At 41.2% G+C, this 57,671-nt stretch carries 58 protein-coding genes and 5 pseudogenes (1 of these 63 running past the window's edge); 61 read left to right on the forward strand and 2 right to left on the reverse strand.

The window, feature by feature from the left end; all coding sequences use genetic code 11:
* Window positions 1–57: 57 nt before the first annotated feature.
* The 44 genes and pseudogenes from AB5706_RS14470 to AB5706_RS14685 all read left to right on the forward strand — a co-directional run bounded on the left by AB5706_RS14470 (window position 58) and on the right by AB5706_RS14685 (window position 32,770).
* Window positions 58–303, forward strand: coding sequence for a hypothetical protein (locus AB5706_RS14470; protein WP_368361816.1), 246 nt, complete (start codon window positions 58–60; stop codon window positions 301–303).
* A gap of 52 nt (window positions 304–355) precedes the next feature.
* The gene (locus AB5706_RS14475; protein WP_173735990.1) at window positions 356–580 is read left to right on the forward strand and encodes a DUF3791 domain-containing protein; all 225 of its coding nucleotides are present in this window, start codon (window positions 356–358) and stop codon (window positions 578–580) included.
* A gap of 28 nt (window positions 581–608) precedes the next feature.
* Window positions 609–1,139: pseudogene (locus AB5706_RS14480) on the forward strand (DUF3990 domain-containing protein); the annotation flags it as partial.
* A complete protein-coding gene (locus AB5706_RS14485) occupies window positions 1,127–1,369 on the forward strand; it encodes a hypothetical protein (protein WP_055307231.1) in 243 nt (80 codons plus the stop codon). The pseudogene AB5706_RS14480 and the gene AB5706_RS14485, both read left to right, overlap by 13 nt.
* A gap of 190 nt (window positions 1,370–1,559) precedes the next feature.
* Window positions 1,560–1,925, forward strand: a complete 366-nt coding sequence (locus AB5706_RS14490; RefSeq protein WP_173735989.1) for a DUF3847 domain-containing protein — start codon at window positions 1,560–1,562, stop codon at window positions 1,923–1,925.
* Entirely contained in the window at window positions 1,925–2,182 is a 258-nt protein-coding gene (locus tag AB5706_RS14495) for a MobA/MobL family protein (protein WP_173735988.1), read from the forward strand. The genes AB5706_RS14490 and AB5706_RS14495 overlap by 1 nt, the downstream gene beginning before the upstream one ends.
* Before the next feature lies 1 nt (window position 2,183).
* Window positions 2,184–2,603: pseudogene (locus AB5706_RS14500) on the forward strand (VirB6/TrbL-like conjugal transfer protein, CD1112 family); the annotation flags it as partial.
* A 184-nt stretch (window positions 2,604–2,787) separates the two neighbouring features.
* Complete coding sequence (locus AB5706_RS14505) at window positions 2,788–3,579, forward strand: CD1107 family mobile element protein (protein ID WP_330602468.1); 792 nt, start codon at window positions 2,788–2,790, stop codon at window positions 3,577–3,579.
* Window positions 3,580–3,891 (forward strand): toprim domain-containing protein, encoded by a 312-nt coding sequence (locus AB5706_RS14510; RefSeq protein WP_330602469.1) that lies wholly within the window; start codon window positions 3,580–3,582, stop codon window positions 3,889–3,891.
* Between the two features lie 15 nt (window positions 3,892–3,906).
* Complete coding sequence (locus tag AB5706_RS14515; RefSeq protein WP_173735987.1) at window positions 3,907–4,173, forward strand: hypothetical protein; 267 nt, start codon at window positions 3,907–3,909, stop codon at window positions 4,171–4,173.
* Between the two features lie 14 nt (window positions 4,174–4,187).
* On the forward strand, window positions 4,188–4,322 hold the full coding sequence (locus tag AB5706_RS14520) for a hypothetical protein (RefSeq protein WP_274603091.1): 135 nt from the start codon (window positions 4,188–4,190) through the stop codon (window positions 4,320–4,322).
* The gene (locus AB5706_RS14525; RefSeq protein WP_173735986.1) at window positions 4,322–5,425 is read left to right on the forward strand and encodes a DUF5688 family protein; all 1,104 of its coding nucleotides are present in this window, start codon (window positions 4,322–4,324) and stop codon (window positions 5,423–5,425) included. Before AB5706_RS14520 ends, AB5706_RS14525 begins: the two co-directional genes overlap by 1 nt.
* A gap of 284 nt (window positions 5,426–5,709) precedes the next feature.
* Window positions 5,710–6,000: a hypothetical protein gene (locus AB5706_RS14530; protein ID WP_173735985.1), complete on the forward strand. Its 291-nt coding sequence runs from the start codon at window positions 5,710–5,712 to the stop codon at window positions 5,998–6,000.
* Between the two features lie 62 nt (window positions 6,001–6,062).
* Complete coding sequence (locus AB5706_RS14535) at window positions 6,063–7,922, forward strand: ATP-dependent nuclease (protein WP_173735984.1); 1,860 nt, start codon at window positions 6,063–6,065, stop codon at window positions 7,920–7,922.
* Window positions 7,923–8,311: 389 nt separating this feature from the next.
* Window positions 8,312–8,770: a DUF6075 family protein gene (locus AB5706_RS14540; protein WP_148446567.1), complete on the forward strand. Its 459-nt coding sequence runs from the start codon at window positions 8,312–8,314 to the stop codon at window positions 8,768–8,770.
* Window positions 8,770–8,946 (forward strand): hypothetical protein, encoded by a 177-nt coding sequence (locus tag AB5706_RS14545; RefSeq protein WP_173772779.1) that lies wholly within the window; start codon window positions 8,770–8,772, stop codon window positions 8,944–8,946. Before AB5706_RS14540 ends, AB5706_RS14545 begins: the two co-directional genes overlap by 1 nt.
* A 23-nt stretch (window positions 8,947–8,969) precedes the next feature.
* Window positions 8,970–9,746, forward strand: a complete 777-nt coding sequence (locus tag AB5706_RS14550) for a ParA family protein (RefSeq protein WP_005426615.1) — start codon at window positions 8,970–8,972, stop codon at window positions 9,744–9,746.
* The gene (locus tag AB5706_RS14555; protein WP_173772780.1) at window positions 9,739–10,626 is read left to right on the forward strand and encodes a ParB/RepB/Spo0J family partition protein; all 888 of its coding nucleotides are present in this window, start codon (window positions 9,739–9,741) and stop codon (window positions 10,624–10,626) included. The genes AB5706_RS14550 and AB5706_RS14555 overlap by 8 nt, the downstream gene beginning before the upstream one ends.
* A gap of 22 nt (window positions 10,627–10,648) precedes the next feature.
* Window positions 10,649–11,716, forward strand: a complete 1,068-nt coding sequence (locus AB5706_RS14560) for a DUF6017 domain-containing protein (RefSeq protein ID WP_148446561.1) — start codon at window positions 10,649–10,651, stop codon at window positions 11,714–11,716.
* Window positions 11,713–12,099, forward strand: a complete 387-nt coding sequence (locus AB5706_RS14565; RefSeq protein ID WP_005426609.1) for a DUF6050 family protein — start codon at window positions 11,713–11,715, stop codon at window positions 12,097–12,099. Before AB5706_RS14560 ends, AB5706_RS14565 begins: the two co-directional genes overlap by 4 nt.
* Window positions 12,065–12,349 (forward strand): DUF6809 family protein, encoded by a 285-nt coding sequence (locus tag AB5706_RS14570; protein ID WP_173772781.1) that lies wholly within the window; start codon window positions 12,065–12,067, stop codon window positions 12,347–12,349. Before AB5706_RS14565 ends, AB5706_RS14570 begins: the two co-directional genes overlap by 35 nt.
* Window positions 12,350–12,514: 165 nt before the next feature.
* Complete coding sequence (locus AB5706_RS14575) at window positions 12,515–12,889, forward strand: helix-turn-helix domain-containing protein (protein WP_021926218.1); 375 nt, start codon at window positions 12,515–12,517, stop codon at window positions 12,887–12,889.
* Window positions 12,890–13,053: 164 nt separating this feature from the next.
* Complete coding sequence (locus tag AB5706_RS14580) at window positions 13,054–13,692, forward strand: hypothetical protein (protein ID WP_368365124.1); 639 nt, start codon at window positions 13,054–13,056, stop codon at window positions 13,690–13,692.
* A 61-nt stretch (window positions 13,693–13,753) separates the two neighbouring features.
* On the forward strand, window positions 13,754–14,470 hold the full coding sequence (locus AB5706_RS14585; RefSeq protein WP_173772783.1) for a hypothetical protein: 717 nt from the start codon (window positions 13,754–13,756) through the stop codon (window positions 14,468–14,470).
* 185 nt (window positions 14,471–14,655) lie between these two features.
* The gene (locus AB5706_RS14590) at window positions 14,656–15,138 is read left to right on the forward strand and encodes a PcfB family protein (protein WP_173772784.1); all 483 of its coding nucleotides are present in this window, start codon (window positions 14,656–14,658) and stop codon (window positions 15,136–15,138) included.
* A gap of 215 nt (window positions 15,139–15,353) precedes the next feature.
* A pseudogene (locus AB5706_RS14595) lies at window positions 15,354–16,367 on the forward strand (type IV secretory system conjugative DNA transfer family protein); the annotation flags it as partial.
* A 400-nt stretch (window positions 16,368–16,767) separates the two neighbouring features.
* Window positions 16,768–18,651 carry a DUF4368 domain-containing protein gene (locus AB5706_RS14600; RefSeq protein WP_195371389.1) on the forward strand — a complete coding sequence of 628 codons (1,884 nt, stop codon included), beginning with the start codon at window positions 16,768–16,770 and terminating at the stop codon, window positions 18,649–18,651.
* A complete protein-coding gene (locus tag AB5706_RS14605) occupies window positions 18,648–19,031 on the forward strand; it encodes a TnpV protein (protein WP_021738890.1) in 384 nt (127 codons plus the stop codon). Before AB5706_RS14600 ends, AB5706_RS14605 begins: the two co-directional genes overlap by 4 nt.
* 9 nt (window positions 19,032–19,040) lie before the next feature.
* On the forward strand, window positions 19,041–19,220 hold the full coding sequence (locus AB5706_RS14610; protein ID WP_021738889.1) for a hypothetical protein: 180 nt from the start codon (window positions 19,041–19,043) through the stop codon (window positions 19,218–19,220).
* 15 nt (window positions 19,221–19,235) lie between these two features.
* Window positions 19,236–19,514, forward strand: coding sequence for a hypothetical protein (locus AB5706_RS14615; RefSeq protein ID WP_044963260.1), 279 nt, complete (start codon window positions 19,236–19,238; stop codon window positions 19,512–19,514).
* A gap of 37 nt (window positions 19,515–19,551) precedes the next feature.
* Window positions 19,552–19,854, forward strand: coding sequence for a hypothetical protein (locus AB5706_RS14620; protein WP_021738887.1), 303 nt, complete (start codon window positions 19,552–19,554; stop codon window positions 19,852–19,854).
* 412 nt (window positions 19,855–20,266) lie between these two features.
* Window positions 20,267–21,700, forward strand: coding sequence for a hypothetical protein (locus tag AB5706_RS14625; protein ID WP_021738885.1), 1,434 nt, complete (start codon window positions 20,267–20,269; stop codon window positions 21,698–21,700).
* 106 nt (window positions 21,701–21,806) lie between these two features.
* A complete protein-coding gene (locus AB5706_RS14630) occupies window positions 21,807–22,460 on the forward strand; it encodes a CHC2 zinc finger domain-containing protein (protein ID WP_368366153.1) in 654 nt (217 codons plus the stop codon).
* The gene (locus tag AB5706_RS14635) at window positions 22,375–23,814 is read left to right on the forward strand and encodes a virulence-associated E family protein (RefSeq protein WP_227097757.1); all 1,440 of its coding nucleotides are present in this window, start codon (window positions 22,375–22,377) and stop codon (window positions 23,812–23,814) included. Before AB5706_RS14630 ends, AB5706_RS14635 begins: the two co-directional genes overlap by 86 nt.
* A gap of 288 nt (window positions 23,815–24,102) precedes the next feature.
* On the forward strand, window positions 24,103–24,270 hold the full coding sequence (locus AB5706_RS14640; RefSeq protein ID WP_081695227.1) for a transposon-encoded TnpW family protein: 168 nt from the start codon (window positions 24,103–24,105) through the stop codon (window positions 24,268–24,270).
* 88 nt (window positions 24,271–24,358) lie between these two features.
* Window positions 24,359–24,736: a hypothetical protein gene (locus AB5706_RS14645; RefSeq protein WP_055169795.1), complete on the forward strand. Its 378-nt coding sequence runs from the start codon at window positions 24,359–24,361 to the stop codon at window positions 24,734–24,736.
* Between the two features lie 54 nt (window positions 24,737–24,790).
* Entirely contained in the window at window positions 24,791–25,318 is a 528-nt protein-coding gene (locus tag AB5706_RS14650; RefSeq protein WP_021738880.1) for a DUF3592 domain-containing protein, read from the forward strand.
* 264 nt (window positions 25,319–25,582) lie between these two features.
* Window positions 25,583–26,698 (forward strand): hypothetical protein, encoded by a 1,116-nt coding sequence (locus AB5706_RS14655; RefSeq protein ID WP_368366154.1) that lies wholly within the window; start codon window positions 25,583–25,585, stop codon window positions 26,696–26,698.
* Window positions 26,699–26,956: 258 nt separating this feature from the next.
* A complete protein-coding gene (locus tag AB5706_RS14660; protein ID WP_044963264.1) occupies window positions 26,957–29,665 on the forward strand; it encodes a DEAD/DEAH box helicase family protein in 2,709 nt (902 codons plus the stop codon).
* A 148-nt stretch (window positions 29,666–29,813) separates the two neighbouring features.
* Window positions 29,814–30,611, forward strand: a pseudogene (locus AB5706_RS14665) (VirD4-like conjugal transfer protein, CD1115 family); the annotation flags it as partial.
* A gap of 241 nt (window positions 30,612–30,852) precedes the next feature.
* A pseudogene (locus AB5706_RS14670) lies at window positions 30,853–31,005 on the forward strand (Maff2 family mobile element protein); the annotation flags it as partial.
* A gap of 163 nt (window positions 31,006–31,168) precedes the next feature.
* A complete protein-coding gene (locus AB5706_RS14675) occupies window positions 31,169–31,441 on the forward strand; it encodes a helix-turn-helix domain-containing protein (RefSeq protein ID WP_002593556.1) in 273 nt (90 codons plus the stop codon).
* Window positions 31,401–31,778 (forward strand): TnpV protein, encoded by a 378-nt coding sequence (locus AB5706_RS14680; RefSeq protein WP_005927690.1) that lies wholly within the window; start codon window positions 31,401–31,403, stop codon window positions 31,776–31,778. The genes AB5706_RS14675 and AB5706_RS14680 overlap by 41 nt, the downstream gene beginning before the upstream one ends.
* Window positions 31,779–31,807: 29 nt before the next feature.
* On the forward strand, window positions 31,808–32,770 hold the full coding sequence (locus tag AB5706_RS14685; protein WP_005927687.1) for a DUF3658 domain-containing protein: 963 nt from the start codon (window positions 31,808–31,810) through the stop codon (window positions 32,768–32,770).
* A gap of 61 nt (window positions 32,771–32,831) precedes the next feature.
* Here AB5706_RS14685 and AB5706_RS14690 read toward each other — a convergent pair whose 3' ends face one another.
* Window positions 32,832–33,638 (reverse strand): helix-turn-helix domain-containing protein, encoded by an 807-nt coding sequence (locus AB5706_RS14690; protein ID WP_173772492.1) that lies wholly within the window; start codon window positions 33,636–33,638, stop codon window positions 32,832–32,834.
* Between the two features lie 484 nt (window positions 33,639–34,122).
* Here AB5706_RS14690 and AB5706_RS14695 point away from each other — a divergent pair, with 484 nt between their 5' ends.
* The 6 genes from AB5706_RS14695 (at window position 34,123) to AB5706_RS14720 (ending at window position 39,216) form a co-directional block, all read left to right on the forward strand.
* On the forward strand, window positions 34,123–34,311 hold the full coding sequence (locus AB5706_RS14695) for a hypothetical protein (protein WP_002304353.1): 189 nt from the start codon (window positions 34,123–34,125) through the stop codon (window positions 34,309–34,311).
* Window positions 34,308–34,649, forward strand: a complete 342-nt coding sequence (locus AB5706_RS14700; protein ID WP_173772494.1) for a DeoR family transcriptional regulator — start codon at window positions 34,308–34,310, stop codon at window positions 34,647–34,649. Before AB5706_RS14695 ends, AB5706_RS14700 begins: the two co-directional genes overlap by 4 nt.
* Complete coding sequence (locus AB5706_RS14705) at window positions 34,642–34,938, forward strand: DUF3847 domain-containing protein (RefSeq protein ID WP_002594808.1); 297 nt, start codon at window positions 34,642–34,644, stop codon at window positions 34,936–34,938. The genes AB5706_RS14700 and AB5706_RS14705 overlap by 8 nt, the downstream gene beginning before the upstream one ends.
* A 681-nt stretch (window positions 34,939–35,619) precedes the next feature.
* Window positions 35,620–37,200, forward strand: coding sequence for a MobQ family relaxase (gene mobQ, locus AB5706_RS14710; protein ID WP_227623143.1), 1,581 nt, complete (start codon window positions 35,620–35,622; stop codon window positions 37,198–37,200).
* Between the two features lie 65 nt (window positions 37,201–37,265).
* Complete coding sequence (locus AB5706_RS14715; RefSeq protein WP_368361650.1) at window positions 37,266–37,910, forward strand: CHC2 zinc finger domain-containing protein; 645 nt, start codon at window positions 37,266–37,268, stop codon at window positions 37,908–37,910.
* Entirely contained in the window at window positions 37,879–39,216 is a 1,338-nt protein-coding gene (locus AB5706_RS14720; protein ID WP_118728687.1) for a virulence-associated E family protein, read from the forward strand. The genes AB5706_RS14715 and AB5706_RS14720 overlap by 32 nt, the downstream gene beginning before the upstream one ends.
* 28 nt (window positions 39,217–39,244) lie before the next feature.
* Here AB5706_RS14720 and AB5706_RS14725 read toward each other — a convergent pair whose 3' ends face one another.
* Window positions 39,245–39,484: a hypothetical protein gene (locus AB5706_RS14725; protein WP_021682886.1), complete on the reverse strand. Its 240-nt coding sequence runs from the start codon at window positions 39,482–39,484 to the stop codon at window positions 39,245–39,247.
* Here AB5706_RS14725 and AB5706_RS14730 point away from each other — a divergent pair.
* The 11 genes from AB5706_RS14730 to AB5706_RS14780 all read left to right on the forward strand — a co-directional run.
* On the forward strand, window positions 39,458–39,655 hold the full coding sequence (locus tag AB5706_RS14730) for a hypothetical protein (protein ID WP_002569220.1): 198 nt from the start codon (window positions 39,458–39,460) through the stop codon (window positions 39,653–39,655). The genes AB5706_RS14725 and AB5706_RS14730 overlap by 27 nt on opposite strands.
* On the forward strand, window positions 39,656–41,326 hold the full coding sequence (locus tag AB5706_RS14735; protein ID WP_368366155.1) for a recombinase family protein: 1,671 nt from the start codon (window positions 39,656–39,658) through the stop codon (window positions 41,324–41,326). It abuts the gene before it with no gap.
* A gap of 105 nt (window positions 41,327–41,431) precedes the next feature.
* Entirely contained in the window at window positions 41,432–41,500 is a 69-nt protein-coding gene (locus tag AB5706_RS14740) for a Maff2 family mobile element protein (RefSeq protein ID WP_081017239.1), read from the forward strand.
* Between the two features lie 4 nt (window positions 41,501–41,504).
* On the forward strand, window positions 41,505–42,377 hold the full coding sequence (locus AB5706_RS14745) for a VirB6/TrbL-like conjugal transfer protein, CD1112 family (protein WP_005426566.1): 873 nt from the start codon (window positions 41,505–41,507) through the stop codon (window positions 42,375–42,377).
* A gap of 14 nt (window positions 42,378–42,391) precedes the next feature.
* Entirely contained in the window at window positions 42,392–42,820 is a 429-nt protein-coding gene (locus tag AB5706_RS14750; protein ID WP_005426563.1) for a PrgI family protein, read from the forward strand.
* Window positions 42,789–45,257 carry a VirB4-like conjugal transfer ATPase, CD1110 family gene (locus tag AB5706_RS14755; RefSeq protein WP_472515486.1) on the forward strand — a complete coding sequence of 823 codons (2,469 nt, stop codon included), beginning with the start codon at window positions 42,789–42,791 and terminating at the stop codon, window positions 45,255–45,257. Before AB5706_RS14750 ends, AB5706_RS14755 begins: the two co-directional genes overlap by 32 nt.
* A 26-nt stretch (window positions 45,258–45,283) precedes the next feature.
* Window positions 45,284–48,124, forward strand: coding sequence for a CD1108 family mobile element protein (locus AB5706_RS14760; protein ID WP_368366157.1), 2,841 nt, complete (start codon window positions 45,284–45,286; stop codon window positions 48,122–48,124).
* A 12-nt stretch (window positions 48,125–48,136) separates the two neighbouring features.
* Window positions 48,137–48,385, forward strand: coding sequence for a DUF4315 family protein (locus AB5706_RS14765; protein ID WP_368366158.1), 249 nt, complete (start codon window positions 48,137–48,139; stop codon window positions 48,383–48,385).
* The gene (locus AB5706_RS14770; RefSeq protein ID WP_368366159.1) at window positions 48,369–49,865 is read left to right on the forward strand and encodes a CD1107 family mobile element protein; all 1,497 of its coding nucleotides are present in this window, start codon (window positions 48,369–48,371) and stop codon (window positions 49,863–49,865) included. The genes AB5706_RS14765 and AB5706_RS14770 overlap by 17 nt, the downstream gene beginning before the upstream one ends.
* A 48-nt stretch (window positions 49,866–49,913) precedes the next feature.
* On the forward strand, window positions 49,914–51,995 hold the full coding sequence (locus AB5706_RS14775) for a DNA topoisomerase 3 (protein ID WP_368366160.1): 2,082 nt from the start codon (window positions 49,914–49,916) through the stop codon (window positions 51,993–51,995).
* Window positions 51,996–52,063: 68 nt separating this feature from the next.
* Window positions 52,064–57,671 carry the 5' portion of a SpaA isopeptide-forming pilin-related protein gene (locus AB5706_RS14780; RefSeq protein WP_368366161.1) on the forward strand. Its footprint extends 722 nt past the window's final position, so only the first 5,608 of its 6,330 coding nucleotides appear in the window; the start codon lies at window positions 52,064–52,066; its stop codon lies off the right edge, out of view.

Consider the following 57,671-nt stretch of genomic DNA (forward strand, 5'->3'; position numbering starts at 1 on the left):
AAAAGTTGAAAAAAAGAAACCCCTATCCCCTCAAGATTGAGGGGCAGGGGAGTTGAAGTGTCGAAGACACTTTTTTATATGCCGGATGAAGAATGCAACAATGCAGATAACATTGAATGGATGAACAATTTAAGAACGGATGATAATAAAGAAGCCTTTACGCAATGTATTGCATTTGAAAGCAGTTTCCGTTCGCCGGAAAAAGGTGGCGGTGCATGGGAAGCTAACGAAGAATACACTTGGTCATGGTGGCTTGCACGGAGTGAAGGCGGAGAATGGAATCTGATGACTTGGGGTTATTGATAAGAGTAGAAAATTCCAGTATTATTGACCAAGAAATTAAGGAGGATTCATTATGAGTGAGAAAACAGAGATTACTTTTATGCAAACAAGATTAATCCGGCTTGCTTCAGAAGAGTGGCATTTACCTGTTGAACAGATTATCCACTTGTTTAAAGAAGCCGATGTTCTTGGATATATAGAAAAATGTTATGGGATTTTTCATTGTGAGGGTGATGAAGCTGTGCTTGAAGACATTACAGAATTTCTGGAAGGAAAGGGGGTAAAGATTAGGGCTTGAGTTAAAAGATGGATTTGTTCTCTATCATGGAAGTTATTGTGAAGTAAAAGCGCCAGATCTTGGCAAATGTGCAAAGAGAAAAGATTTTGGGCAGGGATTTTATTTAACTACATCCAAGGAGCTGGCAGAAAGTTTTCTGAGAACCTCAATAGCCAAAGCAATCGCAACCGGAACAATTGAAGAAGGACAGAAGTTTGGATATATTTCAACCTTTGAATTCAACCTTTCAGGAAATCTTAAAACGCATATTTTTGAAAGTGCAGATGTAGACTGGTTACATTGCATTGCCGCTCATCGAAAGAAAAAAATGTTTATCGAAGTGGAACGTGAAATGGCAAGGTATGATATCATTGCAGGAAAGATTGCGGATGATGCAACAAACGCTACCCTTACTGCTTATCTCGCCGGGGCTTTCGGGACAGCAGGCGATAAGGAGGCAGACGATTTCTGCATCAGACAGTTGTTGCCCAATAAACTAAAAGATCAATATTGCTTCAAAACAGAATCCGCTATTAGGTGTCTGAAATTTGTGAAAGGTGAGAAGATATGGCTGAAGTAACAATTCCAAAGGAAAAAATGAATTATACAATAGACCTTCTTATCACTATGGTGACAGATGAGATTGCAGAAGAAACGGGAAAGGACAGAAAAGAGATATTGACAGATTTTCTATGTTCAAAGACAGGAAAAGCACTGTATGATGAGAAAACAAAGCTGTGGTGCAATGGTCCGGCATATATAGCTGAATTGTATAGGGAAGAGTTAAAGAAATCCGGATATCAGATTTGAGATGACTCATATCCGGATGGTGTTAAAAACTTCCGCATTATATCGTTGTGATAACTAAATATTTCAAAAACGCTGAGGTCAGTATTTCCTAATCATAGGACAACGACCTCAGTTTTTTTATACCCAGGAATCGGCATTCATGAATCAGCCGGTTCTTTTTATTTACAGAAAAATGAAGGAGGATGACAAAGTGAGCAGAGCAAAAAATCCGAAATATGAATCCATGTCACCGGAAGAATTGAAGGCGAATATGGAAAAGAGCAGACAGGAACTGGAGGTTGCGATTCACAACAAAAACCTTCTGGAGCAGAGGAAAAAGTTAGTGGAACGCAGGGAACGCTCCCACCGGCTGATTGTCAAAGGGGAAGAGTTTGAGAAAGCGTTTCCGTTGTCCAGAGATCTGGAGCAGGAAGATGTTCAGAATATAATGAACCAGCTGCAGAACAACAGTTACAACAAGAGTATTGTGCGGCAGACTTATATCTCTGCGTCACAAAAAGACCGACAACAGATTGCAGAAGCAGTCAAAAAAACAGAGAAGGGAGATGACAGTTAATGGCATTGTATCATTTTTCAGTAAGACATGTATCTAGAGGGAAAGGGCAGATGGTGGTTGCTTCCGCAGCCTATATTTCCGGGCAGAGGATTTATGACGGTTATTACAATAAGATACATGACTATACAAGCAAGTCGGGTGTGGTATTTACAGAAATTCTGACACCGGAGTATGTGCCGGAGCGTATGACAGACAGGGAAATACTCTGGAACGAGGTGGAGCATGTAGAAAGGAACAACAAGGCGCAGCTTGCCTAAGACCTTTGATATTGTCATGGCGGTCTTTGACGTGGGAAGTCATGTAGTGACACAGGCGGCAGCTTCCATATCCGGTTCAACGAGTCTGGATGTGCAGGCTACACTTACTTCCATGTTCAACAGCCAGATTGACAGTATGGGTATCGGGGAGCTGATAGGGCTTGGCATGGAAACCATGATCATCAGCCTGTGTATGAAAATCATGTCCGTCCTTATCACCGTCATTTTATACGGACGTATGATTGAAATATACCTTTATGTATCAGTAGCACCAATTCCGGCGGCAACCGTAACCAATAGGGAATGGGGAACAGTCGGAACTAATTATCTAAAGGGACTTATCGCTTTAGCATTTTAGGGATTTTTCATTATGGTATGTGTGGCGATTTATGCTGTGCTTGTGGCAAGCGTGGCAGTGGCAAGTAAGAGAAGAAATAAAGAAGGAGGTGCGCTACCTTGAAGAAAAAGCAAAAGGCGCAAGCCGGAAACCGCAGAATGCCGGAAAATAAAAAGGCGGCAAGCAGAGTCGGACTTACTTTTTCGGAAAAGAGTTTGATGCAGGGTATCAGTATTTTACCATTTCTGCAATGGACAATGCCGGAAATATGTCGGAGGTCTATAAGACAGCCAATCCGTATTACACCGATCCGGAAGCGGAGGACAGTAACGAAAGCAATCCGGCTAAGCAGCTTCCGGTCAGTGCAGAAGCAACCAAGCCTTCCTCTGCTACCGGACAGGTAACGGAGCATACGAAAACGGATAGCGAGGGTAATACCACATCGGAAACCAGTCTTGCAGAACAGAAAAAAGCTGCCATGCAGGAAGCAGATGCTTCGGAGCAGGCAGAAAATAATGCAGAGCAGTCAGAGAATGGGAAAGAGTTTTATACCATTCAGACCGCAAGTGATAAGGTGTTTTATCTGATTATCGACAGGGACGGTGATGAGGAAATGGTCTACTTCCTGACAGAGATCAGCGAAAATGACCTGTTAAATACGACAACGGATAACAGCGAGACACTTCCGAAAAATTCCGCAGCACTGGAGTCTGCAATCCCGGTAAGTGACAGCGCATTGCCAAACAATAATGCAGAAACGGATAGTGAGGAAACAGAAGAATTACCGGAGGATGGCGAGGAAAGTACGGAAGAAAGTACCGAGGAACCGGAAGAACAGCCCGCACAGCCCGATAATCCGATGGGAACCTATATCGTGCTTGGCATCATTGCAGTTATTGGCATCGGAGCAGGCTACTATTTCAAGGTGGTCAAGAAAAAGAAAGAGCAGTTTATTGATGAAGATGATGAGGAGGACGAGGAAGAAGTCTTGGAAGATGAGGACGAAACCGAGGACACAGAGGACGATTTTTTTGAGAAAGACGATGAGGAGGACGAATAAATGCAGTTAGTAATCGCAGAAAAGCCGAGTGTGGCGAAAAGCATAGCAGATGTATTGGGAGCCATAGACAGACAGGACGGATATTTTGAGGGCGGCGGCTATATTGTAAGCTGGTGCGTGGGACACTTAATCGAGCTTGCAGAACCGGAAAGCTATGGAGATCAGTGGAAGAAATGGACTTACGAGAGCCTTCCGGTCAATCCGGATCATTGGCAGTATGAGATCAAGGAGGATACCAAAGAACAGTACGATGTGCAGTTTAAGTTTGTCATGAAGTTTCCCAATAAGAAATTTACAGGAAAGAAAAAGTAAAAGGAGGACGTAACAATGGGAGCAGAAAAAACAAAGAAAGTACAGGACAATGAAAGCAAGGCGGACAAATTTGTCCGTCTTGGGGAGTATCGTGTGAACAAGGTCATTGATGCAATCGGCAGGCTTGAGAACCTTTTCAACCGCACCAATTACGAGTACACACAGGAGCAGGTGGAAGTCATGTTTTCCATTATGGAAAAAAGGCTTTTGGAAGTCAAAGGCAGATTTGCCCCAAAAAAGGAAAAAGAAGATACGTTTTCGTTTGGAAGAAAAGCAGAATAGGGAGGAAAGCCAAAATGAAGCAGTTAGAAAAAGAAATCAATGTAACAAGCCGGAAAAACATGATGAAGAGGTACAAAATGTATGGTGCCACAGTATCAAAGCTGACAGAGAAATCACAGAATGACACCAAGAAGGGAGAGAAAAAGTAATGGAGTACAGAGATTTTGTAGAACAGGTAAAAGAACAGATACAGGATTTTCTTCCTGAAAAGTTTGCAGATGCTGCAGTTGAGGTCAATCAGATTGTAAAGAATAATGACTGTGTTCTGGACGGTCTGATGGTAAGAACAGAAGAAAGTAATATTTCACCTACCATTTATCTGAATCCATATTTTGAGCAGATACAGGATGGAGCTGAATTGGATGATATATTAGCTCAGATTGCAAGTGTTTATCAGTCACATTATATAGATCATGATATAGATGTATCGGCAGTTACCGATTTTGACAAGATTAAGGAAAAAATTGTATGTAAGCTGATCAACGAGGAAGCAAATCAGCAGTTCCTTCAGGATAAACCGTACTCCAAATTGGAAGATTTAGCAGTTGTGTATCAGATTTTAATGGATAAAACAGGAGAAGGAACTGCGACCATTACCATTACAGATAATCTGATGGATGGATATGGAATCACACTTGAAGAACTGCATGACCAGGCGTTACAGAATATGGATACTTTGCAGCCACATAGTTTCAAAGGAATGAATGAGACAGTTGCGGAGATGATTGCAGTTGATATTGCAAGAGACCAAAATATTGGCATGGATGAGGCAAAAGAAATGGCAATGCAGATGATGCCGGATATTCCCGATACCATGTTTGTGCTGACAAATGATACAAAAGTAAATGGTGCGGCTGCAATATTAAACGATGATATCAGACAGGAGATTGCTGAGAAGGTAGGAGATTTTTACATGTTGCCTTCTTCAATCCATGAAACGCTGATTATACCGAAAGATGCGGGAATGGAGTTTAAAGAACTTGAGCAGATGGTACAGGAAGTAAATCAAAAACAGGTGGCACCGGGAGAACGTCTTTCGGATCATGTGTATGAGTATGATGCCAAAGAACATGAATTGTTCCGCAGTGACCGGGCAGAGGAACGTGCCAAGCAGAAAGAGGAAAAAAGAGATAACCGTCATGAGCGTGTTTCAGTAAAAGAGAAACTTGCGGAGAAGAAAGATGCCGTTATTAAGATGAATGCCGGAAAGGAGCATTCTGCACCAGAAAAGAAAAAGGAAGCTGTAATATAGGAGGAGCGCTATGTGGTATCCGTTCCGAAGGATACCCTTGCAAAGCTGATTGTTGTCAGCGAGATTAACAATGTGGAGCTGGAGGAACTGATACATACCATTCTGGAGAAAGGTATTGAGGAGTAGGGATTCTATGAATAAATAGTGTTTTGCATATTAGCAGGCAGTAGGATAGAGAGTGTCTTGCTGCTTGCTAATAGTAGAAAAGTAACAAAAAATATAGTATAATTTCAACAGAAATTTGTAATGTCAGAGGTGAATGATTGTGATAAATAGATCACTAAATGAAGATGAAATATACAATATTACGGAAGCCTTTCGCATGGCAATACTTGATGCCAAATATGATAGAAGATTTCAATATAGAGATAGAGCAGGCTAATAAGTTAAACACTGTGTGTAATATGTCGGCTTTTAACTCTACTGGTTTACAAGAATTAAAGAAAATAGCAGATAAATACCATCAGATATCAAATGATTTTAAAATAGTAGAAAAGGATGGGAAAACTGAACAATACCGCGATAATGAAAATAAAACTTCGGATGAAGAGAAGAATGATAAGGATACACAGTAGAAAAATAGTTTATTTGAATCAATTGAAATAGAGTATATTAAGTAGAAAGACAGGTGATTTTTATGAAATATCCTAAGACACTGAATGTTAAGGTGGAGAACATTTTTGGTGATCAAGATGTTCAGATAACATTATATTCTGGATTAACCATATTTGTTGGGACAAATGCTTCAGGAAAGACGCAAACATTAAAAAAAATAAGAGACATTATGAGAAATGAGGTGGGTAGTAATAAGGTTCGATATTTATCATCCAATAGAATTGGAAATATGGAACAGTATAGATCAAAAACAAATCAATACAATTATACCACTGATGATTATACACTTGGAGATCAAGCGACAAAACGTGCTCGTTTACAAATTGAAACTGCAAGTGGAGATTTCTTTGCAATGGACGAACGAAAGGATGTTTTTATTAAGGTATCTGAGAGGTTATCAGTGTTATTTAATAGAAATATTTTTATTCGCTGGGATGCTGGACAAATGAAGGTGTTTTTTGGAAAGACCGATAGTGAGCAAGAATATTCAGTTGCAGCAGAAGCAAGTGGATTAGTTAATGTTATTTCAATTTTGGCTGCTCTATTTGATGAAGTGGTTGAAGTATTATTAATTGATGAGCCAGAAGTATCTTTGCATCCGCAATTACAATCATATCTTCTTCGTGAGATGAAAAGTGCTGCAAAAAGATACAATAAAACTATTATTATTTCAACCCATTCTGCGGAGATGATCGAATTAAATTCTGCATCTGAGTTGTGCAACTTTGTGTTTTTTAGAAAAGATTCATTACCTAAACAAATTTCGCCAGATACTCCAGAATTGAATAGCGTAAAATTAAAAGAATTTCTTTTACGAATGAGCCTTATATATAGCGAAGGTTTTTTTGCAAAAAAGGTAATGCTTATTGAAGGATCTAGCGATATGATTTTATGTCGATATCTCTGCAATAGACTTAACTTAAAACTTGATGTAGCAGGTTCACAAATCATTCCGGTTGAAGGAAAAGGACAGTTCCCTGTTATTACAAAGCTATTTCGATTAATTGGTAAAGAAGTATGTGTTTTGACAGATTTAGATGGTTTTACAGATGATAATAATATTGTTAATTTGTTCGCGGTATTACCTGAAGCGATTCAAATTGCTAATGATTATGGAAATAGGGATCTTCAAAGCATGATTAGAGATATAAAGACAAAAATAGATGAATTAGTTCAATCCCAAAAAGAAAATATGGTAATGATTTATAACCAGCACCCGTATTGGGTAAACCGAGATCCAGAAGCAGACGATGATAAAATTATTCGTCGTGCATTGATTGCGCAGTTGTTTACGGTGAGTGCAGATGAACTAGCAACTTGGCCAGATCCACATGAGTGGACAAGTCTCAAAAAGAGAATTACTGTGCTATTTGATATTTTAGAAAAATTAGGATGTTTTATTCTTCGAAGGGGGGCGGTGGAAAGTTATTACGCTTTTTCACCGAATACAACGTTTAATGGAAAGCCGTCTGCAGCTGCTAATGAAGTTAGTTATTGGGAAGATAAAAGTAATGAACAAATCTATGCTCAATTCTCCGACATTGTTCGTTCTTTACAATTTGCTGCACTTGATAAAACAGTAGATGAAAGTTTTGCGGTAAAGAAAGAACTATTAAGTGAATTAGCATTGATACTTGGAATTTTACCACAAGTATCAACTGAAAAAGAACTTCTGTCTTGTATTAAACAAGCAAAAGGGAGCGCAGAGTCTCTTTTTGATTATAGAATAATAAATGATAGCAAGCGTCTGGGTGTAGAAATATCATTAAAATCTGAAATAATAGATGTTGATGGATTTCCATTTAAGGCTTTTGTCGGAGACAATGTTAATATTCTCATTGATGAAAGAATTCAATCGCATTCAAGTGAGGAAAGTCAGTAGTAACCCCACCCATTTTTTACTACGTTTCTACTACGATTGCTGTACACATCTTGCAATATTTTGCTAAGATTTGCATTTTCTGTACAGAAATGACCGATACATAAAGAAGAATTAACACTGCGCAAATCGCTGCAGATGGCAGCAGGCCAGCGCATTTTGAGAGGAGAAAAAATTATGATTCGTGTACTTTTCATCTGCCACGGCACTACCTTAGCAAAATTCTGAAAAACCTTGATTTTACAGTATATTTTTGAACCAGTAGGGATGTTTTACTAAGTTTTTACTAAAGAGGAATCCCTAGCACGAATTTAGAAAAGTAACATATAGTATGACCTTATTAATTGGTAGAACAATTGGTAAGGTCCTTTTTTATTTCAAGGAGGTTCAAAATGAAAAGTACAGCGTTAGGAGCAGAAAACATTATTTTTATCAGTGATGCACATGAAAAATTCTACTATGAAAAATTACAAGAAGTACGGTATCAGGATGTGTACCATAAGGCATTGTGTTATTGTCTGGGTATTAATGGAGATACCAGAAAAAATGCTGACAGAATTTATAATTTTAAAACGGGGTCTGTTAAAACGAAATGTTTACATGAAGGATGGCAGACAAGCGGTAGCTTAAAAGTGGTAAGGATGGCATTTAATCTGTACTGTAACAGCACGCCAAGCGTTTGGGATTATGAAGATGCAGAGGAACAGGTAAACGAGTGCAGACAGTATACAGTAGAGGATATCTTCTGCTGTACATATGCACCATATTTTTGGCAGGCAATACAGATCCGTTATCCGGAATATGTAGTGTACAATCAAAAGTTACATGCCATGCTTGGAGGAATAGATTAATGCTGAAAGTGAGACTGATGGGAACAAAAAATGATATTGTATGGTTTCAGAAAATCCTGCAGCGTCATCCTAAAATTGAAGTTATGGAATTATCGGAACTTTATTCCAATAAAGGGACGAGCAAATATTATAGAGCTTATGCTGAAATTGAAAAAAGTAATGTAAATAAAAAATAGTAGAAAAACAGGAGAATTATATCATGTGCAAAATAATCGCAATCGCAAATCAAAAAGGTGGAGTAGCAAAGACTACAACCACTATTAATCTTGGAGTAGGACTGTCTAAGGTTGGAAAACGTGTAATGCTGATAGATGCTGATCCACAGGGACATTTGACAATGGGACTAGGTTTTCCAAAGAACTTAAGGGTAACATTGAAAACAATGATGGAAAATATCATTATGGGATTAGAATTTGATCCCAGGGAAGCAATTTTACACCATGAGGAAGGAATAGATGTAATTCCATCTAATAAACTTCTTTCGGGAATGGACATGTCATTATTTACGGTAGAGGACAGAGAAAAGGTCTTAAAAGAATATCTGGAACTTTTGGAAAATGATTATGACTATATCCTGATTGATTGTATGCCCTCGTTGGGAATGATGACAATTAATGCGTTAAGTGCAGCTGATAGCGTTTTGATTCCGGTGCAGCCTCAATACTATGCGGCAGATGGCCTCATGGAATTACTGAAAGTTGTGAAAGGCATTCATCAGAGATTTAATCCTGATTTACAGATTGAAGGGATTCTGTTTACAATGGACAGCAGTCATTATAATAATTCAAAGAGAAATAAGCAGGCAGTACGAGATGCTTATGGAGCAGAGATTATAATTTTTGATCAGACGATTCCAAGAACAGAAGCTCTTGCCGAAACTGCATCAGAAGGTGTCAGTATTTTTTCTTACGATGCAAAAGGAAAAGGTGCGTACAGTTATCAAGCACTTGTCCAGGAGGTGCTGAATCATGCGTAAACCTAAGAAAGAAATTCAGCTTACTTCTTATGATGAATTGCTTGGAATCAATGAAGCCGAACAGAATACTCTTAATCAGATTGTTGAAGTGCCATTAAATGAGTTACATCCTTTTAGAAATCATCCATTTCATGTAAGTGATGATGAAAAAATGGCTGAAACAGTAGAAAGTATCAAGAATTATGGCATCTTAAATCCTGCATTGGTACGTCCTCGCGCAGAGGGAGGATATGAACTGATTGCTGGTCACAGGAGAAAACGTGGTTGCGAACTGGCTGGAAAAAGTAAAATGCCAGTACTCATACGGAACTATACCGATGATGAAGCCGTAATCGTTATGGTGGATTCTAATATACAGAGAGAAAATTTGCTTCCAAGCGAAAAGGCATATGCTTATAAAATGAAGATGGATGCAATAAAACATCAGGGCATAAAAGACGAAAACGCAGCTTCTGTTGACAGTGCAGATCTGGTTGGACAGGCTGCCGGTGACAGTGGAAGAACCGTTCAGCGTTACATACGCTTGACCTGTCTTATTCCGGAATTGCTGAAATTGTTGGATGAAGGAAAGATTAATTTTACAGTAGGTGTTTCATTAACCTATTTATCAGAAACGGAGCAGATTTGGGTGAAAGACTGCATAGTGTCTGGAGCAAGCTCTGTTACAGGTTCAATGGCAACAAAACTGAAGCAATACAGCGGTGAAGGTAAACTGACAGAATTAGCGGTACAGCTTATTCTGAATGAAAAGAAAACAGAGACAGGAAAAGTTACTTTAACTGAAAAGAAAATACGAAAGTATTTCCCAAAGGAATATAACAGAGAACAGATTGAACAGGTTATCTATGAACTGCTTGATAACTGGAAGAAAAGCCAATAACGAGGGAAGGAGAGAAAGCAAAATGGCAAAATCCGAAAGCACAAAAATAGAGTTTGGTTATTTTCACGATTATGAATCGGAACAGTTTGCTTTTTACCGTATTCCCAAAGTATTATTCACAGATGAATATTTCCGTAATCTGTCCAGCGATGCAAAGGTTCTTTATGGGCTGATGCTGGACAGAATGGCTTTGTCTATCAGAAATAATTGGGTGGACAATGAGGGGAAAGTTTATATCATATTTACATTGGAACAAGTGATGGAATATATGAACTGCGGAAAAGACAAAGGTGTGAAAATTCTTGCAGAATTAGATACTGATAAAGGAATTGGTTTGATTGAAAGAGTAAAGAGAGGATTGGGAAAACCAACAATTATTTATGTAAAGAGCTTTGTATATAGAAAAGAAAAAGTATTAGATTCGGCAGAGAATGATAACCGAAGTCAAGAAGTCGGAAAAGCCGAAGTCAAGAGTTCGGAAAAACCGAAGTCTGGAGTTCTGGAAAGTCGAAGTCAAGAGTTCGGAAAAACCGAAGTCTGGAAGTCGGAAAAATCGAAGTCTGGAGTTCGGAAAAACCGAAGTACAGAAGTCGGAAAAACCGACCCTAATAATACTAATTATAATTATACTGATATTAGTAATACTGACAGAAGTAATACTGATCTTATCAATCTTTCAGATTCTTCCGAACAGCAGTCAATGGATTTGATGGAAGAGATGGAACTATTCCAGATGAATACTGCGCTTGTAAAAAGAAATATTGAATATGACTGTCTTGTACAACGATGCAGATTAGGGGAACAGCAACAGTTGGATGAAATTGTGGCACTAATTGTGGAAACAATCAGCATAGAACGTGAGAATATTACGATCAGTGGAGTGAAATACCCATATCAGTTCGTAAAAAGCAGATTATTGTTGCTGGAAGAAAGCCACATAGAGTATGTACTTGACTGTCTACATGAGAATACCAGGGAAGTAAAGAACATAAAAGCGTACTTGCTTACCTGTCTTATGAATTCAATAACGACAATAGGCAATTATTACCAGGCAAAAGTAAATCATGATATGTACGGAGGTGGCATATGAGAGGAAAAGAAATTATAACAAAATTGATAATTCCTGGTGCAATAGCTATGATTATCTGCTTAATTGTTCACCCTATGTGCATGAATGGTGAAATATTAGACTGGAGAAAATTATTGCTTTTTGTGGGAATACCTTTCGGAATCCAGAAAATGTTTTTGTTGGTCGTTCCAAGAAATGTGGGGACAGGGGAAATGCTTGGTTTGGTGGTACTTAAACTGATGGTAGGAAGTTTGATTGGAATAGGGGTTCTTGCCTGGAGATTATTAGCTGTAGCAGGCATTTTGCTAAAAAACGGCATTTCTGGAATTATATGGATCATAAAAAGACTGAAAGAAATGGTGATCAAAAATGAGCGAAAAGCAACTGGAAAAATTGTATTATAGCATTTATCCAATGAATCAATGTGAAACACAAAGTAAAAGTTATGAAGAGACAAAGGAACTGTGTGAAACATTAGAAAAGGAAATGATAAGTCTAATGAGTCCGGATCTGCAGGCAATGTTTGAGGATTACAAGGAATATACTTTAAATCTTAAACAAACAGAACAGAGAGACGCTTACATAGATGGATTAGCGTTTGGAATTCGCACAATTTCGGAAGCCTTTTTACATGAGAACAAAAATAGAATATAGTGATTGAAAAAGCAGTCTGTCAAGGCTGCTTTTTCTGTACCGCTTACATAGGAGAATGAGATGTGATTGATTTGATAATAATTATTATAGCAGGAATAGTGCTTTTGTTTTTGCTGTCTTGTTGCTTTATGGTTGCAAGGCTGTTGGATGAGGAAATATCTATGTATGGATATGAAGGAAAAGAAAACTGGGAAAGGGAACAACTTCCCGACAAATTGTCGAGAAGTTCAACAGATGAAAGACATGGAGATAAATGAAAAGATTCGTTATTTTCGGAAACAGAGAGGGCTATCGCAGGAACTGCTTGCAGAACGAACAGGAATTAATGTGAATACAATTCGGAAGTATGAAATAGGCATACGAAAGCCGAAAGTAGAACAATTAAAGAAAATTGCGGATGGACTTGAAATTAGTGTAATAGAATTTTTGGATATTGAAATAGAAAATGAAGCGGACTTGATTGCTATGCTGAAAAAAATCAGTCCGTTTTTTAAGTGGGACGGATTGCTTCATGTATTGGAGGGGGAAAAGTTTTTATGATTGGTGTAGGAAGTGCATTGATATCACTGTTTCTGGTTTTGGTTTGTTATTCATTAACACTGACAGCGAAAAGAGCAGATGAAAACTTATTGATGATCTGTGAACAGAATCAGAAAAGTGAAGAAGAGAAAGGAAAGCAAGAAATGGAATCAAAGAGAGACATTTTGAGAGTAATTGAAAAAGAAATCAAAAAAGGAAGTGCGCCAGTTGCATTTGCGGGTTTGGGGTTTTCTGAGGAATGTTATCATTTGGTAGATAGTCAGGCTAAGATGAACCAACTTTTAGATTATTTTTTTCGCAATGAAGAATACGCAGCTTTGGCAGATCGGCAGGTGAAAAGTAATATCTATGCAGAAATGGGCAAAAGGCTGAATTTCCGTAGTGCTAGATCTGCTCGAGACAGAAAGAATATGGAGGTAGCGGCGAAACGATGGATTAAGAAAAAGCATCCAACATTTGATGGAGATGTATATGTCGAAAATATCCGGTGTTTTCTGGATATTTCCCAGGAAGAGTTAGAAAAACGTAAATGTACTGTTAATGAACAGGATATCACAGCACTTATTTTCAGTCAGAAACATCTGGAAGCATTATATCTGCAATGCCTTATGCACAGGCGAAACGCAATGCAAGAGGTTCCAGAGTTGAAAGGTTTGTCAGAAACGTGCAACAGGATTTATAAATTGCAGGATGTAGATGTATTATTCCAGTGTCTGCTGATGGATCAGATGGATTGGGAAGAAGGAAAGTTGTATATGCAATTCAGTACTGTATATTTATTACTGAGTTTAAGAAATAAATGACAGAATAAGTATGATTGGTTATAATAAAATAAATTGAACAAATAAGTAGAGGGAGGGTCTGATGAATAAAGAAGATCATTTTATAGATACAGATAAATTGGGTGATGTGTTACTTGAGTTTTCAAAAAAAATAAGTCGTTTCTCACAAAATATACCAGATACTTTATTTGGAAGTTTGACAGAATTTTTAAAAAATATACCAGATGATGTTAAGAATACGCAACTTTTTGCAAACGTTCAAAAACTAAGTAATTATGATTTGAATTATGAAGATGTCTGGTGGTTGGTAGACAGTTATGGGCTTATTGATAAAGAAGATGCGGAAGAAGAACTTATGGAGTATTATGAGCAAGAAAATAAATTACATTGTTATATAAAAAGTATTATAAGCAATCCATCCATAAGTGAACGTGAAAAATTAGTAATATTGTTATCACATATAGAACCGTTAATATATAATACTTTAAATTACACGAAACAACCTTATTCAAAAGTGAAACAAATAGTAAAACGAATGTCTATAGATGAAAATGAGGGAATGTCTTCTGAGAGTGTGGGAAAACTTTACGTTATGGGAATTACATATGTAGTGTTTGCAAATACTGACGCTTATAAAAAGGAAATTGATAAAAGAATTCCGTTTAGAAATAATATTCTGCATAATGGAATTGTTGAATATGGAACGGATGATATACATAGTGCATATGAGTTGTTAATTGAGTTCATTTCAATGCTGGTATTCATAAAAAAACAGCTTATTAATGAAAAAACGAAATAGAGAATTTGTAGCCGGTTGGTCCATTTTATTAGAAATTGGAATCAGCCGGCTTTTTATATTTAAAAGAGTACTTCTCGACAATTTGTCGGGAAGTGGAAAGGAGCCAAATTCGAGTGAAAATATACCTACACCATCTGTTAGTACCACCGTAATTTGCTGATCAGAATCGAAAGGAGGCGTGCAAATTGCAGGAAGAAGTTACACAGAAAACAATCGCATTGTCGGTTAAAACTGCAAGAGTGACTGCCGACGTGTTAAAAAATATGCTGCGGAAGTATCTGTCAGGACAGAAGCAAAAGGGAAAGAATCCTTATAAGGTTGGAAAACAGTCATACAAAGAATTGAAAAGCCAGGGTTCTGGTTTATCTAATATTGAGATCACAGATGGAAATATCAAGTCTTTTGAACGTGTGGCGAAGAAATACCGCTTAGATTTTGCCTTGAAAAAAGACAGTTCAACCAAGCCACCGACCTACTATGTGTTTTTTAAAGGGCAGGATACAGAAATGATGAATCTAGCATTTAAGAAATATTTAGGTGTCCAGATGAACAAAAAGGATAAACCATCTATTATGAAAAAACTCATGCACTTTAAGGATACTGTGTCTAAAGGAAAGAACAGAGAACGAGCAAGAGAACAGCAGAAAGACAGAGGGCAGAGTTTATGACGGAGAAAAAACAGCAGCATAAGAAAAAAAGAGGAAAAGTTCAGCATATCAGAGGTTCTCCGAAAAAGAGAAAAATATCTGGAAAAGCTGTTTTTTCTTCAGAGAGTATCCCAGGAAAAATGCTTGCGGATGTGAAAAATCTGATCACGGATAAGGCAAGTGAATTGAAGAGGGCAGATCAGAAAAAGCTGTTTTTAGCTAATTTCCCCTATCTGATGTTTGCTTATTTTTTCAATAAGATTGCCTGGCTGTATCGGGTAAACACCGGAGCAACTTCCTGGGATAAATTTATGAATACTATTACTTATTTTGAACTGGCGTTTCGGAATCTCTGGCCAAGTTTGAATCATATGGATCTGTTTTGGGGAATCGCAGGAGGCGTGGTTGTAAAATTTGTTATTATTTACCGCACGAAAAATGCCAGGAAATATCGGCTGGGTGTGGAGTATGGTTCTGCCAGATGGGGAACAGAAAAAGATATACGACCATATGCTGATCCTGAATTTGAAAATAATATTATTCTCACAGAAACAGAGAGTCTTACTATGTCAAGCAGACCAAAGAATCCGAAATACGCCAGGAATAAAAACATTCTGGTAATTGGCGGTTCTGGTTCTGGAAAAACCAGATTTTTTGTAAAGCCTAACATTATGCAGATGCACAGCTCCTATGTGATTACTGATCCAAAGGGAACTGTGCTTCTGGAGGTTGGCGGTATGCTGGCAAAAGGCAGTCCGATGACGGATGAGAATGGAAAAATCGTGCGGGACAAAGAGGGAAAAGTTATATACGAACCGTATAAAATCAAAGTTTTGAATACAATTAACTTCAAAAAATCCATGCACTATAATCCATTTGTATATATCCGCAGTGAAAAAGATATTCTAAAACTGGTAACAACCATTATTGCTAATACCAAAGGTGAAGGGCAGCAATCAGGTGAGGATTTTTGGGTAAAGGCGGAAAAACTCTATTATTGTGCCCTGATTGGTTATATCTGGTATGAAGGCAGGGAAGAAGAAAAGAATTTTAATACTCTGTTGGAAATGATCAATGTGTCAGAAGCCAGGGAAGATGATGAGAATTTCAAGAATCCAGTAGATCTGATGTTTGATGAACTGGAGCAGAAAGACCCGAACCATTTTGCAGTAAGGCAGTACAAAAAATACAAGCTAGCTGCCGGTGTAGTAAGTTTGAAGAGACTTCTTAATCAATCAAATTTAAAGAGTTGGAGCTCCAAAATGATTAAAAAGTCTCTTGAGGCTTATTTTTTTACCTTAAAGAACAAAATTGTATTTTGTAAAAAACAATTTCAAAACATGTCCGTATTTTGTTTCGTCAGTACAGAGATTGTGTAAGGAACTTTAAAAAGATGACACGAAATCAAAAAAGATGCAGTAAGGGGGCTGTAAAAAGACCTCTGAGCATTTCGTTTAGTGTAAGAATCTTTTTTACTTCTTACACGAACCTTGAAAACGAAACAGCCTGCCCGTAGTGATACCAGAACTGAATAGGCATTCAGCGTGTCTTTTTTGGTTAATACGTCCCGGAAACATCAGAACCCGGTACAGGAACGGATATGGGATGAGAACAGGCAATTAATAAACAAAGGAAGGAGGACATCTGACTATGACAGAGAAACAGGGATTCATGACAGCGTTGTATGAACGTCTTAGTCGTGATGATGAATTAAACGGGGAATCCAACAGTATTTCAAACCAGAAGAAACTGCTGGAACAATATGCAAAAGAACATGGATTTACCAATCTTGTTCATTTTACTGATGATGGTATCTCCGGTACAAGATTTGATCGCCCAGGCTTTCTTGCCATGATGAAAGAAGTAGAGTCGGGGAAAGTCGGAACGATTCTGATTAAAGATATGAGCCGAATGGGAAGAGATTATCTGAAAGTCGGACAATATATGGAATTGCTGCGACAGAAGAATGTCCGCCTGATTGCAGTCAACGAGAATGTAGACAGCTTCCGGGAGGACGATGATTTTACTCCATTCCGAAATATCATGAATGAATGGTATGCAAGGGATACCAGTAAAAAGATAAAATCCACTTTCAAGGCGAAAGGAAAATCCGGCAAGCATGTGGCAAGTACAACACCATATGGGTATCTGAAAGACAAGGATGACCCGAATGTATGGATTGTTGATGAAGAAGCAGCTGTAGTTGTACGGAGAATCTTTCACATGACAATGGATGGGTACGGACCATATCAGATTGCCAAGGCACTGAAAGAGGATAAGGTTGAGATACCAGCGGTTCATATGGCAAAGAAAGATGCCGGATTATGGAAAGGCAGAGTAGAAGAAATCAAAGATCCTTATGGCTGGGGCTCTTCTACTGTTGCAGGCATTCTGAAGAAAAGAGAGTATCTTGGTCATACAGTGAACTTCAAGACCAGAAAACATTTCAAGGATAAGAAAAGCCATTACGTATCTGAAGATAATTGGACGGTGTTTGAGAACACGCAGGAAGCCATTATAGATCAGGAAACTTTTGACAATGTACAGAGAATCCGAAGCAATGTGAGAAGATATCCAGATGGATGGGGAGAAGCCCACCCCTTGACAGGTCTGATGTATTGTGCAGACTGTGGTTCCAAAATGTATGTCCATCGAGTAAATAATGGCAAGCGAGTACCACAATATACTTGTTCTGCATATTCTAAAGTTCCGGTTGGAACACTCTGCCAGACACAGCACAGAATTAATGCTGATGTGGTTATGGAGCTGATTAAGGAACTTTTAAAGGCTGTTGCGGAGTATTCACAGTTGAATCGTGAAGAATTTTTGGAGACAGTAAAAAAGGCACAGACTTCACAGCAGTCCAGTGAGATCACAAGATTGAAAAGCAGATTGGCAGAGGCAAAAAAGCGTGTGCAGGAACTGGAAAAACTGATCTGCAGAATTTATGAGGACAATATTCTTGGCAAGCTGCCAGATGAACGCTATGCGATTCTTGATGGACAGTATTCTAAAGAACAGAAAGATTTGTCGGCAGAAATTGCAGATATGGAAGCTGAATTATCAGGCTATGAAGAAGGTCGCAGATCAGCGGAGAAGTTTATTGCTCTGGTTGATAAATACCAAAATTTTGAGGAATTGACCACTTACATGCTGAATGAATTTGTAGAAAAGATTGTGGTGCATGAGCGTGACCGGAAAGGAAGCGTTGAGACGACACAGGAAGTGGAAATCTATTTTAACTTCATCGGCAGATATTTACCGCCACATTTCGGTGAGGTGAAAATGACACCGGAAGAAATTGAAGAAATGAAAAAACGGGAAGCCAGAAAAGACAGGCTTCACCAGAATTACCTGAGAAGAAAAGCAAATGGAAAGCAGCAGGAATACTATGAACGGACAAAGGCAAAAAAGAAAGCCGAACTGGATGCAAAAAAAGAAGAGATCCGGCAGGAAGATATTGCAAAAGGTGTGTTCATTCCGCTATCACTGCTTCCCCCAGCAGAACCGAAGAAAGGAGTTGCATCAGCATGAGCAAATTAGAAAGAATCATTCACGATAACAGTAATGGTCTGGATTATATCCTTGTCGGGGAAATCTATCTGCCACTGATCGCAGTACCCGAAGAGAAAAGAGAGATTGGTTTTTATGGAAGTCTTCACAGAAACTATCTGAAAGATTACAAGAGTGGCTTGTATTCCTATCTGACATTGAGTGGTAAGCTCTGGACGTATCTCGCAGATCTGAATGAGCAGTGTTTGGAACGCAGGGATTTCCTCATGGAACAGATTATGGAGCAGGAAGGCATTACGGAAGAATTGAAAAGCAGAGATCAGATGGAATGGGTTCGCCGGGCAAACAATGCAAGAAGCCGGGTAGATGAAATTATTTTAAATGAACTGGTGTATGTGTAGGAGGGACTTATGAGATACTGGATTGAATATGCAGACGGAAGATGTTGTAATTTTGCAAACAGCAGAAAAGATTTACTGGACTGGCTGAAACTTTTGAAAGATGAAAAAATCGTTGATATCCGAAAGATTTACAAAAGCGGTGTGACAGATTCTGTGATAGACAGCTATCGTAGTTATCTGAAACAGTGAAAGGGGTGGACAGTCATGGTTGTTGTAAGAATTATTGTGAAAATCGTATTACTGCCAGTGCGTATATGCCTGACAATGATACAACTGGTGGTTATGTTCTTCACATGGCTGTCGGCAACGGTATTTCATATCCTGTCGGGGATCATCTGCATTACAGCAGTTTTAGGGTATGGATTCGGACAGGAGACAGGCACAGAAGCGGTCAGGATGCTTGTGGCAGGTTTTATACTTTATATCCTGCTGTGCTTTCTGGCTGGGCAGTGGTGTGGCTGGAAACAATCAAAATCAGATTGATGAAGTAGACCACTGGAGAAAGGAATAGGATTCTTAAATGAAGATTACAAAAGAGATTGAAGAATTTATCAACCTGACCATAACGGAGCATATGGGAAAAGAGTATGCAGACTGGAAACTGAGCCAGCCGTCTGTGACAGAACCAGATGAAGTTGAGGAAGAATATAAAAAAGTGATTGCCACACTTCCACAGAAACAGGAAGAGGCCATTACAAAATATTGCGACCAGATATTTAACAGTGGAGCAGAGACAGAAGAATTTTTCTACCGGTTGGGACTGAGGGACGGAATGAAACTTAGGAAGAATGTTAAAATGGTTCTGAAGCAATTATCAGAATGATACATACAGGAATTATCTGAAAAGTGAATGAGTAAAGGAAAGGGCATTAACCGTAAAAAGTTAGTGCCCTTTGTTTTACCCATTTTTATATTTTCACAAAATCCGATGCAGAGGATTTTTGAAAAACAGACGGAACGGAGATCCTGCTGAAGGGACAGCGGCAGGAGTTACGTTTTGTCTGCTGGGAGTACAGAGGGCTGGAAGTCCTTTGTGCCCAGATTGCAAAGAGCGGCAGCATCTTGCTGGGGTTAAGGGGCAAAGCCCTTAGCAGGTTAAGGGCGGCAGCCATTGCCCAGTGATATGGCGTTTCGCCATATGGTACTGGGTACTGTCTGTAACGGGGACAGAGACTTTTGGAAGCTTCGCTGCAATCCCCTCCGGGGAAACAACTTGAAAAAAGGAGAGATGTGAATTGAAAGGCACAAGGCATAACGGCAGATCTGGGAAAGACGGTGTTTACAATCCGCTTCACAATGACCGGAGATTTGACCCGGAACACAGTGAGCATATTGACAATGAACGTGTCCGTCAGAATATTTACTGGGACTGCTATCAGGGATATACCACAATGGCAGACCGGGGAAAAGAGGATAATTTTTCTTTTAACCAGATTGAGATGGCATACTATGTGGATCATTACAGCGATTATGTGATTAACCAGAATAAACGTCATGAGAAAGCAAGACACCCCGACAGATGTAAAGGGGTGGAAGATGTTCTGAAAAATAAAAAGACCTGTCCGGAAGAAAGTATCTATCAGCTTGGGACGATAGATGAACACGCTTCTGTGGAAACGCTGGTTTTGGTTTTTGATGAATTCAAGAAAGAGTTCGATGAGCGGTTTGGTTCTAATGTGCATATCATTGACTGGTCACTGCACATGGACGAAGCGACTCCGCATATTCATGAGCGTCATGTATTCGATGCTACGAACCGGTATGGGGAGATTGAACCGAAACAGGAAGCGGCACTGGAAGAACTTGGCTTTGAACTTCCGAATCCGGAAAAGAAAAGATCAAAGACAAATAACCGTAAGGTTGTTTTTGATTCTGCCTGCCGGACAATGTTCCTGGATATCTGTAAACGTCATGGACTGGAAATTGACGAAGAACCGTCCTATGGAGGAAGGCAGTATCTGGAGAAACAGGACTATATCCGAATGAAGCAGAAAGAAGAGATTGCGGTTCAGCAGGAAATGCTCAATCAGCAGAGGGATAAGGTCAATGCGAATCATCTGGAACTTGCAAGGCAGTCAAACCATGTCAGGGCAAATGAAAAGGTTATCCAGTCACAGAAAGAAAAAATAGAACAGCAGGAAAAAGAATTTAAAGAAAATTTCATTTCCAATTCTGACCGGATTCTAAGTCAGGGCGAGCTGATTGAAGAACAGAGAGAGGAACTGCAACAGCTTACCCTCCGTATTGAAGATGTGGAAACCTTGCTTGACGAAGTATCCAGTGAAGCCTATGACAAGGCTGTGGATAAAGTCGCAGAGGAAACAATGCGGGCTACCAGAAAAGATGACATTCGTCTTGCGGAAGATTCTAAGAGATGGATTCAGAGTCCGGAACGTAAGGCATCACGAAAAGAAAAGGAATATGCGATAAACAGGCTGGACGGTCTGATTAAAAAAATCGAATATGCGATGGAAAAAGCTGTTGTGAGGGTTGTCCGTCAGTTAAAACAGCCAGAGAAGAAAAAAGCCGTTGTAGAAGAAATCAAAAAAGAAGTGAAGCCGTCAATCAGAGAAAAACTTGCATTGAACGTAGCAAAGATTCAAAGAGAAGAGGCAGAGAGAAAACAACTGAATAAAGGAAGATCACATTCCAGTGATCTGGAACTATAAGGGCATTTTGTTGATTCCGTAAGGACAGGACAAAGTGCTTTTTTGTTTTTTGTGAAAACTTGCTTCCCAGATTTGGGAAGCAGATTTAAGAAAGAGAGGAAACGAATTGGGATTATTTGATGAAGTAAAACAGAATGTGACCGTCCGGCAGGCTGCGGAGAGGTATGGGTTAAAGCCCAACAGGAGCGGACTGATCCGCTGCATTTTCCATAATGACAAATCACCCAGCATGAAAGTTGACCGGAGATATTATTGTTTCGGGTGTGGCTGTACAGGAGATGCCATTGATTTTACGGCACAACTGTTTGACATTGGATTGAAAGATGCAGCCATGAAGCTGGCAGATGATTTTGGGATTCCTTATTCCGGCAGGGACAGGGGATCACCGCAGAACAGGAGAAGCGTTTCAGCAAAAAAGCCAGAGCCGACACCAGAAGAATTTTGGCAGAAAAAACATCTGAGATGCCTGAGAGCCTATCTGGATTATCTGAGCCTGCTTCTGGAATGGAAAGAACAGTATGCACCAAAAACACGGACAGAAGAATGGCATGAAAAGTTTATGACTGCTCTCAGGGAGTTGTCAGTTGTTGAGTATTATCTGGATATCCTGCTCTTTGGGGACAGGGCAGATAAGGAAGCACTTGTAAAAGAAAAATGGAAGGAGGTGGAGCGGATTGAGCAATGCGAAAGAGAAGATAAAGGAGATCGCCACAAAAGAACAGAAAGATGCCATGAAAGAAATGTTCCGGATGGTAGATAAAAGCAAAGTCGATGAAGTGAAACAGATGCTGGAATATACACAGAAAGGAACTGCGAAAGCAACGGTTGGAAATTATATGGTTGTGCTGAGAAATGATCCGCTTGTGCGTGAGAGTATGAAATACAACAAGCTGACAGGCAGGATTGATATTGTAAAAAAACTCTGGTGGAATGAGGAAGTCTGCAAGCTGGATGATGATGGCAGGACTTATTTCTACTATTTCTTTGAACGCTATTACAAACTCACAAGTGAAAAATGTATGGATAAGGCACTTCGCATAGAAGCCAACAGCCGGGCATACCACCCGATCTGTGAGTATCTGGAACAACTGGAGTGGGACGGGCAGGAGAGAATCCGTTATGTTCTGCAACGGTATATGGGGGCAGATGCTTCGGATTTTGTCTATGAGGTTGTGAAGCACTTCCTGATGGAAGCATTAAGCAGAATCTACCGCCCCGGTTGTAAAGCAGATGAAATGCTTTGTCTGGTAGGTCAGCAGGGAGCCGGAAAATCCACATTTTTCCGTTTTCTTGCATTGAACGATGACTGGTTTTCTGATGATCTGAAGCAGTTGAATGACAGTAAGATATACGAGCATCTCCGGGGACACTGGATTATGGAAATGTCGGAGATGATTGCTGCAATCAGTGCAAAGAGCAATGAGGAAATCAAGTCATTCCTGACCAGACAGAAAGACACTTACCGGAACCCTTATGATAAATATGAGGAAGACCGGAAGCGTCAGTGTATCTTTGCAGGTTCAACGAACACAAGGCAGTTCATTCCTTTTGACCGTACCGGGGCAAGACGGTTCCTGCCGATTGCTATAGACAGCAGTAAGGCAGAGAAGCATATCCTCGATGATGAAAAAGAAGCCAGATCCTATTTTGACCAGTTGTGGGCAGAAGTAATGGAAATCTACTGGTCAACGGAGAATAAGAGCAGCCTGTTGAAGTTCTCAAAGGAAATGGAGCAGGAGATCAGTGAATACCGAAAACAGTTCACACAGGAAGATACGATGGCAGGAATGATACAAGGCTGGCTGGACGCTTATAAAGGTAGTCATGTATGTTCCGTCCAGATCTGGAAAGAAGCCTTTGACCATTTTGACCGGGAGCCGAAAAAATTCGAGACAAATGAGATCTGTTCCATTATGGATACGCAGATCACTGGCTGGAAGAGAGCCGGAGTCCACAGATTTTCAAAGGAAGGATATGGCAGACAGAGAAGCTGGATCAGGGAAGGAGCAGAAGAAGAGGGTGGCAACGAACCGGATAAAGATGGATTTACAAAGCTGACGAAAGCAGAACAGTTGGAGCTGCCATTTGATCTGCCCGACAGAGAGAAAGGCTGATTTTGATGCCGAAAGGCTACTGATTACCCGGAAATTTACTGCTTGTTGACATTTTTGTTGACACCAAAATCCTTTGTATTTACCGGTGTTTCAGCTACTTTTTAACAGGTGTCAACAAGAACATTCAAAAAACTTTTCAATAGTATTTTGGAAAACAGAAATAACTACCCGAAAAAAGTTTCAAACCCTATGTTGACACTTGCGTTGTCAGCGTGCCGATAAACTCCCGGCAGGGACAGAAGCAAACCTCTCTCTGTCGGGCACAGGAAAGAAAGGAAATAGATGATTATGGAAAAAATGATGAATAAAAAAACAGAGGGAAACACATTTACAAAGAAAATCGGGCAGACAGTATATGTTGTCCGCTATCATTTCAATGAAGATGCAAAGGAAACCATGCAAGAAAAGATTAACCGGATGCTGGTTACAGAAGCAAGCCGAAAGGCAATGCAATAGATGGGGGCAGAGACAATTGGAATTGAGATATGTTTGAAAATGTGATATGATTTGAGCAACAAATTAGAAGTTATAAAGGAGAAACACTATGGGATTATTTGGTAAAAGCAAAAAAGAGCGAGAAAAAGAGTATATGAACAGATTAGATGTTCCATTATGTTTAAAAGAAGACTTTGAATTGATTATTGATGATGTATTTACAATTATGGGGGTTGGAACAGTTGTCACAGGAAACATATCAACAGGAATGTGTAGAGAAGGAGAAAATGCGTGTGTTTATAAAACAAATGGAGGTGTATTAGAGACTATAATTACTAACATCGATATACATACAAAAGAACGAAAATCAAATGGTTGTGGATATAAAACAGAACATGTTGGACTTGGGTTAAGAGGAGTTTCTAAGGAACAATTAGAAAAAGGAGATAGAGTGATTGTAAAGAATGCCAATATGTATGGAATGTAATTACAAATTCAAGTTTGCAGAATCAAGAAAACTGGAATTTGAGGTGATGAAACTATGACAGAAATACAAATTGCATGGTTAGAATTGATGACAGTTGGAGGTCTTGGTGTAATATTGGTTTTACTAGGAGTTACTTTCAATATCATTGTAAAAAGACAGAATCAATTGTGTACAAAGCAGACAGACGGTATTGTTAAACAATATGGGTTTCCGGGAAATGGAAGGGTGTATCCAATCGTGGAGTACTTTGTGAATGGAACTTGTTATAAAACAAAGAAAATATTTTGTGGAATTAAAACAACGCAAATATCTGGAGTACCCGTACCGGTGAAATCAGAAGTCTATGAAGATGAAAAAGGCTGGCTACATGTAAAAACTGGATCCATTGCAAATTTGCGTCAACTTGCAGAGCAGTTGTGGCCTATCAACAGTAAGATGACAGTTTATTATAATCCAAACAATCCTAAAAAGTGCTATGTTGATAGACCAATTTCAAAAAGTTTTACTTCCATGATGTTTATCATAATGGGAATAGTAACGATACTCTTGAGTGTATTGGTATTCTTTTTGATGCAGCTATAAATTACAAAAGATAATTGGTAATCAGACAAAATTCAAGTTTGTAGAATTATAAAGGAATAATATTATTTTAAATGAGCTGTTCGGATTAAATGCGTTGCCCTCTAACGGGTCAAGGATGAACCATGATACAATCAAACTTGAGTATGGTATTAAACATCAAAATATTCGTAATTTCCTTTTAGTTAAGAAACAAATATAGTAAGAGCAAAATATCGCTCTTTTTTCATTCAAAAATAAGTTATACTAGAAACAGAGGTGATATCCATGATTAACAATAAAGAGAAAAAAATGATTCAAAGATATTGTATATATCCAAAGATTGCAGTGGTTGCACTCATCTTTTCATTTGTACAATGTGCATTAATAGTACCATTAGAGATGATAGATGATTTAGTATTCCAAAACAAAGGTTTTCAGCCTACAGGGATGTTTACTGCATTAGGATTTGTCATTATATATGTTATTATATTCTGTTTCTGTGCACTTGCCCCTAAGTTTGGAATGAACGGTAAGAAATGGAAATCTCTTATAGGTAGATTAAATGTGAAACAGTCAGAAACAGATTATTCTAAAGAGGTATCTGCTGCTTTGGCGTCACAAGCTGTTGGTCGATTCCTTAAAGAAAGTGATAATGATACTGCAAAGAATATAGGAAGTGCTATGCAGGTGGCTGGTGCAGTAAGTACAGTCTCTACATCTATAGATATGTTATCTGAAGCAGGAAGTAATGCCGAGAACATGGCACATGCTTATAGAATCCCTATTCCTGATATAAAAAAACAACTCATTGCCTTTGCAGTTATCCCAATACTTATTGTAGTCGGTACTTATATACCTCAATATATAAAAGGAAAGCAGGCAATGGATCAAAGAATTGCAGCTTCTGCAAAACAAGTAGAAATAGTAAAAAAGGCATTAGAACCTGTATGTGTAAGAGTACATGCAGACAATCCAAATGAATCACGTAGTAGATCAAGTTATACTGTTATGGGATATTTAAGAGATTCAGGTGCTACTGATTGTTATGTTCATGTTCAAGTCAATAATAGTGGTACTATCATCAATATCTCATATGTAGAAGGTGTGGATATTAATAAGAGTTTAGAAGAGAATTTAATGCAGATAGAAAAAGATTTTGCGACATTACAAAAGTCTTTTGAGAATTTAAATGTATCCGTATCTAATCCTGAGATATTATCTTATCAGGCTATTCCACAACAATTTAAAGATGAATTTCTAAATGGGACATTTTATAAGAGTTTCCGTTTCTATGATCAGGATGCGCCTATCAGTTTGTCTTGTTCATTTGATACAGAGACAGAAGATCAGTTTGATGAATATACAAGACCTAAAATTCATTTCTTCTTAGGATCAAAATAGACACCTTATGAATAATAAATTTGATGAACAAAATGATACAGTCAAATTTCAGTTGTTAAACTTATTAATATTTTATCACAGGCACACCTGAAATTCTATTTAAATTCATTTGCTTTGAGGATGCAGAATGATTTAAATATCCCAACATAGGCATACTTCTTATTGGACACGGAATCTTTCTTGTAAGAAAATTGGCAGTTGTATATAATAGTTACAGACCACAGAAAAAGTGGAATAAGCAGAGGAAAATGGATGATTATGAATTACGAAGGTATTTTAGAGTTTAAAGGAACATGGAGAAGGTATCAGGCAAGGGTTTTGGAACACGCAGACAGGTACATGGCAGATGGAAAAATACATATTGTAGCGGCACCCGGATCCGGGAAAACGACATTGGGAATTGAACTGATCCGCAGGATGAACGGAAAAGCACTGATTTTGGCACCATCCATTACGATCCGGGAGCAGTGGATCGCAAGGATTGAGGAAGCTTTTTTATGTGAGGGCATACAGGGGGAAGATTATCTTTCACAGAATTTAAAACAGCCAAAGGCGATCACGGTTGCAACCTATCAGGCATTACACAGTGCCATGACAAGATTTCAGGGAATACAGGAAGATGCAGGTGAGGATAGTGGCACAGGCACAGACGAGTGCCCGGCGAAAACAGAGACAAAGGAAGTAGATTACAGCGGTTTTGATCTGGTTGGGACGATGAAAGAGGCTGGGATCGAAGTACTCTGTCTGGATGAATGCCACCACTTGCGAAGTGAATGGTGGAAAGCATTAGAAGAATTCAAAAAACAGGTGAATAACCTTAAAATCATCGCTTTGACAGCAACACCACCATATGATTCCACACCGGCTATGTGGACGCGGTACATGAATATGTGTGGAGAGATCGATGAAGAGATTACGATACCGGAGCTCGTAAAAGAGGGAAGCCTCTGTCCGCATCAGGATTATGTTTACTTCAACTATCCAACAAAAGAAGAAGAGAAGGAAGTCAGACGTTTTGAAGAACGCAGTAAAGCAATGACAGAAAAAATCATGCGGGATACTCAGTTCCTTACGTACGTAAGAAGCCATAAGGGGTTCAGTGGACAGCTCTCAGATGATCTGCTTCTGGATAATCCGGCATATCTGGCATCACTGTTGATTTATTTACAGAGCAAAAATATTGCAATTCCGTCCAGATTACAGAGGCTTTTGGGGGCAAAAAAATTACCGGACATGAATGTGCAATGGATGGAGCGTTTGTTACAGGGATTCTTGTATGATGATGTGGATTCATACCTGTGTGACAAGACATATCGTGAATTGCTAATTGCTGATTTAAAATCCGACGGTCTGATAGAAAAGAAAAAAGTCGTCATGACGAAAAGTGCGGCAGTGGAAAAAATGCTCACAAATTCCCTTGGAAAATGTAACAGCATCCGTGATATTGTGTTCCATGAATATGAGGCATCCGGTCAGGATTTGAGGCTGCTTGTTTTGACAGATTACATCCGGAAAGAATATGAAAAAGCAATTGGAAATACAGAATATGATGTTAACTCACTTGGAGTGCTTCCGTTTTTTGAGATGCTCCGTCGTGACAATGAAAAGAAAAACGAACAAATCCGTTTTGGGGTGCTTTGTGGAACGATTGTGATCATTCCGGCAGAGGCAAGAGAAGCATTAGAGCAGGCGATCGGAATGAGCGGAAAAGTTACATTCAGCAGGATCGGAAATCTTTCTGAAACAGATTATCTTAAAGTGACAGCGGTTGGAAATGCACATTTTCTCACAGGGGCGGTAACAGATATTTTCTCAAAAGGCTATATGCAGGTGCTGATCGGTACAAAATCGCTGTTAGGGGAAGGATGGGATTCTCCTTGTATCAATTCCCTGATCCTTGCAAGCTTTGTAGGCTCATTTATGTTAAGCAACCAGATGAGAGGGCGTGCCATCCGTGTGATGAAAGAACATCCGGAAAAAACAAGTAACATCTGGCATTTAGTCTGTTTAAGACCGTGGAACGAAGTGCTAAAGGCAGATGACAATCAGATCAGTGAAGATTACAGTATGCTGGAGCGAAGGATGGAACATTTTCTCGGTCTGCATTATACAGAAAATACGATTGAAAATGGAATGAAACGGTTGTCAGTTATTAAAACGCCATTTAATAAAACGAATATTGACAGGATTAACAGACAAATGCTGAAAATGTCGGGGCAGCGCGATACGTTAAAAGAACGTTGGAACAGTGCACTTGCAGTCTATGACAAAATGGATATTGTGGATGAGACAGAAGTAAAAGACAAATTTGTCACAAGTGTTGTTTTCTGGGATGCGATTCTTACAATGATCCTGTCAGGAATTCTGTGTCTGATCGGGGCAATTGGGGCAGGTATTGTTGCTGCAGCGTCCCAAAATGGTATCCTGGCCGGAACCTGTTACTTCTTCATTGCTGCCGGACTGGCTGGAATTATGATACGTTTCCCGAAAATTTTCATGTTGGGAAGTCCGCTAAAAAGATTAAAGGCATTTGGAAATGGAATCCGCAAAGCATTAGAGGAGCAACAGCTTCTGGAAGAAACACACTGTAAAGTTGAGACAGAATCAAACGGACCGGATAACCATATTATTTATCTGTCCGGTGGAAGCGGCAGGGATAAAGCGTTGTTCGCACAGTGTGTCAATGAATTTTTTGATGTGATCGACAACCAGCGTTACATACTTGTGAAAAAGAAGGGACACAAAGGACTGAATGGTTTCTATGCCATTCCAAATTGTTTTTCGAAAAAGAAGGAGGATGCGGAACGTTTTGCAAAATGCATGCATCCGTATATCGGAAATTATGACTGTGTGTATACAAGAAATGAAAAAGGAAGGGAACTTCTGTTAGAAGGCAGGGTGAAGGCACTTGCCAATCGGGAGGAGCGGTGCATTTCCCACAAAAAAGTAAAAGGGGCGTTAGAGTAGAAAACATATTGACAACGAAATATAAAAAATTTGTAGAATTCAAAATTTAATATGAAATGTGAGATAGAGCGTATGGAAATAAACTATACGTTCTATTTTTTTGCCTTTTTGAGAAAAATGATTAAAAAACTATTGACATTTTGTTACTGGTAAGACAGCAAAATCTATTCTGATCAGTTGTGGTGCAAGACTCGCACCCTTTGATATTGCGGAACTGCGGGAGCTTATGAGTTATGACGAGCTGGAATTGGATCTGGTTGGTGACAGGAAAACTGCATTGTTTGTTATTATTTCAGATACCGATGATACTTTTAATTTTATTGTTTCTATTATGTACACACAGCTTTTTAATCTGCTCTGTGACAGAGCTGATGATGTATATGGAGGCAGACTTCCAATTCATGTGAGGTGTCTCCTGGACGAGTTTGCGAACATCGGACAAATTCCAAAATTCGAAAAATTGATTGCTACGATTAGAAGCCGGGAAATCTCAGCTTCTATTATTTTGCAGTCAAAGTCTCAGCTTAAGGCAATTTATAAGGATAATGCCGATACCATCGAAGGGAACTGTGATACGACCTTATTCCTAGGTGGAAAGGAAAAAACGACATTAAAGGAAATAGCGGAGATCCTGGGAAAAGAAACCATAGATCTTTATAACACATCGGATACGAGAGGCAGTCAGCGGTCTTATGGAATGAACTACCAGAAAACAGGAAAGGAGTTGATGAGCCAGGATGAAATAGCAGTCATGGACGGGGGAAAATGTATTCTGCAGGTGAGAGGTGTCAGACCATTTTTCTCAAATAAATACGATATTTGCAAACATAAAAACTACAAATATCTGTCCGATTATAACAAAAAGAATACCTTTGATATTGAAAAATATCTGAGTACTAATCTGATACTGAAACCAGAGGATGAAGTGGAATTGTATCAGATGTAACTTCTCGACAAATTGTCGGGAAGTGGATCATGGGAGGAAATCATGAATAATTTGGAAAAAAGGAACAGTCGGTATCCATCGACGAAAATGAATATACCGACTGTACGTGTGAGGTATTTTCCAAGTAGAAAATCCTATGCTTAGTGTAGCACAAAAGGCAGGGTTTATATAGTGTTTTCTTCCCTTTCTGGAAAAAATCTAAGAAAGGACTGGAAAATGTAAGTTTTCCAAGGGTACACTTATGGCATTTTTTACAACGGCAATTACGACCTTAAAAACATTGGTTTGTGCGATCGGAGCCGGACTTGCAGCCTGGGGAGTGATCAATCTGCTGGAAGGATATGGAACGGACAATCCGGGTGCAAAGTCACAAGGAATAAAACAGTTCATGGCTAATTAGTTGGAACAAAAAACGAAAGGAAAAGCACAATCCAGACGGTATCAGCGGCAGGCTACAAGAATAAATTGTGATTTCACAAGATTGGTGCTATAATAAGAGAAAAGTTCCTGCCGGGGCAGCCGCCCCGGTGGTATAGATAGAAAGGCAGGAAAACAATATGCACATCAGCTATAAGCCACTCTGGCACACACTGTTAGAGCGTGATATGAGAAAAGAGGATTTAAGGCTTGCCGCTGGTATGACAACAAATATGATTGCCAACATGAGCAAAGAGGGAAAGCACATCAGCATGGATACATTAGCCCGTATCTGCGAAACGCTGAATTGTGAGATTACCGATGTGATTGAGTTAGTACCAGACGAGCCTGCTTCCACAGGAGGTAAGGAACATGAGCGAATTGAAACCAAGAATAACGGAAAACGGAATTGATTATATCCTTGTCGGAGATTATTACATCCCGGACTTGAAACTGCCGGAGGAACACCGCCCTATCGGAAAGTACGGACGGATGCACCGGGAATATTTAAGGGAAGTCCACCCAGCCAGATTGAATACATTGATACTGACCGGGGAATTGTGGACATATCTTGCAGACCTGAACGAACAGGCACAGGAACGGTTAGACACCATCATGGAGCAGATGAAAACTGCCGAGGGCGTAACCGAGGAATTGAAGCGTACCCACCAAATGGAATGGGTGCAGCGTTGCAATAACATTCATAACCGGGCAGAAGAAATTGTTTTGCATGAGATGATTTATTCATAACGGGAGCAATTAAATCGGAGGTATATAAGATGATTGAAATTGTATTTGGTGAAAGTGCCTGTGGAAGTTTGAAAATTGCCCAAACTTACGGCAAGGGAAAGTATAGAGGAAGTGCTGTTTCAATATTTATGAGGCATGAAGACGGGAGTGTTCCATCTTCAGATGAAATGAAAAAAGCACAGCTTCAAGCACAGGAACAAGAACGCATTGCTTGGGAGAATGCTATTCCATTGGGAGGCAAGAGCTGTGATGTTTATTGTTTTGATATGGCTCTTAGTGTGGGAGATATTTCTGATAATGGAATTGGCGAACAGCGGAAAAATGTTTTCAAGAAAATGCTGTCTGTCTGCTTTGTAGAGGATTTAGATTATCAGGTTGAAGAAAAAATACAGAAAATTAAAACTACATTGACCTCAGTGATTGAACGATATGTAGCTGGGGAAGAAATTCGCATTTGGTATAGCTATAATCCAGATGAGCTTTGTGGTATGTATTGGCTTATGAAACAACTTCAACCCTTAAACTGCCAGACAACAATTTATTTGGTTAAGTTACCTACATGGGAATATGGAAAAGAAAATACTATGACATCCAAAATAGCATGGGGCGAGGTCTCTCCTGGCGAATGGGGAAACTATATAACTCTACAAGAGAAAGCTAATCCTGTATTTCTTTCAGCTTGTGCTATGAAATGGAATCAACTTCAAAATGAAAATGCACCTTTGCGTGCAATGTTAAATGGTAAATTGCAAAGCGTTTCAGAAGATATATATGATAGTTTCATTCTTCGTGAAATTGCGGAACAGCCAGAGCAATTCAAAATGGCTATTGTCATAGGTAATGTTTTAGGAAAATATCAACTTGGAATTAGTGATGTATGGATTTCCAATCGCATTGATAAAATGCTTGAAGATGGTGTGTTGGAAATTATACAGGACGCACCAAAGGGAGAAACAAATTATCGCCGAATATTAAGAAAACGAATGAAGTAATAACCACAGCACAAACCGCTGCTACATGGAATCCAACAAACCATGCAACAGCGGTTTTCCTTTACCGTTTTTTCCTCTGGTTGATAGGCGTTCCCGTTTTCTTTGATTTTTGGAGAATCCGAATAAGCCAGCGAAATTCTTCATCTGACAGATTTTTATAGTTGATACCGAGCTGCTTGCAGTAAAGCACTGCCAGTTTTTCCAAACGGCTGCCCTTGAAATTTTCGACCGCTTCCAGATTTTCTTTCAGTTCATTGGCAACAGTGGTCTGGGGCGCACTCTCACTATCCTTTTTATGGGTTTCCCGAATATCCCGGATAATCAGGTTTAGGTCATCCAGAACCATGTGGCTGAAATATTCATCATCACTGATATGGGCGGCTTGCAACACTTTCAAATGGGGGTCGTCTTCGCCGGGGCGATACCGTTCAATGATTTCATGCCGGACGGTATCGACAAGGGCGTTGAGGTTCTGAATCTGCATGGTGGCAATTCCATCCACATAAATCTCAATGTCCGCAAGAAACTTGATAAAGTCCTTATGGGTGGCAAGTTCGCAGAGCAGACGGTTGTTAATCCGACCGCTTTTCAGAAGTGCTACCATCTCATCACTCAAATGCAGCTCCCTTAATGGCGTGTTGATCTCCGCCCGGTTCTCTGTCCGGCAAAAGAGATAATCGAGGGACACCCCATAAAAATCTGCCAGCAGGATAAGGTTGCCATGATTGATTTCCTTATAGTCATCTTTTTCATAACTGCCAAGAGCCGATTTTGAAATACCTGTTTGCTCTGCCAGTTCTTCCAGTTTTAATCCTTTGTTTAATCGTAAATCTTTTAGCCGTTCCTGTATTGTAGTAGCTCCGTTCATTGAAGCAGTTCCCCCTTTCTAACGACATTTATAACCGTTGAATTGATTATACCATATCAATTCCGCAATCGTGGAAATTTCTGATTTTTACCCCTAATTCCTACTTTGTGGACATACGGCACAGGGCACAAAAATGTTCTATGATACAGGTAGTTCATCGATGGATTATTCCAATCGAATGACCAGCCTGTGTGGGATATGCTTCCCCGGCGATGTAGTGCCATGACTTTTGGCAGGGATATGGAGGAACCCTTACCAAAACGAGCATACCAAAGGGAGCGATACGCCGCTGTGAGATTCAGGGGAGGAACGACACCGGGGAGAACTGGCGAACTGACACCGAAATGATACCGAAACACGACAATCTGATAGGGGGATAGTCTACCCTATCGCTGATACTTCGGGAGATTTTAGGCGGCTCTATGGCTGTAATTTTGCAGAAAATCGCCCCGAAACCATACACGAAAACGGGAGGAAGCGCAATATGCCGAGAATGAGCAAAAAGAGGAAGCATGAGCTTTCTTTTTACCTCAATGACCGGGGGCGTGTCACTTACAACGAATTATGCCGGAAATGCCAGCATGGGTGCAAGCAGAGCTTCCGGGCGGTTGTGATTGACTGCCCCCGTTATTTATCCAAACGAGCAAAGAAAAAGGAGGAACACACCGAATGAATTTTGAATTTATGACGATAGACACACCATTGCCGCCCTGTATGGCTTTTCCAAGAGCGTTGACAGGGTTTCCAGTCAGCAGCACCGCAAAGGTCATGTACTGCCGGATGTTGGACGCTATGCTCTCCAATGGGCAGGAGGACGAGAACGGAATCCTGTTTGTCTGCTTCCCTGTCACAGCCATTGCCGCAGTCCTGTCCCGCAGTCCTATGACGGTCAAGCGTTCTTTGAATGAACTGGAAAACGCCGGACTTATCATGCGGGTGCGTCAGGGCGTTGGAGAACCAAACAGGATTTATGTGCTGATACCGGGAAAGGAGGACGCTGCCCTTGCCTGATACCTCAAAGCTGGAAAAACTCAATCGGGAGTTGGAGAAAAGCGAAAAGAAACTGCGGAAAGCCATCAATGATGAAAAGGCATTGCAGCACCAGTTAAAGCAGCTTACCCGAAAGGAACGGACGCACCGGCTCTGTACTCGTGGCGGTATGCTGGAAAGTTTTCTGCAAGAGCCGGAACGCCTGACAGATGATGATGTCATGCTGTTGTTGAAACTCATTTTTCACAGGCAGGACACGCAGGAACTATTGAAAAAACTGCTGGAACGGGAGAAACCGGAAACCCCTTAGTTTACTAAGGGCGCAATTATACACCACCCAGAGGTTGGTGCATTGCGTTCTCCGAAGGCTCCTCACCGGAGGGCTGTGATTTTCCGCAGTCATGGTCTGCTCCAAATCAAACAGGGGACGCTACGCTTCCCCTGCGCTGGCTGCCGCCAGCTACCCTTTTGTGGACTTGCCATCTGGGGACACCTTGCGTTGCAAGTTGTTCCCAGCCGACAAGTTTTACAAAATCTCTCTATACTTTGACGGTCGAATAAAGTATAATGAAGTCAACGACTAATCGGAAGTTCAATGTGAGGAAAATTAGATGAAGAAAAAGTCTTATTGGTTAAGTATTAGTGTGTTCGTATTGATACTGATATGGACGGTTTATTATTATGCAATGCAGTACACAGGAGGATTTGCAGACTTAAAGGACTCTATTGTTTGTGGGATTGTAGGTTTGATATGTATCGTATTTATCGTGAAAAGAACTATTGACTTTTTGAAAAACAAAAAATCGTAAAATTCAAGTTTGCCACCCACACATCGGGTCAACTTGTCCCGAACTTTTACAGCTAAATATCCGCCGCCTTCACAGCGGCACACCGAGCAGGAAATCTGAAAAAGGTCTCCTGCTTTTTTTCTGCCAAAATGAGGTGGTAAAACGCCACCCCATCCACCAATTACCGAAAGGAGGGACACGAAATGCCCTGCCCACACAACGAAATCACGATTGTTCAGCGCAGCCAGCGACAGTCTGCGGTTGCCGCCGCTGCTTACCAAAGCGGCGAAAAGCTGTTCTGTGAATACGACCAGCAAGTGAAGCACTACCCGGAAAAGCGTGGTATTGTCCACAATGAAATTCTGCTCCCGGCAAACGCCCCACGGTCGTATGCAGACCGCAATACCTTATGGAACGCCGCCGAAGCGGTGGAAAAGCAATGGAACTCCCAGCTTGCAAGGCGGTGGGTGCTTACCATCCCAAGAGAGATACCACCCGACCAGTATGCTGTCCTTGTCCGGGAGTTTTGCCAGAAGCAGTTTGTTTCCAAAGGCATGATTGCTGATTTTGCAATCCATGACCCCCATCCGCCGGGACACAATCCCCACGCCCATGTCATGCTCACTATGAGGGCAATGGACGAACATGGAAAATGGCTTCCCAAGAGCCGCAAGGTTTATGACCTTGACGAAAACGGGGAACGGATAAAACTTCCGTCCGGCAGATGGAAAAGCCACAAGGAGGATACGGTGGATTGGAACGACCAGAAGTATTGCGAAATCTGGCGGCATGAATGGGAGGTCATCCAGAACCGCTATCTGGAAGCCAATGACCGCCCAGAGCGTGTGGACTTGCGTTCTTATGCCAGACAGGGGCTTGATATTATCCCTACTGTCCATGAGGGAGCTGCTGTCCGGCAGATGGAAAAGCGGGGTATCCAGACGAACATCGGCAACCTGAACCGGGACATCAGAGCCGCCAACCGCCTGATGAAGTCTATCCGGCAGCTCATTCAAAACCTCAAAGGCTGGATTACCGAGCTGGGAGAAAAACGAAAAGAACTGCTTGCACAAAAGGCGGCGGAGGAAGCGACACTTCTTCCCAATCTGCTGATGAAGTATATGGAGATACGAAAGGAAGAACGGAAGGACTGGACAAGGGCTGGACAGAACCGGGGGACTTCACAGGACTTAAAGGCAGTCAGCGAAGCTCTGTCCTATCTCCGGCAAAAGGGGCTTTCCACTGTGGAGGACTTAGAAGCATTTCTGGAATCTTCCGGGAAATCAGCCGCAGATTACCGCAATCAGATGAAGCCAAAGGAAGTCCGCAGCAAAGTGATTGACGGGATTCTTGCCAGCCGAACAGACTGCAAGGAATGTAAGCCTTTCTATGAGAAGTACCAGAAGATATTTTTCAAGAAAACAAAGGAGAAATTCAAACAGGAACACCCGGATGTTGCCCGGTATGAGAAAGCCGCTGCCTACCTTGCCAAGCACCCGGACGATAAGGACAGTACCCAAAAGGAGCTGCAAGAGGAGCAGGAAAAACTTCTCAGCGAAATCGCAGAGCTGAAAGTACCGCTGACCGAGGTACAGGAGGATTTGAAGAAGCTGCGGGACATCCGCTACTGGGTACGGAAAGCCACACCCGGCACAGAGGAAAGTAAAGAGCCGCCTAAGAAGCAGCCCATCAAGGAAGTCTTGCAGGATAAGGCGGACGAGAAAAAGGCTCAAAGAACCGCCCCGGCACAGGCGAAACACAGACAACAGGATATGGAACTTTAACAGGCACTTGCCATTTTCAATCAGAGAATGTCAGGTGCTTTTCTTATTTTCAAGGAGGGATAGATTTGAATGTATTTGAAGCTGTGAAGCAGTCCGTCACAACAAGACAGGCTGCGGAGCATTATGGAATCCATGTAGGTCGGAACGGGATGGCTTGCTGCCCGTTCCATAACGATAAAACCCCAAGTATGAAGCTGGATCGGCGTTACCACTGCTTCGGCTGCGGTGCGGATGGGGATGTGATTGATTTTACCGCCGCCCTGTATGGGCTGGGAAAGAAAGAAGCTGCCGTACAACTGGCACAGGACTTCGGGCTTTCCTATGAGGACTGGAAACCGCCGGGAAAGGCAAAAAAGCCCAAGCCCCGGCAGAAATCCCCGGAGGAACAGTTTCAGGAAGCAAAGAACCGCTGCTTCCGTATTCTTGCCGATTATCTTCACTTGCTTATGGCATGGAGAACGGACTACGCCCCGCACTCCCCGGAGGAAGCCTTTCATCCCCGGTTCGTGGAAGCCTTACAGAAGCAAGCCCAAGTGGAATATCTGCTGGATATATTGCTGTTCGGGGAGACAGAGGAAAAAGCGGCTTTGATTACGGACTACGGAAAGGATGTGATACAGCTTGAACAGCGAATGGCAGAGCTTGCAGCCGCAGACGCAGCAAGAATTAAAAAACACCATGAACGCCATGCAGCCACCCCAGAGCATTGAGGAAATCAAAGCGGGACTGGAAACTACCGAGAAAGGCGGTGTCCGTCAGAGCATACGGAACTGCCTGACCGTATTCCAGCGTGACCCGCTGCTTTCCGGGGCTATCGCATACAACATCCTGACCGACCGCAAGGACATCATAAAGCCCATCGGCTTCCACAGAGAAAGCACCGCCCTGAACGATACGGATATGAAGTATCTGCTTCTCTATCTGGAAGAAACCTATGGGCTTACCAATGAGAAAAAGATTGATAATGCCATCGGGATTGTGGCGAATGAAAACAAGTACCATCCCATCCGGGACTACCTAAGTGCCCTTGTGTGGGACGGGACAGAACGAATCCGTTTCTGTCTGCGGCACTTTCTGGGGGCTGACGCAGACGATTACACCTATGAAGCGTTGAAGCTGTTCCTGCTGGGTGCAATCTCACGAGCCTTTCAGCCGGGGTGCAAGTTTGAAATCATGCTCTGTCTGGTAGGCGGTCAGGGGGCTGGCAAGTCCACTTTCTTCCGTCTGCTGGCAGTCCGGGACGAGTGGTTCTCCGATGATTTGCGGAAGCTGGACGATGAAAATGTGTACCGCAAGCTGCAAGGTCACTGGATTATCGAAATGTCGGAAATGATGGCAACCGCCAACGCCAAGAGCATTGAGGAAATCAAGTCGTTTTTAAGCCGGCAGAAAGAGGTCTACAAGATACCCTATGAAACCCACCCGGCAGACCGCCCCCGTCAGTGCGTGTTTGGCGGCACTTCCAATGCCCTTGACTTCCTGCCCCTTGACCGTTCCGGCAACCGCCGCTTTATCCCGGTCATGGTGTACCCGGAGCAAGCTGAGGTTCACATTTTGGAGGACGAAGCCGCTTCCAGAGCCTATATCGAACAAATGTGGGCAGAAGCGATGGAGATTTACCGAAGCGGCAGGTTCAAGCTGGCTTTCAGCCCCGCCATGCAGCGGTATCTCAAAGAACACCAGCGGGATTTTATGCCGGAGGACACCAAAGCCGGGATGATACAGGCGTATCTTGATAAGTACACCGGGAGCATGGTCTGTTCCAAGCAGCTCTACAAGGAAGCCTTAAACCATGCCTTTGACGAGCCGAAGCAATGGGAAATCCGGGAAATCAACGAGATTATGAACCAGTGCATTGACCGCTGGCGGTACTTCCCGAACCCAAGAATGTTTTCAGAATATGGCAGACAAAAGGGCTGGGAGCGTGAAAACCCGGCAACGGACTCCGGCAACCCGTCTGAAAAAACGATGGATGGTTTTGTGGAGGTCACAGAACAGATGGAGCTTCCATTCTGAAAATGACCGCCCGTTGCACCCCCTGTTGCTATCCCGTTGCCGAGCCGGTTGCCGGGGAAAACCCCTTATTTCCGGGCTTTTCTCCCTTATAACAACCAAAACAACAGAAAAATAAAAGAAAAGTATAAATAGTAACCATCGCCAGATTGAGATTGTTTGCAAGGTCTTTTGAAGCCCGTTGCCGGACTTCGTTGCCGACACCCTCTGTCTGGCTATTTTCATGTATGGAGGATAACTGCCTATGGCAAAAAACAAAACAGAGATTCATGTGACCACTGTATTTGACGGGGAACTGGACGCAACCGATGTGTTCGTCAGTCTGATTTCCCAGAAATACGGTAAAACAAATACAAAAGAATATCTTGCTAAAAAGAAAGATATAGGCTATAATGAAGATGAGGTTCAAAAGAGCCAGATACCGTCTGGATTGTGTGGGTAAATGGCTATGATGAACGAAATGGAATACAGAACAATCGGTTCGGCACTTGCCGGGGGCTATCGTGCGGCGGTCTATTGCAGGCTGTCAAAGGACGATGACCTGCAAGGCGAAAGTGCCAGTATCGCCAACCAGCGGGATATGCTGGAAAAATACTGCGAAAAGCAGGGATGGGAGGTTGTGGCAGTCTATCAGGACGATGGCTTCACAGGTCTTAATATGGAGCGTCCTGATTTACAGAGAATGTTGAGAGCCATTGAGCGCAGGCAAATCAACCTTGTCATCACGAAAGACCTCAGCCGACTGGGGCGGAACTATCTGCAAACCGGGCATTTGATTGAGGACTTTTTCCCAAGAAACGGTGTCCGCTATATCGCCATGAATGACGGTATCGACACCCTGCGGGATAACAACGATATTGCCCCGTTCAAGAATATCCTGAACGAGATGTACAGCAAGGATATTTCCAAGAAAGTCCATTCCTCTTATCTTCTGAAAGCGCAGAAAGGACAGTTTACCGGGTGTCTTGCCCCGTTTGGGTATCGGAAAGACCCGGAGGACAAAAACCATCTGCTCATTGACGAGGAAACCGCCCCGATTGTGCGACTGATTTTCGGATATGCCCTGAACGGTCATGGTCCGAACTATATTCGCAGACGGCTGGAGGAAGAAAAAATCCCCTGCCCCACATGGTGGAACCGGGAACGGGGGCTTCGCAATACCCGCACCAAATGGGAAAAGAAAGACCCAGAAAAAGGACGGTATATGTGGGACTTCTCCGTTATCAAAGACCTTTTGATGAATCCCGTCTACACCGGGGCGATTGCTTCCCAGAAAAAGGACTACCGTTTCAAAATCGGCACGATTGGGGAAAAGAAGCCGGAGGACTGGATTGTGGTGGAGGGGCAGCATGAACCGCTGATTGACCGCATGAGCTTTGACATTGTGCAGAATAAGCTGAAATCCCGCCAGCGTCCGGGGCAGACCAATGAAATCAGCCTGTTTGCCGGACTGATAAAATGCGGCGAGTGTGGGAAGTCGCTGACGGTACGCTACACAAACGCAAAACATCCTCAGCGGATTTATTCCTGCAAGACCTACAATGCCTTTGGAAAGAACCACTGCACCCAGCATCGGATTGACTATGACACCCTTTACAGCCATGTGCTGCGGAAAATCCGGGAATGTGCCAAAGCTGCCCTGATGGATGGGGAAGCGGTTGCCGACCGCCTGACCAATACCTGTGAAGCCGAGCAGCGGGAACAGCGGGAAGCAATGGAACGCTCCCTTACAAGGGACGAGGAACGGATTGAGGTTCTGGACAAAATGGTAATGCGGCTTTATGAGGATATGATTGCAGGGCGTATCAGTGAACAGAATTTCAACACCATGCTGGAAAAGACACAGACCGAGCAGACGGAGCTTAAAACAAAAGTGTCCGAGAGCAGAAAGCGGCTGTCCGATGAAGTCCAGCTTGCCAATGACGCAAAACAATGGGTGGAAGCCATTCAGGAATACGCCAACATCACAGAGCTGGACGCAGCCACCCTTAACCGCTTAATCAAAGAAATCGTCGTGCATGAGCGCATTGACGAAGATAAAACAAGACACATTTCTATCGAAATTCATTTTAATCTCAAACCCATCCCGGAGGTGGAACAGGTCACTGCCTGACCTGTCCCGCCGGGACGGTTCTCTTAAAAATACCATATAGATTTTTTGTGCGCCGCCGCCCGCCATCGAGCAGAGTTTTACACCTAATTGGGGATAAAACAGTTGATGGCGGGCGGTGGCATCGTACTGATTGGAATAAACCTGATTCCACAGCTTGCAACTTTGTTTGGATAAATAAATGGGTGGAATAACCGAAAAAATAACAGAGTTCATAAAGGATCTGCTAACAGGCTGGATCACATCAAACCTGGATACCATGTTCACCGATGTAAATACCAAAGTAGAAACGATTGCTACAGAGGTTGGGAAAACACCCCAAAATTGGAACAGTGGCATTTTTTCCATGATAAAAAATCTGTCGGATAATGTCATTGTCCCCATTGCGGGGATGATTATTACATTTGTACTGTGTTATGAGCTGATTTCCATGATTATGGAAAAAAACAATATGCACGATACGGATACGTTTATGTTTTTCAAATACATTTTTAAGATGTGGGTAGCGGTATATCTGGTTACTCATACTTTTGATATTGCGATGGCAATTTTTGATGTAGCGAATCATGTGGTATCCAATGCTGGCGGTATGATAACCGGTTCCGCATCTATTGATGTTACAGAAGCATTGAAAACGCTTCTTGAAACGCAGATTGAAGATATGGGAATCGGAGAATTACTGGGGCTTGGTCTGGAAACGATGCTGGTCAGTTTATGTCTAAAAATCATATCAGTCCTGATTACCGTCATTTTATATGGACGAATGATAGAAATATATCTTTATGTCTCTGTGGCACCTATTCCGTTTTCAACATTTACGAACAGGGAATGGGGAAGTATTGGAAATAATTACGTGAAGGCATTATTAGCGTTGGGATTCCAGGGATTTTTTATGATGGTATGTGTTGCGATTTATGCAGTTCTGGTAAATGCTATTACAGTTGCGGATAATCTTCATACAGCTATCTGGTCAGTTGCAGCATATACAGTTATTTTATGTTTCAGCCTGTTTAAGACCAGTTCCCTGGCAAAATCAATCTTCAATGCACATTAGGAGGAAACAAGAATATGGCATATGTTCCAGTGCCGAAAGATTTTTCAAAAATAAAGACAAAATTAGCATTGAATTTAACTAAAAGACAAATTATATGTTTTTCTCTGGCAGGAATTTGTGGTGTTCCGGTCTATTTGCTGACAAAAGCAGGACTGGGAACAGATGTGGCAGCAACGCTTATGATCATAGTGATGCTGCCATTTTTCTTTTTTGCAATGTATGAAAAGGATGGATTTCCAGCAGAGAAAATATTGCTTCACATTATCCGGCAGAAATTTTTAAGACCTGGAATCAGGGTCTATCGTTCCCAAAACTTATATGACCGGATTATAGAGTACGATAAATTAGAGAAAGAGGGTGCATGGCTTGAGAAAAAGGCAAAAGAAGCCAGGGAAGCGAGAAATCCGTTCCATTTCCTTAAAAAAGCAGACCGAAAAAAATAAGAAACAGAAAACCGGACTTACGAAAGAGGAAAAAAAGCGTCTGAAAGAACTTCGGATGATAAAAGCGGAGAATCAGAAGAAGAGGAAGCCTTTTACAGCGCAGGATACGATTCCATATAAGGAAATATATAAGGATGGTATCTGCAGAACGGATGATAACTATTATTCAAAAATGGTGCAGTTCTACGATATAAATTACCAGTTAGCGCAGAATGATGATAAAGCGGCTATTTTTGAGAACTATTGTGAGTTCCTGAATTCATTTGACAGCTCTGTTGAGGTACAAATTACATTTCTTAATCAACAGGTGAATTTTGATGAGTATGCAAAAAATATTGATATTCCAGAGCAGGATGACTGTTTCAATGATATTCGGAAAGAATATTCGGATATGTTGAAAATGCAGCTTTCCAAAGGAAATAACGGGCTTGTAAAAACAAAATATATCACATTTTCCATTAAAGCGGATAATCTGCGAAATGCAAAATCCAGGCTGGAGAGAATTGAAGCCAGTGTGTTGAATAATTTTAAGGTGATGGGAGCCATGGCAGAGCCTTTAAATGGAGTAGAACGTCTGAAAATTCTGCATGATGTGATGAATATGGACACAAAAGAATCTTTCCATTTCCATTATGGGATGGTTGCAAAAACAGGTCTGCAGACAAAAGACTTTATTGCACCTACCGGATTTGATTTTCGCAATGACAGCTATTTTCGGATGGGACAGACTTTTGGATGCGTGTCATATTTACAGATTACATCACCAGAACTTACGGATAAACTGTTGGCAGATCTGCTGGATCTGGAAGAGAATCTTATCATCAATATGCACCTGCGTCCCATTGATCCCAAGGCAGCTATTAAAAGCCTGAAAAGCACGCTGTCAAATATTCAGAAAATGAAAATTGAAGAACAGAAGAAAGCGGTCAGAAGCGGATATGATATGGATATTATTCCAACGGACATTTCTACATACGGAGAGGATGTGGAGGGATTGCTCAATGAAATCCAGTCCAGGAATGAGAAACTTTTTGAACTTACTTTTTTGCTGATGAATACAGCGGACAATAAGAGAAAACTGGACAATATTGTGTATCAGACGGCAGGAATCGCCCAGAAATATAATTGCAATATACGGAGACTTCAATATCAGCAGGAACAGGGACTTGTGGCATCACTGCCACTGGGAATGAACCAGACTGGAATACAGAGAATTATGACTACGACTTCTACAGCAATCTTTGTTCCGTTTACCACACAGGAACTTTTCCAAGGCGGTGAAGCTCTTTACTATGGCTTAAATGCACTGTCAAACAATCTCATTATGGTGGATCGGAAACGATTGAAAACACCTAACGGCCTGATTTTGGGTACTCCTGGTTCCGGTAAGAGTTTTGCAACGAAAAGGGAAATTCTCAATGTTTTCCTGATTACAGACGATGACATTATTATCTGTGACCCGGAGGGAGAATATTTTCCGCTGGTAAATGCCTTAAATGGTGAAGTTATTAAAATCAGTGCAAAAAGTAATGATTACATCAATCCTATGGAAGTGAACCTGGATGTTATTTATCATCCGGAGAAATACAGGATTAATGGCGATGTGGAGGATATTGATACCATTATTGCTGATAAAGCAGAGTTTATCACATCTTTCTGCGAGGTCATTATGAAGAAACCTCAAAATGCAGAATTAAATGGTGATGAGGTTTCCATGATTGACCTGTGTGTAAAAGACATTTATAAAAAATATCTTTACAATGATCCAAAACCGGAAAATATGCCGACTTTGCAGGATTTCTATGAACGTCTGAACTTTTATGCACCAGATAAACCAGCAGCACAGAACATTGCCAACAGTCTGCAGTTGTATGTAACAGGATCGCAGAATGTATTTAACCATCGAAGTAATGTCGATATGCAGAACAGAGTGGTATGCTTTGATATCCGGGAACTTGGAACCACATTACGAAAAGCCGGAATGTTGATTGTCCAGCATATGGTTTGGACAAGAGTATCACAGAACCGCAGCCGCAGGAAATCAACCCGTTATTATGTGGATGAATTTCACCTTTTGCTGAACCAGCCACAGACTGCTAATTATTCTATTGAAATGTGGAAGAGATTTCGTAAGTGGGGTGGAATCATTACAGGAATCAGCCAGAATGTAACAGATTTTCTTGGCTCTCTGGCAGTAGAAAGTATTGTTGGAAACAGTGATTTTATCCTGATGTTAAATCAGCACAGCGGGGATCAGAAGATCCTTGCAGAGAAATTGAATATTTCCAAGCATCAGATTTCTTTTGTAAATAACAGTAATGCAGGAGAAGGGCTGCTTTTTTACGGAAATGTAATCATACCTTTTGCAGACAGATATCCGCAGGATACCAGAACCTATGCTTTGATGAGTACTAAACCGGATGAGATTCAGACTTAACGGAAAAAAAGCAGAGGTGAGGTACATTGGGAAAACAAAAATATACGGCGAAAGAGAAGAAAATCAGCCGTATGACCAGAAATGGTCTGGTTGAGGAAAATCTTGCAACAAAGGAGACCAGAAAAGTTACAAACAGCGATCAGGAGTGGTCTTATAAACAGAAGGATGTAGAACAGGCATTTATTACTTCTGAAAAGAAGAAAAACTCTCATAAAAAAGCTGAAAAGAAACAATTTTCCGAAAAAATTCAGGAGGGAAATCCTGCGAAAAAAGAAGAGGCTGCAAATAGTCCTCCCGGAAAACGAAAAACACAGGGACGGTACAGATACCGGGACAAGCCTGCAGGTGCATCTGTGGATTCAGCAGTAGAAATACGTGAGCGCAAAGAAAAACACAGGAGCCAGTATCAGCGACAGAAAAAGAAACAGCAGAGACTGCAGTTTGGAAAACTGGAGACAGATGGAAGTCTGAAGAAAGAAAAGAAAAATTCGTCTGAAACAGATGGAGGACATTTTCAGGCAGAGAAGAATGATGTTTCTACAAACCGAAAAAAAAGAACGCAGAAATATAGCCGAAAAACAATAAAAACTTATCAGGAAGTGGATAAGGCTGCAAGAAAACAGGAAGCTGAGAGACAGAACAAAATTCCAAAAGATTCTGTTTATACCAAGAAAACAAATGAGGAACAGAAAGCAAAGGTAAAGTACCATTTATATTTCGACAAAAAAACAGGGAAAACGGATGGTAAAAAGAAAACATTGTCTTCTGTTCCAAAGAAAGCATTAAAAAATGCAGTCTATCAGAAAGCAGGCGAGGAAGAGGAGGAAAACAGTGCTGTAGATGCAGCGCATAAGCTGGTGCGTTCGAGTGAGTGGATATTACAGGAACATAGCAGCCGAAATATCCAGAAGAACCGCAGTCAGATACATAAAAAAAACCGTTTAGAGCAAAGAGCCTGGAAGAGTGCAGCAAGGTATCAATATCAGAAATATCTGGAAGAACATCCAGAGATGCAGAAAAAGCTGATCAGAAAATTAATACAGAAGCAGAGGATTAAGCGAGAGTATCAGATGGCATACCGGGCTGGGAAGATTGCAAAAGAAACAAAAGACACCTCAATCCGGTCAGTAAATCTTGCTACTAAAATTGCAAGAAAGGCACAGGAAGTATTTGTAAGAAATGTAACTACTCTGATCTCAATGGGGTTGTTATTGATTTTGCTTCTTTCCGTAATGACAGGAGTTGCTTCCTGTTCGGCTATGTTTTCTAATGGAATTTCTACGGTAATCGCTTCCAGTTACATTACGGATCCGGACGAAATTGAAAAAGCAGAGTTGTATTATACGCAGTTGGAAGCCAGTCTTCAACAGAAAATAAACCAGATGGAAGCCCGGTATCCAGGAAAAGATGAATACAGATATAACATTGGTGAAATCGGCCATGATCCCCATACATTGATCAGTTATCTGACTGCCAGGTATGGGGATTTTAAGTTTGAAGAGATAAAAGGAGAACTGGAAACAATTTTTTCTTTACAGTACGGAATCACCGTAGAGGAAAAAAGTGAAACCCGGCAGGAAACATCTACGATACAGGTAGGGCAGTCATTGGGAAATGTGGTGACCAGTGGATATTGTAACTGTCCCATCTGCTGTGGCGTGTGGAGTGGAGGACCGACTGCTTCAGGGGCAATGCCACAGGCTAATCATACGCTTGCGGTTGATGCTGCAAACCCATTTCTTCCAATAGGGACGAAAGTAGTGATGAATGGGATTGAGTACACCGTAGAAGATACTGGAAACTTTGCCCAGTATGGTGTCCAGTTTGATGTTTATTATGATAATCACGCAGTAGCTGAGGCACATGGTCATCAGACTTGGGAATGTTTTCTGGCAGAGGGCAATCAGAACTCTGTGGAAGTTACCCGTACAGTAACTGCAGATGTACTGAATGTTTCTGTTCAGGCAAAACCGCTTAGAAGTGTTATTCTGTCCAGAATGGAAGAGGATGAGCAGGAAATTTATGAAGAGGTCTATTCCAACAGAGGAAATTTACAGACATATAAAACTCCGGTTGAGTTAAACTGGTATGCCTATATCGGTACCTATTATGGGTATTCTGTAAACAATGGAACCGGGCAGACACAACTTCACAGAGGTGTGACGGTTAATGTACGACAGGGAACAGAAGTGAAGTCAGCGATGAATGGTTTTGTTGTAGATGTAGGATATAGCGGAACTTTTGGAAATTATGTAGTTACGCAGGATAAAAAAGGTGTGCAGATTAAATACGCTTATCTGCAGAGCATTTCGGTAGCAAATGGTCAGGAAGTAACAACAGATACTGTAATTGGTACAACGGGAAGTACAGGAAGTGCAACCGGAAGCCAGTTATATTTGGAACTGGTCAAAGATGGGGAATATTATAATCCTGTTTTTTATATCAGTACCGGAGATAGCGGGCTGTATGGTGGAGGCGGCAGTTATGATGATGAGACTGTGCGGAGATTATTTGCGGAAGCAGACAAATATCTTGGTATGCCGTATGTATGGGGCGGTTCCAGCCCGGAGACTTCTTTTGACTGTTCTGGTTTTGTAAGCTATGTGTTTACCAATTCGGGTGTCTGCAATATGGGAAGACTTACTGCACAGGGAATTTATGACATTTGTATGCCTGTATCACCAGAAGAAGCAAGGCCAGGAGATATTATCTTTTTCACTGGGACGTATGATGCGGGAGAGCCGGTTACCCACGTAGGAATTTATGCCGGAGATGGACAGATGATCCATTGTGGAAATCCAATTCAGTATACGTCCATTAATTCTGCATACTGGCAGTCTCATTTTTATGCTTTTGGCAGACCATAAGGAGGGGCGTATTTGAACATTGAACGAATAAAAGAAGAACTTGTCAGAACCTACGCTAAGATTGAAAAACTACAGAAAAAAGCAAGGGATCTGGAAGAACAGAAGAAACAGGCAGAGGATATGGAGTATCTGAAAATTATCCGAAGCAATGGAGTTTCCGCAGAGGAACTTCAGTTGATGATTGATATCAGCAAGGAGGAACAAAAAAAGATATTGGAAACCAGAGAAAAGGAGCAGACAGAAAATGAAGAAATTTCATAAAAGAGCAGCTGTATTTTTAACCGCAGCTACGTTAGCAGGACTTCCGGCAGGAGCTTTCTTTTATAGTTCGCCCGGAAGTCTGACTGTATGGGCAGATAATGTAGAAGTGGAACCATCAGAAGAAAGCAGCCCGGAAGATGTTGATTTTTCAGATGGATCAGAAGCTGAAATTCTTGCAGATCCAGTGGAACAGGCACAGGGAGATGCAGGAAATGATGTGACGGAAACACCGGAAGTAGGGATTACCTTTACAGAACCCGAAGGCTGGCAGACAGATACGGCAACCGTAAAAATTCAAGTGGAAGATACAAAGAATACAGGTGCTTTTTCTATTGCAAAAGTAGAAGTAAGACTTTCAGAAAATGGAGGATGGTCAGACATAACCGGAAATATGGAAGTATCCATCTCTTCTAATTGTAGTGTTTATGTGAGAGTTACCGATCAGAATGGAAATACTTATGAGCAGAATCGTTACATAGAGTGTTTTGATAAAACCAAACCAACTATTATTGCGGCTGCGAAGAATGGGATACTGATCGTGCAGGGAGTTGATGCGGAATCGGGAATTGCCGCTTTGTATGTTAATGGAAATGAATTCACAGAACTGACGAATAATACATTAAATGTCCGTCTGCAAAAAGCGGATACTTCCTATGAATACTTTACCCTGCAGGCAAAAGACAAAGCAGGAAATATGTCAGAGATTTATAAAGTAGGAAACCCTTATTATGAAAATCCAGATGCAGTAAAAGAGAATACTGAGGTTTCCGGAACGGAGCAGAATGCAGCTTCTTTGCCAGCCGATGGAACTGCAAGTAAGCCCACCAGTGCTACGGCAACCGTAACGGAACATCAGACAACGAACGAGACTGCTACTGCACCAACAGAACCAGAAAACACAGGAAATGAAACGGATACAGAAGCAGATACCGGACGGGTGCAGGGAGAAAGTTCTGCTTCCGGCATGACAACAGGAACAGTTCAGGACAAAGGGGGAAAGGAATTTTATACGATTAAGACAAAAAGTGATAAGGTTTTTTATCTGATCGTAGATAAGGATAAAACGGATGAAAATGTTTATCTTCTTACAGAGGTAGGCGAAAATGATCTGTTGAACTTTACGGATACCAACATGGTCACACTTCCGCAAAACCAGGCTATTGCAGAATCTGCACTGCCACTTGAAACAGAGAAGATCACAGAGACACCGGAACCAGAAGTTACGATCATACCGGAAGAAAAGGAAGAACCTGAGAAGAAAAGTAATAATTCCGGCACGATTTTATTAATGTTGCTGGTTCTGGCAGGAGTTTGTGGTGCTTACTATTATTGGAAATTTATGAAAGGAAGAAATACTTCTTTTGATTATGAAGAGGACGAGGACGACGATGAGGAGAAAGATACAATTCGTGAGGATGATGAAGAATTAGAAGAATATGAAATGGAAGGTGAAGTAGAAGACGAAGAATCAGAGGAATAACTTTGTTTCACTTAATTACAGCGACAGGTGCAGAAAGGAGATAGAAAATTGCAGCTTGTAATTGCGGAAAAACCCAGCGTAGCCAGAAACATTGCAAAGGTGCTTCATGCCACAAACGCAAAAGATGGTTACCTGGAAGGAAAAGAGTATCTGGTTTCCTGGTGTATTGGGCATTTGATTGAACTGGCCAGTGCAGATCAGTACCGGGATGACTGGAAAGCATGGAGATATGAGACACTTCCCATGATCCCGGAGAATTGGAAATATCAGATTAAAGAAAGTACCAAAGGGCAGTTTCGGATTTTAAAGGAATTGTTTCACAGAGCAGATGTCACAGAAATTATATGTGCAACAGATGCAGGAAGAGAAGGGGAGTTGATTTTCCGTCTGGTATATAACCAGGCAGAATGTAAACTTCCCTTTAAAAGACTGTGGATTTCTTCCATGGAGGAAAAAGCAATTCTGGAAGGATTTCAGCAGATGAAAGATGGACATGAATATGATGATCTTTATTATTCTGCGGTGGCGAGAAGTGAAGCAGACTGGCTGGTGGGAATTAATGCCACCAGACTGTTTACGGTGCTGTACCACCATCGGTTAATTGTAGGACGAGTGCAGACACCTACACTTGCAATGCTGGTGGAACGGGAAAAGAACATCGAGAACTTCCGGAAAGAGAAGTATTATCTGATTCATCTTCTGATGGATGGATTGGATGCTGTAAGCAGCCGGATAAAAGAGAAAAGTGCTGCCGTTCAGATGATGGAGGATATGAAGGATGAAACGGCACAGATTCTTTCAGTAAAGAAAGAGAAGAAAAAGGTACAGCCGCCGAAATTATATGATCTGACCACATTACAGAGGGAAGCAAACCGTCTTCTTGGATTTACAGCACAGCAGACCTTGGACTATACCCAAAGCCTTTATGAGAAGAAACTGGTGACGTATCCAAGGACGGATAGCCAATATCTTACAGATGATATGGAAGAAAATGCGTTTTTGGTTATTGATGCGGTAAATAGAGTATTTCCAGAAATATCAATGAAGGGTTCGGAACCAGAGATAAAAAGACTTTTAAACAGCAAAAAGGTATCAGATCATCATGCAATTATACCAACGGTAGAAATTGCAAACACGGATTTAAAAGCACTTCCGGGTGGAGAAAAAGAAATTCTCATGCTGATTGCATCAAAGTTATTGTGTGCATCGGAACAGGAATACATATATGAGAGTATTAAGACTGAAATTTCCTGTCATGGAGAACTGTTTACTGCATCTGGAAAGAATGTTCTCCAATATAGATGGAAAGAAGTGGAAGAACGGTTCTTTAAATCATATGGGAAAAATGCAGAAAAGCCAGAGGAGGAAAGTGATTTTCCAGATATAAAAATGGGACAGGTATTTGAAAGTGTTGTTGTAAAATTTAGTGAACATTTTACAGCACCGCCGAAACATTATACGGAAGATACCCTGCTTTCTGCGATGGAACGTGCAGGGAATGAAGAACTGACCGAAGATACAGAAAAGAAAGGACTTGGTACTCCGGCAACAAGGGCAGCAATCATTGAAAAACTGATTCAGTCTGGTTTTGTGAAAAGGGAAAAGAAAAATCTGGTGCCGACAGATGATGGTAATGTATTGATTACAGTTCTGCCAGATGAGATTAAATCTCCGAAGATGACCGCAGAGTGGGAAATGGCATTGAATCACATTGCCCAGAATACAGAGACAGCAGATGAATTCCTAAATGGGATTACAGAACTGATGCAGGAACTGGTTGCCAGGTATCAGGGAATTTCAGAAGAAAAGAAAAATCAGTTTCAGGGAAAGGCAAAAGGAGAAGTCATTGGCAAATGTCCCCGATGTGGAGCAGATGTCCAGGAAGGGAAAGTAAACTTTTACTGTTCTGACCGGAACTGTACTTTTACCTTATGGAAGAATGATAAATTCCTTGCGAGTCAGGGAAAAAAGATGGATAAGACGGCAGCAAAGAAGTTCCTGTCTAAAGGAAAAATCCATTATAAGGATCTGGTATCAAGAAAAACAGGGAGACAGTACGAAGCAACTGTGGAGATGGTTGATCCCGGAGAGGGAAATGTACAGTTCAATCTGATTTTTCCACAACGATAAGTAGTGTATTGCAGGCAGTCTAAGGACTGTCTGTTTTAATACAAATATATGAAAGAGAGGACCTTAGCATGAAGAAAAAAGGTAATTTTAGAAAAGTAGTATCTGGCTTGCTGGCAGGCATGACAATGCTTAGTACAGTGCTATCTCCGATGACGGCATATGCAGCGGAGATCCAGCCAGAGGAGAAACCTCCACTTTATGAGGAAGTGAAAGACCTTCTGGATGAAGATGAGGTGGTGACTGCCAAAGATTATGAAATCGAAACAGGCAGTGTATTTAATGTGAAATCAGATTATACCGGACTGGAAATCAAGGATGATAACAAGGTTAAAGTCACATTTGAGGAAGCAAAGAATGATAAGAATGAGGATTTTACGACAGATCATGCGGACACTTACAAAGCGGTCTATTATGTGGAACCGGTAAATCAGGAGCATCCGAAGTACCAGATCAGCCGAAAGCTGATTGTGCGTGAGAAAGAAACAGAAGTGCAGACAGAAACTGCAGGGAGTGAAGCAGTAACCGAATCAGAAACAGCTGGCAGTGAACAGCAGACAGAGGAAACGGAGAATTCAGAAGCAGACTCGGAATTGCTTCCAACAGAGGAAGTGACGGAAAGCGAGATAGAAGAATTTGATTCTCAGGCAAGCGAACTATTACCGGATATGGAAGAAGATACTGAAAATACAACGGATTCGGAAACAGGTCTTACAGTATCGGATGCAATGGAGCAGGCGGAAGAGGAAGGAATTGATTTATACGCCATGGAAGCTGGTGAAACAGTCACTTTTATGGCAAAGACAAGTGCAAGAAGTGTACAGAAAGTATCTGTTACAAGAGGAACTCTGTATCGTTATGCGGATTATGGTTATGGTTCTTATCTTACCTATCAGTATACGGTTCAGTTTGGAAATGTATCTGCGACTGCTTACTGTGTACAGCCATCAAAACCGGGACCAGGAACAGGTAATTACACGATTAGTAAAGTCGGAGATGGAAAAACATTAGCTAAGGTATGTTATTACGGAACCAAGGCAGCAGGAGATGAAGGATTCTTTACAGAAGAGAATGGTTATGGAAATCTTAGTGCTGGAGCAAAATTCATTCTTGTTCATCTGGCGGCTTCTTATGCTAATGGAAGTGGCGACGCTTTTTCCGGAGCGAATAGTACAGCCAAGAATTTAGCAATGAAATTGTATAATTATTGTGTTTCACAGCCAGAAATACCGGATGTAGCAATGTCATTTTCTGATGGAGATGTAAAAGCTTATGTGGATGGCAATTCACAGAGAACCAAAGATATTACATTCAAAGCAGATAAGCTACAGACAATTACGATGAAGCTTCCGTCTGGTGTGAAACTTCATAATCTAAGCACAGGCACAACAAGTAAAGCTGGTGCAAGTGTAGAAATTTGCGGAGGAACAAAGTTTTATCTTTCTGCACCACTGACACAGGTGAGTGACGTGGCACAGAGCTGGTCTTCTACAATGAAGGGAAGTATTACAAAAGATTACTCTGCTTATAAAATCACCACCGGATCTGACACGCAGGATCTTGCGTTGGTATTTGGTGAAGGTGTGACAGATGAAAAATATATTGATTTCAAAGTGTCTTGGATTGAACAGGCTACGATCGAAATCGTAAAGAAAGACGATACAGCGGATGTCAATCTTGCAGGTGCAGTATTCGGTGTATACAGCGATGAGGCATGTACAAAGCTGATCACTCAGATGCCGGCAACAGATAAGAATGGAAAATCCTCTGTTACGATCATCAAGACACAGGATACCGTTTATCTGAAAGAGATCACAGCGCCACAGGGATATGTAGTAAATGCAACGGCAACAAATGTGAAACTGGTAGCAAGTAAGACCTCGGCTGTGACCGTGGAAAACAAGGAGCAGCTGGCAGAGCTTACCATTTACAAAGAAGGTCAGGTTCTTATCGGTGCAGAAGTCAGTGAGAGTGGAACCGTATTCCAGTATGAGAACCGCAGACAGAAAAATGCAGTATATAACGTGTATGCCGGAGCGGATATCGTAACTGCTTATGGCACAAAAGTGTACAGCAAAGGTGACTTGGTAAAAGAAAATCTGACAACAGGTGAGAATGGTTCTGTCACACTGAAAAACCTGCATCTTGGAACCTATGTGGTAAAAGAAGCAAAAGCACCGGACAATTTCTATAACGGCAGCGAAGAAAAGCCAGTGACTCTGACCTATGCCGGACAGAATAAAGAAGTTGTATTTGCAGATGTGACTTTTAACAACGAGAGACAGAAAGCAGATGTTTCCGTAGTAAAACAGGATAAAGACATCAAGAAACCACTGAATGGCGGTATTTTTGCTCTGTATGCATCCGATGATATTAGAAATGCAGACGGAACCGTTGTTGTGAAAAAAGGAACACTGATTGAGAAAGCAACTACTGGAGCAGATGGGAATGCAAAATTCACAGCGGATCTTCCGATTGGATATTCCTATTTTGTAAAAGAAGATCAGGCACCGGAAGGCTATGTAAGAAATACAGAAGATGTGTATACGTTCAAGTTTTCTTACACCAATGATAAAGAAGCAACCGTATCATTTGCCCATACCTTCAGCAATGACCGTGTGACAGCAAAGATCAATTTATTCAAAGTTGATAAAGAAACAGGAAAAGCAGTACCGCAGGGAGATGCCACACTGAAAGGTGCAGTTTATGGTCTGTATGCCCGTGAAGATATCGTGCATCCGGACGGAGCAACTGGAACTATTTATAAAGCAGGAGAACAGGTAGCTTCTCTTACAACAGATGACAAAGGACAGGCTTCTGTAAATGGCTTGTATCTTGGCAAATATTATATCAAAGAGATTACACCTCCGACCGGATACCTGGCAGATACAGAAGAGCATGATCTTACGTGCAGTTATGAAGGAGATATGACATCAGAAGTAAAAAGAGAGTGCACTTCCAGTGAGCAGGTCATCAAGCAGCCATTCCAGATCATTAAAGCAGCCAACAATGGAAAGACCGATGCAGATCTGTTATCCGGAGCTGGATTTACAGTTTATCTGAAATCTTCCCTTACAAAGAAAGCAGATGGAAGTTATGATTTTGATTCTGCAAAACCAGTAGTGAGTGGAGAAAATGGAGCAACTGAGATTTTCACAGATGAAAAAGGGTATGCCTGCAGTATTCCATTACCATTTGGAAGCTATATCGTGCGTGAGACAACAACACCGCACAACTACAAGCCAGTCGATGATTTTGAAGTGAATATCACAGAGCATCATCCAAATGAGCCACAGATCTGGCGAGTGCTTCTGGATGAAGAGTTTAAGGCAAAACTGAAAATCGTGAAAAAAGACGATGAAACAAAGAAATCCGTCCTGATTGCAGGAACAGAATTTAAAGTGTACGACTTGGACAACAAGAAGTATGTGGAACAGGTAACAACTTACCCAGTGACAACAACCCATAAGTCCTATTTTACGGACAGCCAGGGATATCTGATCATGCCGAAGAATCTGAAGATCGGACATTACCGCATTGAGGAAGTCAACGCACCGGAAGGGTACACAATCAACAAGAACTATGTAGAGATTGCGGTGGATGCAAACACAGCATACCAGATGGATTCTGAGAGCGGAGATGCCATTATTACGGTAGATTACGAGAACCATCCGGTAAAAGGAAAGCTGACGATCTATAAAAAAGGTGAAATGCTGACCGGATTCAAAAAGGATTTTGTTTATGAAGAAAGATACCTGAAGGGTGCGGAATTTAATGTCTATGCAGCTGAAAATATCTATACACCGGATTATCAGAAAGATGAAAACGGAAACAGACAGCTGATCTATGCAAAAGATGCACTGGTAACAACGGTAAAGACTGGAGAAAACGGAAAAGCAGTTGCAGAGAATCTGCCGCTTGGTTCTTACTATGTAGTAGAAAAGACTGCACCGGAAGGATTCGTACTGAACCATGACAGATCAGAAGTCGCATTTGTCTATGCCAATCAGGATACACCTGTGATCGAACAGGAAGTGACTGTTGGCGATGACCGACAGAAAGTTACAATCCAGGTAGAAAAACAGGATGCAGAAAATGGTGCAACCGTAGCTGGAGCTGTCTTTGGTATCTTTAACAAAGCGGATATTAAGGCGGATGGAAAAGTGATCGTGAAAGCAGACACACTCTTACAGGAAATGACTTCTGATAACGATGGACTTGCAGCATGTACGCTGGATCTGCCACTTGGACAGTATTATGTGAAGGAGTTAAAAGCACCGGCGGGATTTGTATCCTCTGATGAAGTTCTGAATCTGGATGCTTCTTACCAGGGACAGGATGTGAAGACAGTAAAACTGAAAACTGTGAAAAAGAACCAGCCGACAACAGTAGAAATCACGAAATCTGATGTAACAACAGGTGTGGAGCTGGATGGGGCAAAACTCACCGTTCTTGATAAAGAAGGAAATGTTGTGGATCAGTGGACGTCTGTAAAAGATCAGCCACATGTGATCAAACGCCTGACAGTTGGAGAGGAATACACTCTTCGTGAGGAAATGGCACCTTATGGATATCTGAAAGCAACGGATGTGAAGTTCACTCTGGAAGATACCGCAGAGATTCAGAAAGTAGAGATGAAAGATGAAGTACCGACAGGACTTCTGATCATCAACAAAAATGGAGAGTTTTTGGATAAGGTAACACTTTTGGATCATGTAAAAGGTACCGTGGAGCATCTTTTTGAGTATGTAACCGGAAGCCTTACAGATGTGACGTTCGATGTATTTGCTGCGGAAGATATCAAAGCGGCAGATGGTGTCAGTGAAGATTATTTCAAAACCGATGAAAAAGTGGGAACCATTACTACAGATTCCAATGGTATTGCACAGATGGGAGATCTCCCGGCTGGAAAATACTATGTGAAGGAAGTAAAAACAGCCCATGGTTATGTGCTGGACAAAGAGCCGAGATATGTTGACCTTTCCTACCGTGATCAGGACACACCAGTCATCACTTATGATGAGAAATGGCAGAATGCCCGTCAGAAAGTAAAGGTTACGGTTCTGAAGAAAGAAAAAGATACAGAACGTGTCCTTGCAGGTGGTGTCTTCGGTCTTTATACCAGTGAAAATATCAAAAATGCAAAGGGCGAGGTACTCCTTGAGAAAGACAGTCTGATTGAGCAGCGAGTAACGGATGAAAAAGGACAGATTACTTTTACGGCAGATCTTCCAGTAGATGGAAAATACTATGTGAAAGAAATCTTTGCGCCGGACGGATTTATTACAACAGATGAAGTACAGGAATTTACCTTTGAATATGCCGGAGAAGACCAGGCAGAAGTAAGCTACGACTTTATTTTTGAGAATCAGCCAACTACAGTGGAGCTGACCAAAACAGACCTGACAACAGGAAAAGAACTTCCAGGTGCACACCTGAAAGTAACGGATTCAGATGGCAATACAGTAGATGAATGGACTTCTACGGAAGAATCCCATGTGATCAAAGAACTGGTTGTTGGTAAGGAGTACACCATGACAGAGACAAAACCAGCAGATGGATATGTCACTGCAGAAAGTATTACTTTCACAGTAGAGAATACAGCAGAGGTTCAGAAGCATGAGATGAAAGATGATGTGACAAAAGTGCAGATCAGTAAGACGGATATCACAGGAGAAA

It is taken from the genome of Ruminococcus sp. RTP21484sp1_RTP21277st1_D2_RTP21277_210401 (genome assembly GCF_040924225.1).
Taxonomy (GTDB): Bacteria; Bacillota; Clostridia; order Lachnospirales; family Lachnospiraceae; genus Blautia_A; species Blautia_A faecis.

Excerpts from the sequence above, each read along its gene's own strand:
- AB5706_RS14475 (WP_173735990.1), top strand. The coding sequence starts at position 356 with ATGAGTGAGAAAACAGAGATTACTTTTATGCAAACAAGATTAATCCGG.
- AB5706_RS14485 (WP_055307231.1), top strand. The coding sequence starts at position 1,127 with ATGGCTGAAGTAACAATTCCAAAGGAAAAAATGAATTATACAATAGAC.
- AB5706_RS14495 (WP_173735988.1), top strand. The coding sequence starts at position 1,925 with ATGGCATTGTATCATTTTTCAGTAAGACATGTATCTAGAGGGAAAGGG.
- AB5706_RS14505 (WP_330602468.1), top strand. The coding sequence starts at position 2,788 with ATGTCGGAGGTCTATAAGACAGCCAATCCGTATTACACCGATCCGGAA.
- AB5706_RS14510 (WP_330602469.1), top strand. The coding sequence starts at position 3,580 with ATGCAGTTAGTAATCGCAGAAAAGCCGAGTGTGGCGAAAAGCATAGCA.
- AB5706_RS14515 (WP_173735987.1), top strand. The coding sequence starts at position 3,907 with ATGGGAGCAGAAAAAACAAAGAAAGTACAGGACAATGAAAGCAAGGCG.
- AB5706_RS14520 (WP_274603091.1), top strand. The coding sequence starts at position 4,188 with ATGAAGCAGTTAGAAAAAGAAATCAATGTAACAAGCCGGAAAAACATG.
- AB5706_RS14525 (WP_173735986.1), top strand. The coding sequence starts at position 4,322 with ATGGAGTACAGAGATTTTGTAGAACAGGTAAAAGAACAGATACAGGAT.
- AB5706_RS14530 (WP_173735985.1), top strand. The coding sequence starts at position 5,710 with ATGAAGATGAAATATACAATATTACGGAAGCCTTTCGCATGGCAATAC.
- AB5706_RS14535 (WP_173735984.1), top strand. The coding sequence starts at position 6,063 with ATGAAATATCCTAAGACACTGAATGTTAAGGTGGAGAACATTTTTGGT.
- AB5706_RS14540 (WP_148446567.1), top strand. The coding sequence starts at position 8,312 with ATGAAAAGTACAGCGTTAGGAGCAGAAAACATTATTTTTATCAGTGAT.
- AB5706_RS14545 (WP_173772779.1), top strand. The coding sequence starts at position 8,770 with ATGCTGAAAGTGAGACTGATGGGAACAAAAAATGATATTGTATGGTTT.
- AB5706_RS14550 (WP_005426615.1), top strand. The coding sequence starts at position 8,970 with ATGTGCAAAATAATCGCAATCGCAAATCAAAAAGGTGGAGTAGCAAAG.
- AB5706_RS14555 (WP_173772780.1), top strand. The coding sequence starts at position 9,739 with ATGCGTAAACCTAAGAAAGAAATTCAGCTTACTTCTTATGATGAATTG.
- AB5706_RS14560 (WP_148446561.1), top strand. The coding sequence starts at position 10,649 with ATGGCAAAATCCGAAAGCACAAAAATAGAGTTTGGTTATTTTCACGAT.
- AB5706_RS14565 (WP_005426609.1), top strand. The coding sequence starts at position 11,713 with ATGAGAGGAAAAGAAATTATAACAAAATTGATAATTCCTGGTGCAATA.
- AB5706_RS14570 (WP_173772781.1), top strand. The coding sequence starts at position 12,065 with ATGAGCGAAAAGCAACTGGAAAAATTGTATTATAGCATTTATCCAATG.
- AB5706_RS14575 (WP_021926218.1), top strand. The coding sequence starts at position 12,515 with ATGGATATGAAGGAAAAGAAAACTGGGAAAGGGAACAACTTCCCGACA.
- AB5706_RS14585 (WP_173772783.1), top strand. The coding sequence starts at position 13,754 with ATGAATAAAGAAGATCATTTTATAGATACAGATAAATTGGGTGATGTG.
- AB5706_RS14600 (WP_195371389.1), top strand. The coding sequence starts at position 16,768 with ATGACAGAGAAACAGGGATTCATGACAGCGTTGTATGAACGTCTTAGT.
- AB5706_RS14605 (WP_021738890.1), top strand. The coding sequence starts at position 18,648 with ATGAGCAAATTAGAAAGAATCATTCACGATAACAGTAATGGTCTGGAT.
- AB5706_RS14610 (WP_021738889.1), top strand. The coding sequence starts at position 19,041 with ATGAGATACTGGATTGAATATGCAGACGGAAGATGTTGTAATTTTGCA.
- AB5706_RS14615 (WP_044963260.1), top strand. The coding sequence starts at position 19,236 with ATGGTTGTTGTAAGAATTATTGTGAAAATCGTATTACTGCCAGTGCGT.
- AB5706_RS14620 (WP_021738887.1), top strand. The coding sequence starts at position 19,552 with ATGAAGATTACAAAAGAGATTGAAGAATTTATCAACCTGACCATAACG.
- AB5706_RS14640 (WP_081695227.1), top strand. The coding sequence starts at position 24,103 with ATGGAAAAAATGATGAATAAAAAAACAGAGGGAAACACATTTACAAAG.
- AB5706_RS14645 (WP_055169795.1), top strand. The coding sequence starts at position 24,359 with ATGGGATTATTTGGTAAAAGCAAAAAAGAGCGAGAAAAAGAGTATATG.
- AB5706_RS14650 (WP_021738880.1), top strand. The coding sequence starts at position 24,791 with ATGACAGAAATACAAATTGCATGGTTAGAATTGATGACAGTTGGAGGT.
- AB5706_RS14655 (WP_368366154.1), top strand. The coding sequence starts at position 25,583 with ATGATTAACAATAAAGAGAAAAAAATGATTCAAAGATATTGTATATAT.
- AB5706_RS14660 (WP_044963264.1), top strand. The coding sequence starts at position 26,957 with ATGAATTACGAAGGTATTTTAGAGTTTAAAGGAACATGGAGAAGGTAT.
- AB5706_RS14675 (WP_002593556.1), top strand. The coding sequence starts at position 31,169 with ATGCACATCAGCTATAAGCCACTCTGGCACACACTGTTAGAGCGTGAT.
- AB5706_RS14680 (WP_005927690.1), top strand. The coding sequence starts at position 31,401 with ATGAGCGAATTGAAACCAAGAATAACGGAAAACGGAATTGATTATATC.
- AB5706_RS14685 (WP_005927687.1), top strand. The coding sequence starts at position 31,808 with ATGATTGAAATTGTATTTGGTGAAAGTGCCTGTGGAAGTTTGAAAATT.
- AB5706_RS14690 (WP_173772492.1), bottom strand. The coding sequence starts at position 33,638 with ATGAACGGAGCTACTACAATACAGGAACGGCTAAAAGATTTACGATTA.
- AB5706_RS14695 (WP_002304353.1), top strand. The coding sequence starts at position 34,123 with ATGCCGAGAATGAGCAAAAAGAGGAAGCATGAGCTTTCTTTTTACCTC.
- AB5706_RS14700 (WP_173772494.1), top strand. The coding sequence starts at position 34,308 with ATGAATTTTGAATTTATGACGATAGACACACCATTGCCGCCCTGTATG.
- mobQ (WP_227623143.1), top strand. The coding sequence starts at position 35,620 with ATGCCCTGCCCACACAACGAAATCACGATTGTTCAGCGCAGCCAGCGA.
- AB5706_RS14720 (WP_118728687.1), top strand. The coding sequence starts at position 37,879 with ATGAACGCCATGCAGCCACCCCAGAGCATTGAGGAAATCAAAGCGGGA.
- AB5706_RS14730 (WP_002569220.1), top strand. The coding sequence starts at position 39,458 with ATGGCAAAAAACAAAACAGAGATTCATGTGACCACTGTATTTGACGGG.
- AB5706_RS14725 (WP_021682886.1), bottom strand. The coding sequence starts at position 39,484 with ATGAATCTCTGTTTTGTTTTTTGCCATAGGCAGTTATCCTCCATACAT.
- AB5706_RS14735 (WP_368366155.1), top strand. The coding sequence starts at position 39,656 with ATGGCTATGATGAACGAAATGGAATACAGAACAATCGGTTCGGCACTT.
- AB5706_RS14745 (WP_005426566.1), top strand. The coding sequence starts at position 41,505 with ATGGGTGGAATAACCGAAAAAATAACAGAGTTCATAAAGGATCTGCTA.
- AB5706_RS14750 (WP_005426563.1), top strand. The coding sequence starts at position 42,392 with ATGGCATATGTTCCAGTGCCGAAAGATTTTTCAAAAATAAAGACAAAA.
- AB5706_RS14770 (WP_368366159.1), top strand. The coding sequence starts at position 48,369 with ATGAAGAAATTTCATAAAAGAGCAGCTGTATTTTTAACCGCAGCTACG.